The sequence below is a fragment of the Nonomuraea sp. JJY05 genome, from assembly GCF_043496855.1.
Taxonomy (GTDB): Bacteria; Actinomycetota; Actinomycetes; order Streptosporangiales; family Streptosporangiaceae; genus Nonomuraea.
Genome location: NZ_JBIEIS010000008.1, coordinates 280,839 through 335,703 on the forward strand (window position 1 = coordinate 280,839; position 54,865 = coordinate 335,703).

Sequence of the window (54,865 nt, forward strand, 5' to 3'; positions counted from 1 at the left end):
CACGAGGATCTTCATGACGTCGCCACCCGCCTCGAGCGCTTCGAACGCGGCCGGCGCCTGGGTGAGTGGTACCACCTTGCTGATCAGCAGCTCGGCGGGGACGGTGCCGTCGGCAATCAGCGTGACCGCCTTCTCGAAGTCTGAACGGGCGTACAGCCGTGCGCCGATGAGGGTCAGTTCGCGCCAGAAGAACCGATGCAGGTCGACCTCTCGAGGCCGGGGGTGGATGGCCACGAGGCACAGCCGGCCGCGTACGCCCAGTACTTGGACCGCAGTGTCCACACCGCCTGCCGCGCCGGAGACCTCGAATGCGACATCCGCGCCTGCGTCGCCGGTCCACTGCCGGACCAGTTCGGGCACGTCCTCGGCAGCCGGGTTCCAGGTGGTCAGCCCCAGCTTCTGCGCCAGGGTCCGCCGGTGGCCGCTCAGCTCCACCACGCGGACTTCGGCACCGGTGGCGCGCGCGACCAGCGCAATCAGGATGCCGATGGGTCCGCCGCCCACTACGACCACCCGCTCACCGTCCCGCACTCGGGCCCGGTCGACGTCGTGTACCGCCACCGCAGTGGGTTCGACGAGCGCGGCGCGGTCCAGGGGGAGCGAGTCGGGCAGCCCTACGAGGGTTGCGGCGGGCACGATCCAGCGCTGCTGCATCGCGCCCGGCGAGTCGATGCCGATGAAATCCAGGTGTTGGCAGATGTGCCGGTTGCCTGCGCGGCAGGCGGGGCAACTGTCGTCCCAGCGCAGCGGCATCACGGTGACCGCGTCGCCGGGCCGCCAGCCTTCGACGTCCGGCCCGACACGGAGGACGCGGCCGGACATCTCGTGCCCCAGGACAGCGGGTGTGCTGACCCGGGCGTCCATGTCACCGTGGAAGATGTGCAGATCGGTGCCGCAGATACCGACGTAAGTGGGGGCCAGTTCGACCTCACCCGGGCCGGGGGAGGTGGGTTCGACGGGTGCCGTGTCCAGGGTTCGGGCAGCCGTGTAACGGACGGCGAGTGTCATCGTGTTCTCACGGTCCTTTCAGTGGCGAACGCCGATGGTCAGCAGCAAGTTCGCGTAGGTACGGATGTCGGCGGTGACGATCGTCAGCGCCAGGTCGGGTGAGCGGGCGGCGTCGTAGAACTCGAAGCGGCTGAGTTTCTCGACCGGGACGGGCGCCAGCTTCGTGCGGTACTCGGTGATGGCCGGCGGCTCCGGTGCGTCCTCGGAGGGCACCATCACCTGAGCCGACTCGACGGGCAGGGCTCGCAGGAGGACGTCGAGCACGGTGGTGACGTCCAGCAGGCCGGGGGCCAGGTTGAGGTGGACCGTCCTGGCACGATCGCCGGTGGCGGTGCTGGCGGGGTAGTGGCCGTCGGCGAGCAGAACCCGGGCGCCGTGGCCGGCTCCGGCCAGGGCTTCGAGGATTCCAGGGTGCAGTAGTTCAGTCAGGAGCATGGGGCGGTTCTCCCGTCGGCGGCGGATGTCAGGCCGTAGAAGGTGGTCGCAGTGTCGGCCAGCACGGCGTCGGTCTCGATGGCGGAGCAGCCGCTCAGGAGCACCTCGACAGTGGCGGCCCAGCGGTTCCAGCCCCCCGCCAGGACGCATACCGGCCAGTCGGAGCCGAACATCAGCCGCTGGGGGCCGAAGGAGGAGAGCAGGACGTCCCACACCGGGCGGATGTCGTCGATCGTCCACTTCTCGTGGTCGGCTTCCGTGACCAGTCCGGACACCTTGCACCGCACCTGCGGGTGCCCGGCAAGCAACCTCACGTTCTGTTCCCAGCCGGCCAGATCATGCTGGACGATGGGGGGCTTGCCCGCGTGATCCAGGACCAGCGGCAGATCCGGGAAGCGTTCGGCCAGGCGGATCGCCTGGGAGAACTGGTGGCTGCGGATGAGCACGTCGTAGCCCAGTCCGCGCTCCTGCACCGCCCGTAACCCCCGCTCCACGGCGGGGCGTTGCAGCCATTCCGGGTCGGACTCGCTTTGGACGATGTGCCGCACGGCTCGCAGATACGCCCCTCCGGGCCCGGCCCGCAGCTCGTCGAGCACGTCACCGATCGCCGGGGAGGTCAGGTCCGCCCAGCCGACGACCGCGCCGATCAGAGGGTGCTCGTCGGCCAGAGCCAGCAGCTCGCGTGTCTCTACCACGGAGGTGACGCACTGGACGACCACCGTGCTCGTCAGCCGCCGGCCGGCGATGGGCCGGGTCGCGGTCGATCGCAGGTCTTCGAGGCCGAAGGTGCGGCGGATCGGCTCGTGGCCCGCCTCGTCCAGCCAGGGCTGGCGGCGGTGGTCGAGGTTCCATACGTGATGGTGGGCGTCGACCAGACGCAGGGCGTCAGACACGGGCGGTCCAGACCGGGCCGTCGGGGTAGGCGTACTCCTTGAGAGACTCCGGGTGCATCTGCGCGCTGAGTCCGGGCAAGGCCGGGGCGAGGTAGTGGCCGTCCGCAATGCGGACCGGGTCCACGAAGTGCTCGTGAAGATGGTCGACGTACTCGATGACCCGGTCTTCGACCGTGCCGGAGACGGCGACGTAGTCGAACATCGACAGGTGTTGCACCATCTCGCACAGGCCCACACCGCCTGCGTGTGGGCAGACCGGCACCCCGAACTTGGCAGCGAGCAGCAGGATCGCGAGGTTCTCGTTGACGCCGCCGACCCGTGCCGAGTCGATTTGCACGATGTCCACCGCGCCCGCCTGGAGGAGCTGCTTGAAGACAACCCGGTTGGCGATGTGCTCGCCGGTGGCGACCTTGATGGGGCTGACCGCCTCGCGAACCGCGGCATGCCCGAGAATGTCGTCCGGGGAGGTGGGCTCCTCGATCCAGTAGGGCTGATAGGGGGCCAGGGCGCGCATCCAGTCGATGGCGGGCTGCACGTCCCATCTCTGGTTGGCATCGACCGCGATGCGGATGCCCTCGCCCACCGTCTGACGAGCAGTGCGCATACGCCGTATGTCGTCCTCGAGGTCCGCGCCGACCTTCAGCTTGATCTGGGTGAAGCCGTCGGCGACGGCCTCGCGGGCGAGGCGGGCCAGCTTCTCGTCGGAGTAGCCGAGCCAGCCGGGGGTGGTGGTGTAGGCGGGATAGCCGCGCTCCAGCAGGTGGGCGATGCGCTCCTGGCGGCCCGGTTCGGCGCGGCGCAGGATCTGAAGCGCCTCCTCTGGAGTGAGGGCATCGCTCAGCCAGCGGAAGTCGATATGGGCGACCAGATCCTCTGGCGACATCTCGCTGAGAAAGCGCCAGACGGGCTTGCCGGCCCGCTTGGCCGCGAGGTCCCAGGCGGCGTTGACGACGGCGCCGGTGGCCATGTGGATGGCGCCCTTCTCCGGGCCCAGCCAGCGCAGTTGGGGGTCATGGACGAGGGAGCGGGAGAACTCGCCGAGGTCGGCGCAGACCTCGTCGACGGACAGTCCGACCACGTACGGGGCCAGGGCCGCGATGGCGGCGGCCTGGACATCGTTGCCACGGCCCGTGGTGAAGGCGAGGGCGTGGCCCTCCAGTCCGTCACCGGCGTCGGTGCGCAGGATGACGTAGGCGGCCGAGTAGTCAGGTTCGGGGTTCATCGCGTCCGATCCGTCCAGATGCTCGGACGTCGGGAACCGGACGTCCATGACGTCGAGCGCGGTGATGCGGGCGGATGCGGACACAGTGGAGGACATGGCAGCAACTCCTGTGGCGGCAGGCGGCGACACGACCTCCTGCGACGGAACAACGATGGGGCGGCGCACGGCGGCGTGGGGCCGCCCGGTTCACTCCTGGACCTTGCCGCCCGTGATACGGGAGATGGTCAGGGCGACCAGGATGATCAGGCCGTTGAGGGCGCCGATCCACTGGGCGGGGACACCCGCGAGGGTGAGCACATTCTGGATCATGAAGAGCAGCAGGATGCCGCTGAAGGCGCCGAACATGGTGCCCTTGCCGCCGTTGAGGCTGATCCCGCCGATGACGGCGGCGGCGAACACGGTGAAGATGTAACCGTTGCCCTGCGCGGAGGCGACGGAGGCGAGGCGCCCGGAAAGCATCAGCCCGGCGAGTGCGGCCAGCAGGCTGCCGGTGACGATGACGATCCACAGCACCCGGTCGGTGCGGATACCGGCCGCCTTCGCCGCGTCGACGTTGCCACCGATGGCGTACAGCGAGCGGCCGAAGCTGGTCCAGCCCAGGACGACGATCGCGACGGCGAACAGCACCAGGCAGATCCAGATGGAGGCGGGTATCCCGAACCACTGAGCGGTGCCCAGGTAGAGCATCGACTCCGGCAGTTGGAAGAAGGTCTGGCCGCCGGAGATTCCGGTGAGGACACCACGCAGGACGATCAGCATGCCGAGGGTGACGATGAAGCCATTGAGACCGAAGCGGATGATCAGCAGGGCGTTGACCACGCCGATGAGCGCACCCACGGCCAGCGTGATGGGAATCGACCAGGCGCCGGGGAGGAGCCCGAGGCCGGGTCCGACGCCGCTCGGCACCACCAGCAGGGCGGCGACGCCGGGCGCGAGACCCATGGTGGACTCCAGAGACAGGTCCATCTTCTTGACGATCAGGATCATCGTCTGGGCGAGGACCAGCAGGGCGATCTCGGACATGGTCTGCAGGACATTGATCAGGTTGTCGCCCTGGAGGAAGACCGGGTTGACGATCTGGCCGACGATCGCGATCGCGACGATCGCGGGGACCAGGGCGAGATCGCGCAGCCGGGCCACGGGTATCCGGCCGCCGAACAGCCCTTTCCGCCCGACCTCGGGCTTCGTGGGCTTGGGGGCGGGCGTATCCGCGAGGGCGGTTTCAGGCATTGAGGTCCACTCCTTCCATCGCGGCCACTAGGTCGTGGTCGTGCCAGCCGCGGGCGATCTCTGAGGTCACTCGGCCCTGGAACATCACCAGGACCCGGTCGCACATGCGCAGGTCGTCGAGTTCGTCGGAGGCGATGAGCACTCCAGTGCCGCCTTCCGCGGTCTCCTCAACCTTGCCGAGGAGGAACTCCTTGGAGCGCACGTCCACGCCTGCGGTCGGGTTGATCAGCACCAGCAGCCGGGGGTCGTCGGCGAGGGCGCGGGCCATGACGACCTTCTGCTGGTTGCCCCCGGACAGCGCGGAGACCGACAGGTCGGGGCCCGAGGTCTTGATCGCCAGTTTCTCGATCATGCCCTCGGCGAGCCGGTCCCGGCGGTCGCGGCTCAGGAACCCGCCCCGGCCGAGCCGCTTGGGCACCGACAGCGTGGCGTTGTCCGCGATCGACATGTCGGGTACGAAACCCTGGTGGTGCCGGTCCTGCGGGACGAACCCGGCGCCGGCGGCGAGCGCGGCGGGCACGCTGCCCGGCTGGGGCTGCCGCCCTGCGATCTCGACCTCGCCGCCGGCGGCGGCCCGCAGCCCCACGACAGTCTCGGCGACCTCGATGCGACCGCTGCCGGCGGCACCTGCCAGGCCGACGATCTCGCCGGCGCCCACCTTGAAGGTGACATTCTCGTATGCCTCGCCGCTGAGGCCCCGGACGCTCAGCGCCGACGTCGCGCCGACGGCCAGGACGCTCGCCCGTTCCTCGCGCCTGTCGGCCGCCGCCTCGCCGGTCATGGCGGCGATGAGCTCGGTGCGGGGAAGTTCGGCGACCGGCGCGGTCAGGATGTGCTGGGCGTCCCGGAACACCGTCACCATGTCGCAGATCTCGTAGATCTCCTGGAGGTGGTGGCTGATGAACAGGAAGGTCACGCCCTGGCGCTGCAGATCGCGTATCCTCTCGAAGAGCCGGTTGATCGCCGCGCCGTCGAGTTGCGCGGTCGGTTCGTCGAGGATGATGAACCGGGCTCCGAAGGACAGCGCACGGGCGATCTCGACGAACTGCCGCTGTTCCACGCTGAGATCGCCGGCCGGAGCTTGCGGATCGACGTCCACCGACCAGGCCGACAGCAGTTCCTGCGCTCGCCTGCGCACACCCTGCCAGCTGATCAGCCCGCTCCGGCCGTGCTCATGCCGGTTCAGGAAGAGGTTCTCGGCGACGGTCAGCGTGGGAATGATCGTCGACTTCTGGTAGACACAGGCCACCCGCTGCCGCCAGGCGTCGCGGTCCGCGAGCCGGGGCGCCGGGCTGCCGCCGAAGGTGACTGTTCCCTCGTCCGGGGCTTGAAGTCCGGTGAGGACGGACACCAGGGTCGATTTGCCGGCCCCGTTGCGGCCGACCAGCGCGTGGGTCTCGTGGGGCATGATGGTGATCCGGGCGCCGTTCAGAGCCACCGTCGGACCGAATCGTTTGACAATGCCCGTCGCCTCGACGACGGGAGGGCCCGCCGAGGCTCTCCCGTCGTGCGCCGGGGCGGGCGCGGGGGTGACTGCTCGCTCCCCGTCGCTCATCTCAACCGCCTTGTGTTCGTAAGCCGTTCTGTCTTCCTGACGAGACCCCTGACGAGCCCTGAGGCTCAGCCGAGGTTGTTGCCCCACAGGGACGTGTCGGTGCTCTTGAGGCTGGTGACACCGCCGTAGGTGCCGCCGTCGGCGGTGACGAGCGGGGCTGCGAGCTGGTCCTCCAGCAGGCCGTCACGGACCTGGACGATGGTGCTGTCGTGGTCGGTCTTGCCCGGCTTGAACGTCTTCCCGTCCATTGCGGCCTTCAGGTAGTACAGGGCGTACTTGGCGTAGAGGTCGGCCGGCTGGGAGACGGTGGCGTCGATCTTGCCCTCGGCGATGGACTTGAGTTCTTCGGGGATGCCGTCGTTCGAGACGACGAACACGTGCTTCTCGTCCTCGGGACCGACCAACAGGCCCTTCTGCTTGAGCACCTGGAGCGTGCCGGACAGGGCGAAGCTGGACTGCATGTAGACGCCCTTGATGTCCGGGTGGGCGGTCAGGTCTGTCTGCAGCTTCTGCGCGGCGACGGCGCCGTCCCAGTTGGTGGCCTCTCCGAACACCGTGATGTTCGGGAAGTTCTTCTTCATGCAGTCGTTGAACGCCTCGGTGCGGTCACGGCCGTTGATGGAGGCAAGGTCGCCTTGAAGCATGACGACCTTGCCCTTGCCTGCCAGCTTGGTGCCCAGGTACTGGCACGCCTTCTCGCCGTAGGCACGATTGTCGGCGCGGACGACCATATAGACCTTGCCGCTGTCGGGGCGGGTGTCGACGGTGACGACCGGGATCTTCTTCGCCTCCAGTTGCGCGAGGGTCGGGGCGATGGCAGCGGTGTCCTGCGGAGCCATCGCCAGGCCCTTCACTCCCTGGCTGATGAACGTCTGCGCGTTGGCGGTCAGCTTGGCGACGTCGTTCTGCGAGTTGGTGGTCTTGAGCGAGAGGCCAAGCTCCTTGGCGTACTCGGGCGTGTACTTGATGTACGAGTTCCAGAAGTCGGTGTCGGAACGTGGGTAGTCCACGCCGACCAGTGGCGTGTCGCTCGACGTGGCCGTGGTGCCGGAGCTGCTGCAGGCGCTGAGCAACACCAGCGCGGACACGGCGGAGGCGGTGGAGCACAGGACAGTTGTGAGTCTCATCGGCACTTCCTCGCACTGATCCCGAAGCGGGGGATGTTTCATATCGGCGGCATCCGTATGTCACCGACATGAAGAGATGGGATGTATTTAAGGATGAATCCAGGGCGCTGTCTACCCCTAGGGCATTTTTGCTGCGGTCCTCTCGGTAGATCTCTCACCTAGGTGCCACTGGCAATGTGCGAGCGGATGGATCCATCCCATCAATCAAGGGTCTGCTCGGGCCTGGTTGCCGACCGCTGGAGGTCGGCTCAGGAAGTCCTTCGGGGGTTGACTCCGGGAGCCGGTGTCGTGTGGCGTCTGCTCAGCTGACCTCAGGACCGCCGCCGGAACGGACGAGCGTGGCGCACGAGATCGGCGGCGCCCGCTCCGCGTCGTCGAGGGCCCACCCGCGACTACCAGCCGCAGGTGAACCCCAACAAGACGAAACCCCCGAACCCGTAGGTTCGAGGGTTTCCGATGTCCTGAGACATCACACGGCGGTGGTGGTGGGATTTGAACCCGTCCACCTACCCCGTCGGGCGTGTGATCATGCGCAGACTAACTACCCGGTAGTGGCGGACGTATCCAGACTCTCCCGGACGGATGCGGACTGGTCCGGACGGCTCGTTCCCCCAAATGGGGAGCGAGATGATCTTGCCGGCTCATCGTGCTGGCCTCCGCGGCTCACGACCGGCGCCAGGTGCGGCCGCCCGCGCAGGAGATGTCCGTCACATAGCAGCCAGACACCAGGAAGAATCGGGTAAATTGGCCACGTGCATTTGTACTTCCTCTGAGGACGACGACCTCGGCCGCCTGTCCCGCCCCTGATGACCGGGGCTTCTGGGCGCGGCCGAGCACGGCCATCGTCGTCACTCATCTCAGGTTCCCCGTCTCCACGTGTCGTGCCGAGGCGCGCGGGAGCCTGCTCTCGGAGGAAGCATGTCCAGTCCCATTGCCTTCTCAGCTCGCGCGCGGGCCCATCTCAAGACCATCGATCTGCATCTCGCCCGTGGCGGCCGGCCGGTTCTGACGGGCGTGGACCTGACGGTCTCTCCCGGCGACCGCCTCGGCGTGGTCGGTGAGAACGGCCGCGGGAAGACCACATTGCTGCAGGTGCTCGCCGGAACCCTCGTACCCGACTCGGGCACCGTGCACCGGGCCGGCTCGATCGGCGTCGCCGGCCAGGAAATCCCGATCGCTCTCGACCGCACGGTGGGCGATCTCATCGACGTCGAGCTCGCCCAGGTGCGCGCCGTCCTCGCGGCTTTCGAGGAGGCGAGCCAGGCGCTCGTCGAGGAACGTCCCGGCGCCGAGCAGGCCTACGCCACCGCACTGGAGGCGGCGGACTCCCTCGACGCATGGGACGCCGACCGCCGCGTCGACCTGTCGCTCGCCGCCCTCAGCGCGGTGGACGACCGCAGCCGCCTGCTGGGCGATCTGTCCGTGGGGCAGCGCTATCGGATCAGGCTGGCCTGCCTGCTGGGTGCCGGGCACGATCTGCTGCTGCTTGACGAGCCCACCAACCACCTCGACGCCGACGGCCTGGAGTATCTGACCGCCGAGCTGCGCGCGCATCCCAGCGGAGTGGTGCTGGTCAGCCACGACCGCGCGTTGCTGGCCGACGTCGTCACCACGGTGTTGGACCTCGACCCGACCAGTGACGGACGTCCCCGTTTTTATGGAGGCGGGTACGCCGGCTACCGGGAAGGCAAAAACGCCGAACGGGCACGCTGGGAGAACACCTACCGAGACCAGGAGAGCGAGCGGCAGCGGCTCGCGCAGGACCTGTCCGCGGCGCAGAACCGGCTGTCCACCGGGTGGCGGCCGGAGAAGGGCACGGGCAAGCACACGCGCGCCACCCGGGCGCCTTCGCTGGTCCGGGCGGTGCACCGTCGGCAAGAGGAACTCGAGGCGCACGTCGTCGACGTGCCCAAGCCGCCGGCGCGGTTCCAGTTCCCATGCCTGGAGGCACCGCAGGGGGTGACGCTCCTGCGGGCCGACGAGGTGACGGTCCGCGGGCGGTTCGATACGCCGCAGTCGGTGCACCTGCGTGCCGGTGACCGCCTGGTGATCACCGGTCCCAACGGCGCCGGTAAGTCGAGTCTGCTGTCCGCGCTCGCGGGAACTCTGACGCCTGACACGGGGAGCGTCCAGCGTAAGCGCGGCGCGCGGGTCGGCCTGCTGGCGCAGGAGTCGCCGGTGCCGTCGCGGCGGCGTGCCTTCGAGGTGTACGACGCCGTCGTCGGCCGGCTCATCAGCTCGGGCGAGCTCGACGAGACTGCCGTCATCGGGCTCACCCAGCTCGGACTGCTGCCCTCCGGCACCGCGCACAAGCCGGTGGCCGAGCTGTCGGTCGGCCAGCAACGGCGGCTCGACCTGGCGATGCTGCTGGCCGCCAGGCCACAGGTGATGCTGCTCGACGAGCCGACCAACCACCTGTCGATGACCCTGGTGGAGGAGCTGACACAGGCGCTGGCCACGACGGGGGCAGCCGTCGTGATGGCCACGCACGACCGGCAACTCCTGCGCGACACGGCGGACTGGCCCCGGCTCAGCCTCTGAGAGGATCGTGCGTGATCCGAACGACTGGCGCGCTCACCGTACTGGTGTGGGCCCGCTCGGTCGCTGTGCGGGTGGTTGGGGTGGCGCCTGGCCTGGGTCGGCACCGCCGGCAGCGAGCTGTATGACGGCAGCCTGACACCGGACGGCACGCTGTGGGCGTCGCACGGGAGACGCTACGACGGCCTCGCTCCGGCGGCCCGCCGCTGGACTATCACGTCCATTCCCGAGAACGTGCCCGGGCCCTGTGGCGGGCCGACCGGTGAAGCGGACACCGCGGCGCGGAAACCCCGCGCCGCGGCATTCGTGATCTAGAAGGTTATACCGCCGTCGGTCGTCGCGGTGGGGGTGCACAGGACCGCGTCGAACGTCTGGGCGACGGGCAGCTCCATGACGGCGCTCTGCGACCGGATACGTTCCAGCGACGTCACCGCCGGGTCGGGCGACCGCAGGTCCGTCAGGGTGATCTGGGCGTCGAACCCGGCGTGGGCAAGTGCCCTCTCCAGGCTGCCCTCAGGCGGGGCGGCCATCTTGACGGTCTCGACGCGGAACCCGAGGGCGGAGTCCTCGGCGGGCCACACCATGTCCGGTACGTGGTCGGCGGTGTGGGTCAGGCCCACGGCCCGGTACTGCGCGCCGAGGCCGCGGGCGAGGTGGTAGCCCATCGGCAACGCCGTGGGATAGCCCTCGTAGGTGACCAGGGTCTTTTGGATGTGGTTGTTGTGCGCGATCACCACAAGCCGGACGTCAGGGGCAAGGCGGTCGAGGTGCCACTGCACACAGGTGGCCATGTAGAGGTCGCGCACCGAGGTGTCGTCGGGCAGGCCCGTCCCGTACAGCAGGTTGTTCATCGCCCGCAGCATGTAGTCGGTGTGCAGGACCGCCTCCAGACGCCGTCGGGCGACGTCGTAGCGGTGCTGGTCGCTGCGCGCCACGTAGAGCGGCTCGAGAGCGCGCATCCGCAACGACAGCCGGTACAGGCCGGCCGTCAGGGACTCCTGGGTGGTCGAGTCGAGGCTCCCCCATTGAGGGGCGGAGGCGGCGGCCGAACCGCCGTTGATCGCGGCGGCCATCCGCTGGATGCCCGCCACCAGATCGGCGATCCCTTCGTCGACGACCCGCAGGTAGTCGGCGACCGGGTCGAGCTCCGGCCGCAGGGTGAGGGCGTTGGGCAGGTCGATCCCGATGAGCTCGATGGGCTGCGACCTGCCGCGGTTGTAGCGCCGCAGCCAGTGCAGCAACTCACCGAACAGGTTGCGGGTGTGCAGGCCGGCCACATGGTCGAGGTCGCCCTCGCCGCCGGCGAGCCACGGGTTGACGGCTTCGGCCTCGGCGGCCCCCATTTCGAGGGCCACGACGGTGAAGCCGCAGCGTTCGATCAGGTAGCGCAGCAGCCGCGCGCGGCCGAGCGTGAACTCGTGCACGAAGTGCGCCCCCTCGCCGATCGCCACGACCCGGGCGTCCTCCGCGATGGCGCGCAGGGTCGTGAGGTCGTCCAGGAACGGTGCGTCGGGGTCGAGGGTGGGCAGCACAGTGACGTGATCGGCCAAAGGATGAGTCGGACGCCCTGCGAAGGCAGTCATGGTATTCGCTCGTTTCTCTGTCGTGGACGAATGGCCGTGCTCAGAAACGCACGGTCAAGCCGCGGAACGCCGCTGGATGAAACGTGCGTCCCGCCTCGCTGGAGCCATGGGGCTCGGCGGATGCCGCATCTCGCGGACTGGGGTCAGAGAAACAAGCTGCCAGTGGCCATGCGCAGACTGTATCAAGTGGGCTGATGACAGCGGCAAAGGGCGAGGACGTTGTCGGCGTCGGTGACGGCGAGGACGGCCGGGGCATCAGCACTGGGCTCGCGGGTCGGCGGGCTGCTGGAGGAGGTGTCCGGCGAGCTATTGAAGGTGGCTTGACGCATTATGCTCGTCCGCGATGGACATCCGCGTGCTTGGGCCGGTCGAGGTGTTCGAGGGTGGCGATCAGATCTCGATCGAAGGGGCCCAGCAACAGTGTGTGCTGGGTCTGCTCGCCGCGTACCACGGGTCCTACGTTTCGGTCGAACGGCTGATCGAGGCTCTGTGGGCGGACGATCCGCCCAAGACCGCCAAGACGATCGTCCAGCTCAGGGTCTCACTGGTTCGAGGTCGAGCAGCACAACCTGCTGGCCGTGATCGAGCAGGCCCGGGGGCGGATGCGCTGGCGGCTGGCCGAGACGTTGCGCGCGTTCACGTACACCGGGTATCACCCCCGTGTGGTGATCTCGGTGGCGAGTCGGGTGCTGGCGGAAGCCGAGCACGCCGGTGACCTCACCGGGCAGGCCGCCATGCACCACACGCTGGCCGGGGCGTGGTTCACGCTCAACGAGCCGCGCCCGGCCGTACGCCACTGCGAGCTGGCCGCCGAGTTCTACGAGCGAGTCGGATGGAAGACCGGCGTGCTGGTGGCGCTCAGCAACCTCGTCGTGGTCGGCAGCACTCTTGGTGACCTACACGAGGGGCTGGGCAAGTTCGAGCGCATCGTCCGGCTGTGGGAGGGTCACGACCCCTCCCGGTTGCCCGCGCTGCTGGAGAACTTCGCCATCAAGCTGCTATGGGCGGGGCTGGCCCACGAGGCCCTAGAGCAGCAGTTGCGTGCCGTACGCCTGCGCGAGGAGCACGCGGAGAGCCAACCGCCGGGCTGGCATGGACGGTCCTACTCCATCCTCGGCGACGTGCACCTGGCGCTGGGCGATCTCGGGAGCGCCATGGAGGCGTTCGACCAGGGGATCGTGCAGGCGGAGGGCGGTGAGCTGGCCGCGGCGCTGTCGAGCGCGGCCATCGTCGCCCACCACCAGGGCGACGGCGAGCGGGCGGCCGAGCTGGCGCGGCGGGCCGTCCAGGTGGCCACGTCCGGCGGCATGGTCAGGGAGTACGAGGAGGCGCGCAGCACGCTCGCCCGGGTGGACGCCTCCATGGCGATCGGAGAGCGGATCCGGGTGCTGAGGGACGTTCTGGACTACTACCGGGACCGGACTTATCCCTACATCGAGGTCCGTGCCCGGGTTTGGCTGACCGAGGTGCTGCTGGAGGTCGGCCGCATCGAGGAGGCCGCGGCGCACGCGCGGGACGCGTCCGACGCGGCCGCCCAGCACGGGCTGCGGCGCCTCGAAGGCCAGGCGCTCACCCTGCTGGCCAAGGCCTGCCCGCCGGGGCACGAGCACGCCCGCCGGGCCGCCGACCTGCACCGCACGTACGGCCACCGCCTCGACGAGGCCGCGGCCCTGGCCGTACTGGATCACGCCTGAGCGGTCAGCAGCGACTCGAAGGCGGCCCGCAACTCCCGGCCGGGATCCACACCGAGCTGGTCGGCGAGCAGGCGGCGGGTCCGCTCATACAGTTCCAGCGCCTCCGCCTGCCGCCCCACGTGATGGAAGGCCGTCATGAGCAGCGACACCAGGCGCTCCTGATGCGGTGCCGCCGTCACGATCGCGCGCAGCGGCGCCACGGCGCGTTCCGGCTGCCCCAGCCGCAGCCGCCTGCGAGCCAGCTCCGCCACCGCCGTCAGCCGCACCTCCTCCAGCTCGACCGCCGCCACCTCCAGTGACCTGCCAAACCCCGACTCGCCCAGCGCGGTGCCGCGCCACAGATCGAGCGCCTCCTCCAGCAACTCGGCGCCGGCCTCGTCGTCTTCCCTGGCCGCCGCGGCGACGAGCCGACGAAAGCGCAGCGCGTCCACGTTCTCGGGGTCGGCCCACAGCACATATCCGGACGAATCCGTCTCGAGCCGCGCGCCAGGCAGGACGCGGCGCAGCCGGTACACATGTCCCTGCACGGTCATCCGCGCACTATCAGGAGGATCCGACTCCCACACGGCGTCGATCAGCCGCTCGACCGGCACCGGACGGTTCAGGTCGAGCAGCAGCGCGGCCAGGACGTAACGACGCTTACGCGGCCCGAGGTCCAGGCGGCGTCCCCCAACACAGGCGTCAACGGACCCGAGCAGGCGAAACTCCGGGACGGCCGGGCGGCCTGGTGGACGGGCCGGCCGGCCTTGCGGCATGCTCGGGGTGCGCGATTTCGCGGAGGAGAGTTCCTCGCCCCGACAGGATGAATTCGGTGATGGGCAGCCCGCCGAGCGGGCCGACGCGGGTGTCATTGCGTGATCTTGGCTGAGGGCTGATGTCTCCATGATCTTGGCAGACGAAAGGCCTCCGACCCGTTCGTACAGGTCGGAGGCCCTTCTCGTGGCGGTGGTGGTGGGATTTGAACCCACGGATGAGTTGCCCCATCACACGCTTTCGAGGCGTGCGCCCTCGGCCACTAGGCGACACCACCGCGCACGAGCTTACCGGATCCGGCGAGTAGCGAAGAACCGCTTTAGTACCGAGGAGCACTCCTCCGCCAACACCCCCATGACGACCTCGGGCCGATGGTTGAGCCGGCGGTCGCGTACGACGTCCCAGAGCGAGCCCACGGCCCCGCCCTTCTCGTCCACGGCGCCGTACACGATCCGGTCGACCCTGGCCAGCACGGCGGCGCCCGCGCACATCGTGCAGGGCTCCAGGGTCACCACGAGCGTGCAGCCGCTCAGCCGCCACTGCCCGTGCCGCATGGCCGCCTGCCGGAGCGCGAGCACCTCGGCGTGGGCCGTCGGGTCGGCGGAGGACTCGCGGTCGTTGCCCGCGGCGGACAGGACCTCGCCGAGCGGGTCGAGCACCACCGCGCCCACGGGGATCTCCCCCCTGGACCCCGCCGTGACCGCCTCCGCCAGCGCCAGGCGCATGGCCTCCTCGTACGTCACGGCGAGAGCCGGGTCACCGCAGCCGGTCGAGCTCGTCGGCGAAGGAGAGCCGCTCGGCGATCACCGACAGGATGTCGGCCGGCAGCATGCCCTCCTCCATGCTCAGCTCCAGCAGCTCCTCGGAGCTGACCCCGAGGTCGCTGAGCAGCTCGAAGTCGCCGGCCGGACGCACGCCGAGGCCGTTGCCCTCCTTGTCGGGCGCCACACCGGCGAACTCGGCGAACAGCTCGCCGAGCGGGTCGGACGGGATCGCGTGCGCGTCAGACAGGAACACCCGCGGCTCCTCCTCGCCCCGGTAGCGGGCGATCGCGAACCACTCGTCCTCCACCTCGACGCAGAGCAGGGCCAGCTCCTCGCCGGAGAGACCCAGCGTCTCCGTGACCGCGTCGCCGAGATCGTCGACGATCTCGGCCTCGCTCAGATCGATCTCGGCGCCGCTCCAGCCGTCCGAGGTCCTGACGAAAGCCGCAGAGAAGGTGTTGGACGCCATGTCCGAGCTCCAGGGGGTCAGCCGAAGACCGATTCGATGGCACGCTCGAACGGCTCGGAGAAGCCGAGCCGCGCGGCGATGCTGGACAGCACATCTTCGGGCAGCAAGTCGATGTCGCCGGAGAGGATGCCCAGCTCCATCTCGTCCAACCCGAGATCGGCGAAGATCGACAGATCTCCGGCGGGGAGCACGGTCTCCTCGTCCTGGAGGATCTCGTCGAGCTCCTCCTCGTCCGGCACCGGCACGTCGAGGTAGTCGAGAACCTGGCGCGCCAGCGGGAAGTCCCAGGAGGCGGCGATGTCGGACAGGAACACGTCCACCCGCTCGCCCAGGACCCGCAGCGCCACGAAGAACTCGTCACCGACGGCGACCAGGCCGATCGTCCCGCTCTCGCTCGGCTGCTGACGCAGGGCATGGATCAGCCCCTGCAGGTCGGACGTGAGCACGACCGGCAGGAGCTCGGCGTCCCAGCACCCGTCCTCGCGATAAATCACGATGGCGAAATCGAGAGCGTCGTCTTCGTCTGCCATCGCCATCCCCACCCGACCTCTGACACGACAGATACCACCAGCACCCAATCGTTCCAGACCCGCGCACGAACCGTGTGCCTCTCGGACTAAATTGTGATCAAAACCAATGGCCTGAGGCGCCGGCGGAGACGGGCGGCATCGGGAGACCGCCGCAGGTAGCGGGGTCCCCATGCACGTTCCCCAGCAGATAGCCTTGCCGTTTATGGAAACCCTCGTCGTCGACCATCCGCTCGTGGCCCACAAGCTGACCACGCTGCGCGATGTCCGCACCGACTCGCCGACCTTCCGCAGGCTCGCGGATGAGCTGGTGACGCTGCTCGCGTACGAGGCCACCCGCGACGTGCGGACCACCGACGTCACGGTCGAGACGCCCGTGTCCCCCGCCCACGGCGTGCGACTGGCCAAGCCGTACCCCCTGGTGGTGCCCATCCTGCGCGCCGGCCTCGGCATGCTCGACGGCATGACCAGGCTGCTGCCCACGGCCGAGGTCGGGTTCCTCGGCATGATCAGGAACGAGTCCACCCTCCAGGCCGAGACGTACGCCACGCGGCTGCCCGACGACCTGTCGGGGCGCCAGTGCTACGTCGTCGACCCGATGCTGGCCACCGGCGGCACGCTGGCGGCGGCCGTGCAGTTCCTGTTCGACAGGGGCGCGGTCGACGTCACCGCCATCTGCCTGCTGGCCGCCCCCGAGGGCCTGGCGTACATGGACAAGGTGTTCGCCAACTCGGGCAAGCCCATCCGCGTGGTGACCGCCGCACTCGACGAGCGGCTCAACGAGAGCGGCTACATCGTGCCCGGCCTCGGCGACGCGGGCGACCGCCTCTACGGCGTGGTCTGACGCCACAGCCTGAAAAGCGCCTTCACGTCACACGCAGTCATCTCTTCGTTACATACTGTTGTTTCGTGGGTACGAAGAGACAGGAAGGCAACTTCCGCATGCGCGTGGAGGAGCACGATGAGCGATCACAGCGAGGCGGACCCGGCTCCGTACGCGGAGGTGGAGACTGTGCTGTGCGACGAGTTCGCCGGCATCCACTCCGCGACCACCGTAACGCGGTGCGTTGAAGCTGCGCACTATGGCGCGCTGGAGGTCACCGGTTACGCCCATCCGAGCCTTGTCGAGCGCATCGCGCGCAAGCACCTTCACGTCCTGGCCCTGGTGGCCAGCGAACGCGGCTAACCAAGATCATAACTATCCCGCCAAGTCATCTTTACCCGGGCATCCGGGTGGGTAATGTATAGGGCGGGTGGAGTGGGTAAGGGCACGGAGGCGACGGTGCAGGTCAAAAAGGTCCTCACATACGGTGGTATCGCATTTGTCGCGTACTACCTGTTCGCGCGACCATCTGACGCCGCGGACGCGGTGAGAGGAGCGTTCGACACGGTGTTCAACGCGGCCGACTCGCTGGCTCAATTTGTGAACAGCCTCTCATGAGACTTGTGACCCACGGGGACTCTGCCCCGTCGTCGGTCAACCGATACCTCCTCCCCCAAGAACAACAGTTCATCATGGTCCGGCGGCACCCTGCGATCTTGCTGCGCCCGGTTGCCGAGGTGCTCGCCGGCCTGATCGTCGCGGGCTTGCTCAGCAAGTTCTTCGGAGGCAGCGATCAAGGCGGCACGGCGCTCGTCGTCGTGTGGTGGTTGTGGCTTCTGCTTCTGGTGCGTTTCGTGTGGAAAGTCGCGGAGTGGTCGGTCGATTACTTTGTGGTGACTTCGAAGCGCATGCTGCTGACAACGGGCTTGATCACCCGTAAGGTCGCGATGATGCCTTTGGGCAAGGTCACCGACATGAGCTTCCAAAGAAGTCTGCTTGGGCGCATGCTCGGTTACGGGGAGTTCATCCTCGAGTCAGCAGGTCAGGACCAGGCACTCTCGACGGTCGAGTACATTCCGTACCCCGAGACCCTGTACCTCGAGGTCTGCGGGATGCTTTTTCCCAGCAAGGACGAGAGCGACGATTAATCTCCTCGCGGGGAATTCTTCACTCGGGGATACCCGATTCGGCTACTTCATGCAATCATTGCGTGTTGTTGACCCTTCCCCGCCTTGAGAGATGAGATGCCGAGTCAGGGAACCATCGGTGACCGCGTCCGCGGACTGCGGCTGAACAGGCGGATGTCCCAGGCCCAACTGGCCGGACCCGACCTGTCTGACAGTTATGTCTCGCTCATTGAGTCGGGCAAGCGCACGCCGACTCCTGTCGTGGCCCGGCTGCTGGCCGAGCGACTGGGGTGCACGACCGAGTTCCTCCTTCACGGGATCGAACCTCGGCAGCGCATCGACACGGAGCTCGGCCTGCGCCACGCCGAGCTCGAGCTGCAGCACGGCGACCCGTCCGTCGCCGCCGACCGCTTCACGGAGATCGTGAAGGCGGCCGACGAGGAAAACGCCATGCTGACCGCGCACGCGCGGTTCGGCAGGGCGCGTGCGCTCGAGGCCCAGGGTCGCCTCGGCCAGGCGGTGGAGGCGTTCGAGCGCCTGCGCAGGGAGGCAGCGGCTCACCCCGAGCGGCTGGCCGACCTCCCGCTCACGATCGCACTGAGCCGCTGCTACCAGCGGGCGGGCGACCGCCTGCGCGCCCGCGACCTGGCCACCGCCGCCCTCGAGCAGGCCGAGCGGCTGTCCATCACGCAGGGCGAGATCGCCGTCGACCTGGCAGCCGCTCTGGTCGAGGCGCGCAGCGAGCGCGAGAGCGAGTCCCGCGAGCTGGGATACGTCAAGCGGGTGCTGGATCTGACCGGCGTTCCTGCGGTTGTGGACCGTTCCGGAGAGATTCAGGCGCTGTGGCACGCGAGCGCCGCCGCCGCTGCCGGCGAGGACTCGGCGCTGGCCGTGCGCCTCGCCGACGACGCCATCATGGCCGGCCGCCAGGCCCGGCTGTCGCTGCAGCTGGCCAGGACCGCCATGCACTGGTCCAGGCTCACCACGGTGCCCGCCGACGAGGCCGAGCACCTCGTCTCGGCCGCCTCCAGGGCGTTTGCCACGTTCCCCGGCACGGCGCGCGAGCACGGCGAGAGCCTCATCGTGCACGCGCGGGTCATGCTGCGGACCGGTGCCTCGGCACGGGCGAGCGAGCTGGCCGACACGGCCCTGGGCCTGTCGCACGACCGCGCCGGCACCACGCCCGCCGAGGCCCACCTCGTGCTGGCCACCGTCGCGTTCGACGAGGGGGCCGACGCCTCCGCGCACCTGCGCGACGCCCACCGGGCGCTCGACACGCTCGACCGGCCGGTGTTCGGTTCCGACCGGCAGGCCGCCCGTTGCTGGCGTGAGCTGGGCGACCTCTATGGCAGGGCCGGGTCCAGAACACAGCAGACCGCCGCATATCGTAAAGCCCTCGAAGCCGCCGGAGTCCGTTCCGCCATGGCGGGGGTGACCGTCGACGCCACAGTTTCGCGCTGATCCTCCAGGAGCTCCAGATTTGGCGTTTTGAGTCTGGAATAATTAGGGTCTACCAGTCATTGACTCATAGGATGATTGGTTTCCCCGGAGGAGGCGGACTGTGAGTCTGCGTACGGCGCAGCGGGCTTCGCTCGTCGACCAGGTGATCGATCAGCTCAAGGAGCAGATCACCTCAGGGTCGTGGCCGATGAACGGCAAGATCCCGACCGAGACGGTGCTCGCCGAGCAGCTCGGGGTGGGCCGCAACACCGTTCGGGAGGCCGTACGCGCGCTCACGCACGCCGGGCTGCTCGAGTGCCGTCAGGGGGACGGCACCTACGTCCGCGCGACCAGCGAGCTGTCCGGCGCGATGCTGCGGCGGCTCAAGCAGGCCGAGCAGCTCGAGATCCTCGAGGTACGCCGCGCGCTCGAGGTCGAGTCCGCGCGCCTGGCCGCCGCCCGGCGCACGGATGACGACATCAAGCGCATCGAGGCGGCCCTGGCCGAGCGGGACCGGGCCTGGGAGCTGGACGACCCCGACTACTTCGTCGAGGCCGACCTGGCCTTCCACATGGCCGTGGCGCACGCCACGCACAACCTGGTGCTGATCGACCTGTACGAGGACTTCTCCGCGGCCCTGCGCGCCAGCATCACGGCCGCCGGGACCTCGCTCAACAAGAGCTACATCCCCCACGACGCCATCGCCCGCGCCATCTCGGCGGGGGACGCGGCGGCGGCCGAGCGGGCGGGCCACGCCTGCATGGAACACATCCTCATCGCCCTCACCGAGTCCTGACGCCCTCCCCCCGGGGGTGTGACAAAGGAGACAGCCGGCTCTGGAATGGCGCCTGATCGCTTCGGTGCTTTAGCGGAAGAGTGAAGCGAAAGGAAGAACGCCATGACCATCCTTGTCGCCTACGACGGCTCGGCCGACTCGCGTACCGCGATCGAGTTCGCGGCCAAGCATCTCGCCGCCGAGCCCACCGTCGTCGTCACGGTGTGGGAGCCGCTGCTCGTGCAGCTCAAGAAGTATCCGCTGGCCGCGGGCGCCCTCGACCAGAGCACCGAGGACGAGGGGCACGCCCAGGCGGAGCAGCATGCCCGGGAGGGGGCCGAGCTGGCCATCGCGGCCGGGCTCTCGGATGTCACCTATCGGGCGGTGGCGGACAACGAGTCGATCTGGAAGACGATTGTCGACGTGGCGGATGAGGTGGATGCCTCGGTGATCGTCACGGGGTCGCGGGGGCTGGCGGGGGTGCGGTCGGTGCTGTTGGGCAGTGTGTCCAACCACGTGCTCCATCACGCGCACCGGCCGACGCTCATCGTCCCACCTGCCAAGCCCGCCCGTTGACGGCCACCCACTCACCGCACTTCGGCTGATGTCCTTTGGGGGATTCAGGAGGATCCGGCCGTGGGGCCCTCGGGGTTATGGCCGGATCTGGCCGTGGGCCCGTCGGGGGTCGAGGGCCGGACCCGGCCGTGGAGCCCTCGGGGTGAGGGGCGCACCCGGTCGTGGGCCCATGGAGAGCGAGGGGTGCGCCCGGCCGTGAGGGGTCCTTCGACGGCGAGCGGTGGAGTCTTGGGGTGTTCGTCCAGGGGTGAGGGGCGGGCTCGGTCGTGGAGGCGTCAGGAGGCTGTGGGGAGGGGCGTTTCCGTGAAGGGGGCGCAGCCTGAGGTGGTGGCGCAGGCCTGGGGCGGGGGGCAGAGGCGGGTGTCGATGCGGCGGGCGCCCGGGCCCTCGTCGCCGAGCCGGTCGTTCGGGTTGGCCACCGGGCAACGGTCGAGCGACAGGCAGCCGCACCCGATGCAGTCCGTGAGGTCGTCGCGCAGCCGTTGAAGCTGCTCGATCCGGTCGTCCAGCTCGCCGCGCCAGGCGGCCGACAGGCGGGCCCAGTCGTCCCGGTTGGGCGTGCGCTCGTCCGGCAGCTCGGCCAGGGCGTCCTTGATGGTCTTCAGGGGGATGCCGATGCGCTGGGCCAGCCTGATGAACGCGACCCTGCGCAGGCTGTCACGGGTGTACCGGCGCTGGTTCCCCGCCGTACGGCGGCTCTCGATCAGGCCCTTGGCCTCGTAGAAGTGCAGGGCGGACACGGCCACCCCGCTGCGCTCGGCGAGCTGGCCCACGGTCAGCTCCTTGGTGTTCCAGGCGACCTTCGTCATACCTGGAGATTACTTGAGGGTTCGCTCGAACAGCGTCTCGAGGACCACGATCGTCTGCGTACCCGTGACGCCGTCCACTCCGAACACCCGGCGCAGCACGTCCTGCAGCTCCACCGTCCCGGCCGTACGGACCTTGAGCAGCACCGACGCGGGACCCGCGATGACATGCGCCTCCTCGATCTCCGGGATCGCCGCCAGCCGGTCGGCGCTGTCACCCATCCAGGTGCTCCCGTCCACCAGCACGTACGCCGTCACCGCGCGCCCGAGCGCCGCCTGGTCCACCTCAACCGTCGTGCGCCTGATCACCCCGCGCTCGCGCAGCTTGCGCACCCGCTCGTGCGCGGCCCCGCTGGACAGCCCCACCGCCTTGCCCAGCACCGCGTACGACCGCGTGGCGTCCTCCTGCAGCAGGCCGATCAGCATTCTGTCGATATCATCCACAACCGAATGCTATCCAGTGATATGCCTACGATGTCGAACAGCATATTGTGGACCGCATGACGGACACGATCCTTACTGAGTTCGAGGTGCTCGACGAGCGGTTCGCCGCGGTAGGCGGAGACGACTATGTCGAACGCCTCCACACCGGCACCCGCTGGGCGGAGGGCCCTGTTTACTTCCCGGCCGGCCGGTTCCTGGTCTGGAGCGACATCCCCAACGAGCGGATGCTGCGCTGGGACGAGATGACGGGCGCGGTCGGCCTGTTCCGCCAGCCGTCCGGCTACACCAACGGCAACACCCTCGACCGCGAGGGCCGCCTGATCTCCTGCGAGCACGGCAACCGCCGCGTCACCCGCACCGAGCACGACGGCTCGATCACGGTCATCGCCGACCGCTGGGAGGGCAAGCGGCTCAACAGCCCCAACGACGTCGTGGTCCGCTCCGACGGGTCCGTCTGGTTCACCGACCCGCCGTACGGGATCCTCAGCAACTACGAGGGCCACGCCGCCGCGCAGGAGATCGACGGCTGTCACGTCTACCGCGCCGACCCGGTGACGGGCGAGGTCCGCGTCGTGGCCGACGACTTCGCCCGGCCCAACGGGCTGGCGTTCTCGCTCGACGAGAGCCGACTCTACGTCGCCGACACGCGGATGAAGCACCTGCGCGTGTTCGAGGTGCGCGAGGACGGCACGCTTGCCGGTGGCAAGGTCTTCGCGGAGGGGACGGAGCAGGACATCTTCGACGGCCTCCGGCTCGACGACACGGGCCGCGTCTGGGCCGCGGCAGGCAGGGCGCTGCTCTGCTACGACCCGGACGGGACGCTGATCGGCCGGCTGAAGCTGCCGGAGCCCACGGCCAACCTGGTGTTCGGCGGGCTCAAGCGCAACCGCATGTTCATCACGGCCTCGTCCTCGCTCTACTCCCTGATGACCAACGTCACCGGCGCGCGCCCGGTCTGGGCCGGGCGTTAGCCTCACTCCCACCTGAACAGCCGTACGGCCAGCCCACCGAAGATCACCAGCCCGGCGGCCACCACCACCAGGTGGGCGGGCTGCGGCGCGTGGCCCGCCCAGGTGTCCTTGAGCGCCTGGGCGAACGGCCCCGCGACGGAGTAGTCGCTGACCGCCCGCAGCGCGTCCGGCATGATGTCGCGCGGCACCCACATGCCCCCCAGGAACATCAGCGGGAACATCACCGCGGACCCGATCCCCGGCGCGACCTTCGCGTTGGGCGCCAGCGCGGCGATCACCAGCCCGATGGCCTGCAACGCGGCGCTGCCGAGCAGGAAGACCAGGACGAAACCCACCCACTGCCGCGGCGCCGCCGACCCGAACACCAGCGACCCCGTCACGATCAGCAGGGCCGTGGTGACCGCCCCGACCGCCAGGTTGATCAGGAGCTGCACCCCCAGCAGCCGTGCCGGGTGCACGGGCGTGGTGGACATCCGCCTGAGCACCCCTTGCTCGCGGTACGCGGTCAGCACCGCGGGCACCACGCTGCAGGCCAGGGTCAGCAGCGAGAGCAGCGTCATCAGGCTCGGCATGTGCGTGTCCACGGCCCGCTCCCCCGACGCCCCGGGCTGGGTCATGTCCGGGATGCTGAGTCCCAGCACGAGCAGGAGCGCGACCGGCAGCCCGATCGTGAAGATCAGGAACGGCCATTCGCGCAGGTGCAGCTTGGTCTCCACGAGGAGCAGCTTCATGACAGCTTCCTTCCGGTGAGTGCGAGGAACGCGTCGTCGAGCGTGGTCTGCTCGATCCGCAGGTCTCCTGGAACGACCTCATGCCGGGCCAGGACGAGCGTGACGGCCGGCGCGAGATTGCCGGTGCCGCTCACCACGATCTGCTCACCGCTCCTCGTGACCTCCCGCACCTCCGGCAGGGCCAGCAGCACCGCGTCGTCGACGGGGGCCGACGGCCGGAACCTCAGCCGCTGCTCCCCGCCCACCTGCGCGATGAGCCCGGCAGGCGTGTCCGTGGCGACCACCTTGCCCGCGTCGATGAGCGCGAGCCGGTCGCACAGCCGCTCGGCCTCCTCCATGAAGTGGGTGACCAGCACGATCGTCACGCCCGAGTCGCGTATCTGCTCGACCAGCTCCCAGGTGTTCCTGCGGGCCTGCGGGTCGAGGCCGGTGGTCAGCTCGTCCAGCACCGCCACGCGCGGCCTGCCGACCAGCGCCAGCGCGACCGAGAGCCGCTGGCGCTGCCCGCCGGAGAGCTTCTTGAACGCCGTGTCGCGCTTGGCTCCGAGGCCGACCCGTTCGAGCAGCTCGGACCAGTCGGCGGGGTCGGGGTAGAAGGAGGCGTACAGGTCCATGGCCTCCCACACCTTGATCTTCTCGGGCAGCGCCGCGCTCTGCAGCTGCATGCCCAGCACCCGCCGCAGCTCGCCCCTGTTGAGCTGCGGATCCAGCCCGGCCACCCGTACGGTGCCGCCGTCGGGCACGCGCAGGCCGGCCACGCACTCCACGGTGGTGGTCTTGCCCGCGCCGTTCGGGCCGAGGATGCCGAAGATCTCCCCCTCCGCGACCTCGAACGACACGTCGTCCACCGCCAGGTGCTTCGGGTACTGCTTGCGCAGGTTCCTGACTTCGATGACCTTCATGCCGACGACGCTAGGAACACGGCCTTCGCCGGAGAATCCGGCTGGGTGTCGGACAAGGGTGTACCTAGGTGCAATGGTCCGGCCGCGCCCGTTGGCCCAGACTGGGGGCATGCTGCTCCGAAGGTCCGGTCAGGTCGCGGCGCTGTTCGCGCTTCTCCTCGTCGAGGTGCCGGCGATCGTGCTCAGCCTCACCATGCTGCTGCTGTCGTTCGGGCTGGGCATGGTGTTCCTCTATTCGCCGCAGGTCCGGCTGGTCAGGAGGCTGGCCGAGCTCAACCGGCGGCTGATACGGAGCTGGACCGGCGTCCACATCGAGTCTCCGTACCTGCCCGAGCCCCCGCCTCCGGTGCCGCAGGCGGACGGCATGTACCGCTCCGACCGGACGCTCTACAAGACGCCGCGGATCCCCGCCTGGAACAACCGGTGGAAGTGGCAGACCTCCGACCCGGCGTCCTGGCGCGACACGATCTGGCTGGTGCTCGACCCGGTGGTGAAGGCGGCACTGCTGCCGGTGTTCGTCCTGATCCCCGAGCGCGGCCTGCGGATCTACGCCCTCTGGAGCGACCTGCTGCTCCGCGCGACCGTCGCCAGCCGCCTGGCGAGCCAGGTGAGCCACCTCAAGCGGACGCGTAACCTGGCCGCCGACTCGCAGGCGGCCGAGATGCGCCGGATCGAACGGGACCTGCACGACGGCACGCAGGCCCGGCTGGTGGCGATCGGCATGACGCTGGGCGCGGTCGAGGAACTCGTCGACAAGGACCCGTCGGCGGCCAAGGCGCTGCTGTCGAAGGCCCGGGACGCCTCCTCCGAGACGCTGACCGAGCTGCGCCGGGTCATCCGCGGCATCCACCCTCCGGTGCTGGCCGAGCGCGGGCTGGCCGACGCCGTACGCGCGCTGGCCATGGACAGCCCGTTGCAGGTCACGGTGGACGTCGACCTGCCGCACCGGCCGGACGCGCCGGTGGAGGCCGCGGTGTATTTCGCGGTCAGCGAGCTGCTCTCCAATGCCGCCCGGCACGGCGACGCGCACACGGCGACGGTGGACCTCAGCACCAACGGCCCCAATCTGCGCGCCACGGTCACCGACGACGGCATGGGCGGCGCCGATCCGGCCAAGGGCAGCGGCCTGTCCGGGATCGAGCGGCGGCTGGCCGCCTTCGACGGGGTGCTCGCCCTGAACAGCCCGCCGGGCGGCCCCACCACCGTGACGATGGAGCTGCCCCGGGTGCTGCCCGAGCACTGGGCGGGGAACCTGCCCAAGCTGCCGCGCTGGAAGGCGTCCATCGTCGTCCTCCTCTGGGCCACGGCCTGGTGCCCGACGTTCCCCCAGGGAATCGTGGCGGGCATCTTCAAGGCGTTCGGCATCGAGGAGAAGACCTGGTTCCTCGCCCTTCATCTGCCCGAGCCCTGGCAGTGGCCGGTCATCCTTGGCATGATCATCCTGGGCCTGTGCATGCACATCCTGGCCATCTGGATACCCTCCGACCACAACCGCGATCTGTGGTTCGCCCGTGCCACGCCGATCAAACCCTGGTGCTGATGAAGAACCGCGTACTCATCGCCGAGGACCTCTACCTGCTCAGAGACGGGCTGGTGCACCTGCTCCAGGCCCACGGCTTCGCGGTCGTGGCGGCCGTGGAGAGCGGGCCCGAGCTGCTGCGGGGCCTGCTGGAGCTGCGGCCCGACGTCTCGATCGTGGACGTGCGGCTGCCGCCCACGTTCACGGACGAGGGGCTGCAGGCGGCACTCGCGGCCAGGAAGCAGGTGCCCGGGCTGCCCATCCTCGTGCTGTCCCAGCACGTCGAGCAGCTCTACGCACGCGAGCTGCTGGCCGACGGCTCGGGCGCGATCGGCTACCTGCTCAAGGACCGGGTCTTCAACGCCGAGCAATTCGTCGACGCGGTACGCAGGGTCGCCGCGGGCGGCACGGCCATGGACCCCGAGGTCATCGCCAAGCTGCTGGCCAGCAACGCCAGGCACGAGCCGCTGACCGCGCTCACGCCGCGCGAGCGGGAGGTGCTGGAGGCCATGGCGGAAGGGCGCTCCAACACGGCCATCTGCCAGCGGCTCTATCTCAGCGAGAGCGCCGTGGCCAAGCACACGGCCTCCATTTTCGCCAAGCTGGGGCTCGCGCCGTCGGACGACGACAACCGCCGCGTGCTCGCCGTACTCGCCTATCTCAACAGCCGCTAGGACCCTCCACCAGGGGTTGGTCATCCGGCGAGACTGCCCAGAGTTGTCGGTCGCACCGGCTATTTTCATAGAGGCACGGCGACGAAGGGGTGGTAGCAGGTGAAAATCCGGGTTAACCGCGATGTTCTGGCAGATGCGGTGGCGTGGGCTGCCCGAGTCCTGCCCACCCGACCCGTGGTGCCCGTCCTGTCCGGGTTGCTGCTGGAGGCGAGCGACGAGCTGGTCCTGTCCGCGTTCGACTACGACGTCTCGGCCAGGGCCGCGGTCGACGCCGACGTGGCCGAGGCGGGCAGCGTGCTGATCCCCGGGCGGCTGCTGGCCGAGATCAGCAGGAGCCTGCCCGCCGACGACGTGGAGATCGTCACCGAGGGCGCCGAGGCGGTGCTGACCTGCGGGAGCGCGGAGTTCGGGCTGATCACGATGCCGGTCGAAGACTTCCCGACCATGCCCACGATGCCGCCGAGCATCGGCGCCATCGGCGGCGGCGTGTTCGCCTCGGCGGTCGGCCAGGTCGCGCCCGCCGCCAGCCGCGACGACACGCTGCCCATGCTCACCGGCATCCGGGTCGACATCGAGGGCGAGTCCGTGTCCATGGCGGCCACCGACCGCTACCGCATCGCCGCCCGCGACTTCACCTGGCGCCCGGTCAGTCCCGACGCCGCGGTCTCGGCCATGGTCCCGGCGAAGGTGCTGGTCGAGGTGGCCAAGTCGCTGCGCGGCGGCGAGGTGTCGATCGCGATGGGCGACGGGGTGGCCGGGTTCGAGAGCGTCGGGCGGAGCACGACCGTGCGGCTGCTCGACGAGCAGTTCATCGACTATCGCTCCCGGCTGACCTCCGACTGGTCGATCAGGGCCGACGTGGCGGTGGCGCCGTTCGTCAACGCCATCAAGCGCGTCGCCCTGGTGGCCGAGCGCAACACCGCGATCCGGCTGTCGTTCAGCCAGGGGCAGGTGCTCATCCAGGCGGGCGGCGGCGACATCGGGCGCGGCGCCGAGGTGGTCGACTGCGAGCTGCGCGGCGACGACATCCAGATCGCCTTCCAGTCGCAGTTCCTGCTCGACGGGCTGACCGGGATCGAGAGCGAGCTGGCCCGCATCAACATGGAGTCGCCCACCAGGCCCGCCCTGATCCAGGACGTGCCCGGCGACGCCGAGCCCTCCTTCCGCTATCTCGTCATGTCACTCCGCCAGGGCTGAGCCGCCGCTCTGGCGCTCGGCGACCAGCTTGAACACCCTCTTGAACTCCGCATACGCCTCCTCGCCCACGGCCTTGGCGTGCTCCGCCTCCATGGCGGCGAGGATGGCGTCCGACTTGACCATGTGATCGCGGCCCTTCCCGGTGGGCACGATCAGCTTGGCCCGCCGGTCGGCCGGGTCCGGCTGCCGCTCCACGTAGCCCAGCTCGACCAGCTCGTCCACCAGCGTGCCGATCACCTGCTTGTGCTGGCCCGACTGCGCGGCCAGGTCCGTGGCCCTGCTGCCCTCCTCGTCCAGGTACGCCAGCACCGCCCCGTGCCGTGGCCTGAGCCCGGGATGCCCCTGCTGGGCCAGCGTCTCGAACAGCTCCCGCTGCAGGCTGAAAAGGGTCCTGCTGGACAGGATGCCGAGATCGGGCTCTTCCTGCTTGCGCCGGCTCCTGCGCACCGTCACGCCCTCCATTTAGTCATAAAACTTGATTGTCACTAAATCTTACTATACCGTCGACCGCATGAGCATCTTGATCACGGGTGCCAACGGCACCGTTTCCAGCGCAGTCCTCCGCTCCCTGGCCGGCACCGCCGACGTGCGGGTCCTCGTGCGTGACGCGGCCAAGGCCCCGTCCGGGGTGGAGGTCGCGGTCGGCGATCTGGACGACCCCGCCACGCTCGACCGGGCCTTCCGGGGCGTGGACACGTTGTGGCTGCTGACCGCCATGGGCCCGCAGGCGCCGCACGCCGGCATGAACGCCGTCTGGGCCGCCCGGAAGGCCGGGGTGCGCCACGTCGTACGCATGTCGGCCATCGGCGCGGCCCACGACGCGCCGACCCGCAACGGCCGCCTGCACGCCCTCTCGGACGTCGAGCTCGCGGCCTCGGGCCTCGGCTGGACCGTCCTGCGCCCGGCCTTCTTCATGCAGAACCTTTTCGGCTCGGTCAACGGCGACACCTTGTACGGCGCGACCGGCGAGGGGCGGCTCGGCATGATCGACGTACGCGACATCGGCGACTTCGCCGCCGCGGTCCTGCGCGCTTCCGCACAGCACAAGGGCAGCACCTACACTCTCACGGGCCCGGCCAGCGTCTCACTGCGGGACGCGGCGGCCGCGCTGGGCGAGGTGTACGGCACTCCGATCGCCTACCAGCCGGTGACGCCGGACGACGCTCAGCAGTCGATGCTGGACGCCGGGCTGTCCCCGTGGATCGCGGCGGTCACCAAGGAGTACCTGACGGCGTACTCGGAGGGGTGGGGTGACTACACGACGCCGGACTTCGAGAAGGTGATGGGCCGCCCGGCCCGGTCGTTCGCCGCCTTCGCCCGCGACCACGCCGCCCAGCTCCGCCCGTGACCGATCTGCAGGAACTGGTGAGAAGATCGGGGGTGCTCCGAATAGCGAACGCAGTACTCGCGAGATTACCGGGACCGCTGCACGCACTCGCGCTGAAGCACCGTGAACTGCTGAAGTTCGCGGTGGTGGGTGGGACAGCCTTCTTGGTGGACAACACGGTGTTCTATGGGCTGAAACTCACCTTTTTGGAACCGAAGCCGGTGACCGCCAAGATCATCGCGGTGCTCGTGGCGACGATCGTGTCCTACGTGTTGAACCGCGAATGGTCGTTCCGGGCCAGGGGCGGCCGCGAGCGCCGTCACGAGGCGGCGCTGTTCTTCCTGGTCAGTGGCGTCGGTCTGGTGCTCAGCTCCGCACCGCTGTGGATCTCCCGGTACGTGTTCCGGCTGGAGACCCCGGAGGTGAGCCTGCTGACCCAGGAGATCGCCGACTTCATGAGCGCGCAGATCATCGGCACGCTGATCGCCATGGTCTTCCGCTTCTGGGCGCTGCGGAAGTGGGTCTTCCCCGACGAGAAGGACCAGGCCGGCAGCGTGCAGCCGACTCCCACCCCCGATTCCACGGACGAGGCGGCTTGACGGCAGCCGGGTCCTGCAACTGTGGGTTCCGTGTTTCGGTGTCACACGCTGGTCCTGTGAGCTGGGTGTTGTGGCGGCTCCGCGCTCCGTGCCACCTTGATCGTTCCGCGCTTGGGCGGCCGATCCGGCTGGGTAACGGCGTCCGCGAGTCAACTCGTGCAGGCGATCGATGTCGATGGTGGACGGGCCAGTGCCGGGCAGATCGAGACCATCGAGTAGGCCGAGCGGCGGGCACCAGACCACCGGTAGCCACGAACTCGACGATCTCGACCGCCTCACCGTCGTAGACAAGCCACGCCCCGGCGCCCAACCGCACCGCACTGCTGCTCACCCGGGCCTCAGTGCTGCGCCATGTCCACGAACCGGCTGTAGTGCCCCTGGAAGGCCACCGTCACCGTGGCCGTGGGGCCGTTACGGTGCTTGGCTACGATCAGGTCGGCCTCACCCGCCCTGGGCGACTCCCGCTCGTACGCGTCCTCCCGGTGGAGCAGGATGACCATGTCGGCGTCCTGCTCGATGGATCCGGACTCGCGCAGGTCGCTGACTGCGGGGCGCTTGTCCGTGCGCTGCTCCGGGCCACGGTTGAGCTGGGAGATCGCGATGACCGGCACCTCCAGCTCCTTGGCCAGCAGCTTGATCGCACGGGAGATCTCCGAGACCTCGTTCTGGCGGCTCTCGGTCTTCTTCGGCGAGCTCATCAGCTGGAGGTAGTCGATGACCACGAACCGCAGGTCGTTACGTTGCTTGAGCCGTCGGCACTTGGCCCGGATCTCCATCATCGACATGTTGGGCGAGTCGTCGATGAACAGCGGCGCCTCCGCCACCTCGCTCATCCGCCGGGCCAGGCGCGTCCAGTCGTCGTCGCTCATCATGCCCGAGCGCATGGCGTGGAGCGCGACCCGGGCCTCGGCGGACAGCAGACGCATGGTGATCTCGTTGCGCGACATCTCCAGCGAGAAGATGACCGTGGTCATCCCATGCTTGATAGCCGCAGAACGGGCGAAATCCAGCCCGAGAGTGCTGTTATGGGTGGGGATCCATGACCGCCCAGCCAGATACAGGTGTGTGGAGTTGTCTACCTGCACACAGCGAACAGGAACGCTTTCAATCGGCCGCACGGCCGTGATGTAGCGTGAAGCCTGCTCTCGGCCCCATTCATGCCGCGCACGATGCGCCTTTCGTGGAAGCTTCGCCAATGCCATTGACGCCGGCACGATGACCTCCCAGGAATCGCGTGAAGTCCGGCCTGCGCGGGTCCGGCCAACACGGCGGTGCACCTTCGGCACGCATCCAAGACTCCGAACGAGTTCGAGGAAGTCTTCCACCAGTTGTTCGTTGGCATTGGTGAAACGGTAGGCGCCATGTCCGTCCACATATCCGTCAGAGTCGATCAGTCCTTGAACGACGGCGAGTCGTTGCGACAGGGACGCACGCAGATATGCCTTCGGCACATGCTTTCCTTGGGCCAGTCCCAGCAAACGCCACTTTTCCCGCAGGCCACGCACACCGAAGTGCCCCGGATCCGCGTACGCCACCGCATCGTAGCCAGCCGACCGGAACTCGTTGAGCAACCATTCGCGATCCCGCGGATCGCACGCGACACGTCCGCTGCCCATGGTGTCTCCGTCGCCGAGAAGGTAACCGAGCGCATAGGGATCGATGGGCAACCCACGGAGCATGGTGTCCAGAGCACGCGCTGCCGGAACAGCGTGATTGCGTTGCCCTCGAACTCTCAAGGTCTTGCTGATCTCCCGTGTGGTACGTGGCCTGACCGCTGTCTCATGGCCGTCATTCGGGTCCGGTCGATTCCACTGGAGCTGCACGGCACTAGCGGTGCGGCCCACTGGCAGCCCGACTTGGGCAGATGTCAGACCTTGCGCACGGAGCACCCGCATTCGCTCACCGGCACCGTATTTGACGCGAGACGCAGAAGACGACGTCCAGGTGGGCCAATTGTTGGGGTAGGCCGGATCACCGGGCTTGCGATGATAGTCGTAGGACTTTCGCAGTTTGTCGTCCCAGGTAACCCACTGATGATCGGCGTCTGCGACGATCACCGTACCGTCGCTGAACTCCACCTCGTAGCACGGCCTGTCGTCCATCACCTCGGTCGCCGCCACCACCCGGGTCGGACGTCCGTCGGCGCCTATCAGCTCGTCGCCGACCTGGACCTCGCCCATCGTCGTCCATCCGGTCGGTGTCGGCAGCGGCGTATCCAGAGCCAGCGCCTTTCCGATGGCAGGCCGGGCGGCCACGACGATCATCTGGCCCGGGTGGAGGCCGTTGGTGAGCTGGTCGAGGTCCTGGAAGCCGGTCGGCACACCGACCATCTGGCCGCCGCGGCTGCCGATGGCCTCCAGCTCGTCGAGGGCGCCGGGCATGATGTCGGCCAGGGGCGCGTAGTCCTCCGAGGTGCGGCGCTCGGTGACCTTGTAGATCTCCGCCTGGGCGCGGTCGACGAGGTCGTCGACCTCTTCGTTCTGGCCGCCGTAGCCGAAGGAGACGATGCGGGTGCCGGCCTCGATGAGGCGGCGGAGGATGGCCTGCTCCCTGACGATCTTGGCGTAGTAGCCCGCGTTGGCCGCGGTGGGGACGACGGCCGTGAGGGTGTGGAGGTAGGCGGCCCCGCCCACCCTGGCCATCTCGCCGCGCTTCTGCAGCTCGTCGAAGACGGTGACCGCGTCGGCGGGCTCGCCCCGTCCGTAGAGGTCGGTGATGACTTCGTAGACCATCTGGTGGGCGGGCCGGTAGAAGTCGTCGGACCGCAGGATCTCGACGACGTCGGCGATGGCGTCCTTGGACAGCAGCATGCCGCCCAGGACGGACTGCTCCGCCTCGATGTTGTGCGGGGGTGTGCGCTCGAAACCAGGGCCTGCGCCCGTCTCGTCGTCAATGCTCACCGCGCCCCCTCGAACACTTGCAGGCGGTCGCACCACCCCCACTTGTAGCCGACCGGTCTGACAGTTTCTCGGAGTCGCGGGCCGACGGCAACGCGACCTGTGGACAACCCTGTGGTCAAGCTGTGCACTACCGTGCCCAGGGTGTGAAAGGCCTGTGGACAGTCACTGTGGATAACTCTCTCGGATATCCACCGCAGGGGCTCTGAGCTGGGCGAACGATATCCACCGGCTGTGGAGAAAAGAAAGTTTCGCCGACACGCCGTGTAATGGTCATAATGGACAAATGCTCATTACCCCCAGGGATCGGGAGATACTCCGGCTGGCCGTTCCGGCGTTCGGCGCGCTGGTGGCCGAGCCGCTCTTCCTCCTCGCCGACTACGCCATCGTGGGTCACGGCCTGGGCACCACGGCGGTGGGGGCGCTGGGGGTGGCGGGCGCGGTCCTCACGACCCTGGTGAACCTGTGCGTCTTCCTCGCGTACGGCACCACGGCCTCCGTGGCGCGGCAGACGGGCGCCGGGAACCACACGCGGGCCATGCGCAGCGGTGTGGACGGGATCTGGCTGGCCCTGGCCATCGGCGCGCTCCTGATCGCCGTGTGCTGGCCGCTGGCCCCCGCCATCGTGGACTTGTTCGGGGCGGGCGAGGGACAGGGCGAGCAGGCCGTGACGTACCTGCGGATCAGCCTGCTCGGCGCGCCCGGCATGCTGGTCGTGCTGGCCGGGACGGGGGTGCTGCGCGGCCTGCAGGACACCGTCACGCCGCTGGTGGTCGCCATCGGCTCGTTCGTGCTGAACGCGGCCCTGAACGCCTGGTTCGTGCTGGGGCTGGGATGGGGCATCGCCGGGTCGGCCTGGGGGACGGTGATCGCGCAGACGCTGGGCGCGGCCGTCTACCTCGCCGTCGTGGCGCGGGGCGCGCTGCGGTTGGGGACGCCGCTCACGCCCGGCCTGGCGGGGGTCAAGGAGGCGGGCACGGCCGGGTTCGCGCTGCTCGTCCGTACCCTCTGCCTGCGGGTGGTGCTGCTCGCGGCCACCGTGATCGCCACCAGGATGGGCGAGGCGGAGCTGGCCGCGTACGCCATCGCCACCCAGGTGTGGACGCTGCTCGCGTTCGCGCTGGACGCCATCGCCATCGCCGGGCAGGCCATCACGGGACGCTCGCTCGGCGCGGGGGACGTCGCCTCCACCAGGGCCGCCACCAGGCGGATGGTGCAGTGGGGCATCTGGTCGGGCGTGCTGCTCGGCCTGCTGGTCGTGGCCGCCAGGCCGCTGCTGCCCGGGCTGTTCGACACGGACCCGCAGGTCACCGAGCTGCTGCTGGCGCTGATGTGGCCGGTGGCGGCGTTCCAGCCGGTGTGCGGGGTCGTGTTCGTGCTCGACGGCGTGCTGATCGGCGCGGGCGACCAGCGCTATCTGGCGTGGGCGGGGGTGTGGACGACGCTGGCGTACCTCCCCGCCGCCCTCCTCGCCTCAGGCTTCGGGGTGGTCGCCCTGTGGTGCGCGCTCGGGGTGTGGATGCTCGCGCGGCTGGTCAGCCTCGTACGCCGGGCCGCCGGCACCGCCTGGCTGGTGACCGGAGCCTAGGCGCTCTCACTTTGGGCGCAGGCCCCACTACCTGCGGTGATCTGCGGAAACACTGTGACCGTCCTGTGCTTGCCGTTGTCCGAGTGGTGAGACATTGTGGGCGCGTTCCCTGAGCGGGGTGTTGCTTGTCCACGATTCTGCGGCGACTGCCGCCCTCCGAGGCGACCGGATTGCGCACGGGCGCCCGCCACAGCCTGGCCGAGCTCTATCGCCCGGCCGACCTGGTGGTGCTCGGACTCGGTGTGATCATCGGCGCCGGCATCTTCTCCATCGCCGGGCAGCAGGCGGCCACCACGGCGGGCCCCGGCGTCATCCTGTCTTTCATGATCGCGGGCATCGCCTGCCTGCTCGCCTGCCTGTGCTACGCCGAGTTGTCGTCCACGATGCCGACCTCGGGCAGCGCCTACACCTTCACGTACGTCATCTTCGGCGAGGTCTGGGCGTGGATCATCGGCTGGGCCCTGATCCTGGAGCTGCAGTTCGCCGCCGCCGTGGTGGCCAGGGCGTGGGCCGCGATCACGGTCGGGGCGATCTCCAACTTCGGGGTACGCGTGCCGCACCAGGAGCTCGTCGGCGATTGCCTCGTGTTCGTGATCCTGGTGCTGCTCACCGGCGTGGTGGCGCTCAGCGCGCGAATAGGGCTGCGGGCACTGTGGATCATGGTGGCGGCCAAGCTGCTGGCCATCGGGGCGGTCATCGTCGTCGGCCTGCCCCACATCGACGTGCGGAACTTCGGCGAGTTCCACGTGCCGTCCAAGATCCTGCCGAAGCCGCCCACGAACGTGCTGGAGATCCTGTTCGGGCAGAGCCACGCGTTCGGCTGGTTCGGGATCTTCGCGGCGGCCTCGGCCATCGCGTTCGCGTACATCGGGTTCGACATCGTGGCCACCTCCGCCGAGGAGACCGCGAACGCGCCCACCGCCGTGCCCAAGGGCATGATCCGCAGCCTGATCATCGCCACCGTGCTCTACATCGCGGTGGCGCTGGTCATGGTGGGCATGGTCCCGTACACGAAGATCTCCAAGGACGCGCCGCTGACCGGGGCGTTCCGGGCGGTCGGCGTGGACTGGATGGTGCACGTCATCGACGTGGGCGCGGTGCTCGGGCTGACGACGGTGATCCTGGTGCTGATCGTGGGTCAGACGCGGGTGCTGTTCTCGATGGCGCGTGACGGGCTGATCCCCCGTGGCCTGGCCACGGTCAGCCGGAAATATCACACTCCGACCCGGGTCACGCTGGTGATCGGGTTCGTGGCGATCGTGCTGGCCGAGTTCGTGCCGGTGCTCACGATGCAGGAGCTCGTGGTGATCGGGACGCTGTTCGCGTTCGCGTTCGTGGCGGCCGGGGTGATCGTGATGCGGCGGCGCATGCCGCACCTGGAGCGGGGGTTCAGGGTGCCGCTCTCACCGCTGCTGCCCGGGCTGTCGCTGGTGGCCACGCTCTGGCTGATGGTGAACCTGCAGCTGCTCACCTGGGTGTGGTTCGCCCTGTGGATGGCCTTCGGCCTGCTGGTCTACCTCGTGTACGGCCGCCGCCACAGCCTGCTGGCGCGCCCGCGCACCCCGCTCGAGCCGGTACGCGGACGCCACCGCCGCTAGAGCCGGCCCGACTCCAGCACGCTGCGCAGGAACTCCCTGGTGCGAGGGTTCTCCGGCTCGGTGAAGATCTGCTCGGCGGGGCCCTTCTCCAGGAGCACGCCGCCGTCGAGGAAGCACACCGTGTCCGAAATATCGCGACAAAAGCTCATCTCGTGGGTCGTGAGGATCATCGTCATGCCCGACTCCTTGAGCTCCTTGATGACCCCCAGCACCTCCAGCACCAGCTCGGGGTCCAGCGCCGAGGTGACCTCGTCCAGCAGCATCAGCCTGGGCTGCGTGGCCAGCGCCCTGATGATGGCCACGCGCTGCTGCTGACCGCCGGAGAGCTGGTCGGGATACGCCCGCGCCTTGTCCGCCAGCCCGAACCTGGCCAGCAGGCCGTGCGCCTGCTCCTCGGCCTCTCCCCTCGCCACCTTGTGCACCTGGCGCGGGGCGAGCGTCACGTTGTCCAGCACGGTCATGTGCGGGAACAGGTTGAACGCCTGGAACACGATGCCCAGCCGCTTGCGCACGTCGTCCACGTTCACGCGCGGATCGGTGATGTCCTCGCCGTCGAGCAGGATCACGCCGTCGTCCACGGTCTCCAGCAGGTTGACGCAGCGCAGGAGCGTGGACTTGCCCGAACCGGAGGCCCCGATGAGGCTCACCACCTCGTGCGGGCGCACCTCGAGGTCGATGCCGCGCAGCACGCTGTGGCCGCGGAAGTTCTTCCACACCCCGTCTATGGTGAGCAGGCTATGTCTAATTGGTCGCTCGCTACGCTCGCTCATGCGCCACGCCTCCTGCGCGTGCGGGCCGCCAGGTGGTCGGTGAGCCTGGCCATGGGGATGGTGAGCAGGATGAACAGCAGCGCCGACGCCAGGTAGGGCGTGTAGTTGAACGTGCTTGCCGCGTGGATCTGCGCCTGCCTGAGCGAGTCCAGCGGCCCGATGGTGGCCACGAGCGCGGTGTCCTTCTGCAGCGAGGCGAAGTCGTTGAGCAGCGGCGGCACGACCCTGCGGGTGGCCTGCGGCAGCACCACGAACCGCATGGTCTTGACGTGGCTCAGCCCCAGCGAGCGGGCCGCCGCGACCTGGCTCGGGTGGATGGACTCGATCCCCGAGCGGAACACCTCGGCCACGTACGCGCCGTACGAGAGCGTCAGCGCGATGATGGCCAGCGTCGCCAGGTCGGTCGGGATGCCCTGCAGCCGGAGCGCGGGCAGCCCGAACCCGATCAGGTAGATCACCAGGATCGTCGGCACGCCGCGGAAGACGTCGGTGTAGAGCGTGGCCAGCGCCCGGATCGGGAAGAACGCGGGCTTCCTGATGCCCCTGGCCAGCGCCACCAGCAGCCCGAGGACCAGGATCAGCAGCTCGGCGATCAGGAAGATCTTGATGTTGAGCAGGAAGCCGCTCAGCACGTCGGGCAGCGCCTTGACGAACTGGTCGCGGTCGAAGAACGTCTCCTGCACCCGGGGCCAGCCGGGCGAGTTCGTGACGATCGAGACGACCAGCACGAAGAAGACGATCGTCGAGACCGTCGCGATGGAGGCCGAGCGGCGGCCGTGCGACCGGCGCACCCGCTCCCGCTCGACCTGCCGCTCCGACTTGACCCACTCGCCCGCCGCACCCATGCCGGGGGCACCGAACGCGCCCGCCGCGGCCTTGCCGGAGTCGTCCGCTGCGGCCTTGCCGGAACCGCCGGAGTCGTCCGCTGTAGCCTTGGCGGATCCGCTGAGCTCGCTCATCGCAGCTCTGGCGCGCCCGCCGCCGAGCCGAGCCACTGCTGCTCGATCTTGGCCAGCTCGCCCTTCGACTTCAGCGCCTCAACGGCCTTGTCGACGCACGGCTTGAGCGCGCTGCCCTTCTCCATGACCAGCCCGAACTCCTCGGGCGTGCCGCCCGTCGAGCTGAACTGCCCCACGATCTTGGACTTCTCCACCTGCGCGGCCGTCACGTAGAACGCCGTCGGCAGGTCGACGACCAGCGCGTCCACCTGCTTGTTCTTCAGCGCGTTGACGGCGTCGATCTGCTCGTTGTAGACGTTGGGGTCGTCGGCGGGCTTGATGACGTTCTTGACCGCGTCGAGCGAGGTCGTGCCCACCTGTACGCCGATCTTCGCGTTCTGCAGCTCGGCCAGGCTCTTCGCTCCGGCGAACTTGCTGCCTTCGATCGCCACGATGGCCTGCTTGACGGTGTAGTAGCCCTTGCTGAAGTCGACCGCCTTGGCCCGGTCGGGCGTGATGGACACCTGGTTGACGTCGAAGTCGAACTGCTTGGGCCCAGGCGCGAACGCCGAGTCGAACTTGATCGTGCTCCACTGCACCTCGGTGCGGTCGAAGCCGAGCTCCCCCGCCACGGCGAAGGCCACCGCGCTCTCGAAGCCCTGCCCGTTGCTCGGGTCGTCGTCCTTGAACCAGGGCTCGTAGGCGGGCTTGTCGGTGCCGATGGTCAGCTTGCCCGCGTTGACCAGCTTGAGCTGGTCCTTGGTGCACGCGGTGGACGCGGACGCGACGGGGCCGGCCGAGCTCGACGTGTTGTCGACCGGCGCGCAGCCGACGAGCGCCACGGCCAGCGCGAGCAGCATGAGGGGACGGGCCATGGCCATGCCTCCAGGGGGAACACGCGAAAGAACTAAGGCATTCTACGCTGACCGAATAGGAAATTACGCCCGGCGGTGCCCCTGACCACGGAGTTGGCCAAGACGGGCTCGCGTGACGGCGGCCCGCCGGTGAAGGGTCAGCGGGCGTTTCCTGGAGGGTCCTCAGCCGGAGTGCGGCGGGTGGGGTGCCCGTGCGCAGCCGTACAGTATGGGGTTTTTCACAGGGCGGCGGCCGCAGGACCCGGTGCGCAGCCCCGGGAAACGTGAAAGCCCCCTCCGGGCGGAGGGGGCTTTCGCAGCAGGGCTCAGCCCGCGACGACCTCGACATCCACCGAGGCCGAGACCTCCGGGTGGAGCTTGATGGTGACGCGGTGCGAGCCGACGCTCTTGATCGGGTTGACGATCTCGATGCGGCGGCGGTCGACGATCGGGCCACCGGCGGCCTTGACGGCGTCGGCGATGTCGCCCGTCGTGATCGAGCCGAACAGGCGGCCCGACTCGCCGGCGCGCGTGGTCAGGCGGACGCGCAGCGCGCCGATCTGACCGGCGACCTCCTTGGCGGTGCCGAGGTCGCGGATCTCGCGAGCGTCGCGAGCCTTCCTGATCGTCTCGATCTGCTTCTCGGCGCCCCGCGTCCAGCGCATGGCGTAGCCGCGCGGGATGAGGTAGTTACGGCCGTAGCCGTCCTTGACCTCGACGACGTCGCCAGGGGTGCCGAGGCCGGAAACCTCGTTGGTGAGGATGAGCTTCATATCGACAGGCCTCCTTAGCGCGCGGTGCTCGTGTAAGGCAGCAGGGCCACCTCACGCGCGTTCTTGATCGCGGTCGCCACGTCGCGCTGGTGCTGGGTGCAGTTGCCCGTCACCCGGCGGGCACGGATCTTGCCGCGGTCGGAGATGAACTTCCGCAGCAGCGCCGTGTCCTTGTAGTCGACGTAGGAGATCTTGTCGTGGCAGAACAGGCAAACCTTCTTCTTCGGCTTGCGCAGTGCCGGCTTAGCCATCGTGGTGCTCCTTTCAGAGCCCCGCCTTCCGGGCGGGAATGGACTCGGGCTTGTGGACAGGTTTTAGAAAGGCGGTTCGTCGCTGAAGTCGCCGCCGCCGCCGAAGCCGCCGCCGCTCTGCTGGCCGCCGCCGAAGCCGCCGCCGCCACCACCGCCGCCGCCGCCGTAACCGCCGCCACCCTGGGGCGGGGCGGGCGAGGCAGAGGCCCACGGGTCGTCGGCCGGGCCGCCGAAGCCGCCGCCACCGCCGCCGCCCTGACGGGAGGTGCGGTTGACCTTGGCGGTGGCGTTACGCAGAGACGGGCCGACCTCGTCGACCTCGACCTCGTAAACGGTGCGCTTCTCGCCTTCCTTGGTCTCGTAGGACCGCTGCTTGAGCCGCCCCTGCACGATGACCCGCATGCCGCGCTGCAGGCTCTCGGCGGCGTTCTCCGCCGCCTGCCGCCACACGTTGCAGGTCAGGAAGAGGCTTTCGCCATCTTTCCACTCGTTGGTCTGACGATCCATGAACCGCGGAGTGGACGCGATGCGGAATCGAGCCACCGCTTGCCCCGTCGGGGTGAAGCGCAGCTCCGGGTCGTCGACCAGGTTGCCGACGATGGTGATTACGGTGTCGCCTGCTGCCATGGCTAGCGCTCGCCTTCCTGCACGCCTTCGCTTGGATTACGGCTCAGAGTACGGGGCTTCCCCGACAAAAACCGGGGGTCAGTGCACGTCGGGGCGCAGGACCTTGGTGCGCAGGATGCCCTCGTTGAGGTTCATCTGCCGGTCGAGCTCCTTGACCGTCGCGGGCTCCGCGGACAGGTCGATGACGGCGTAGATGCCTTCCGACTTCTTGTCGATGTCGTAGGCGAGACGGCGACGGCCCCAGACGTCGACCTTCTCCACGGTGCCGCCGTCGTTGCGGACCACGGTGAGGAACTGGTCGAGGGACGGCGCGACAGTGCGCTCATCGAGCGAAGGGTCCAGGATGACCATTACTTCGTAACGACGCATGCGGACTCCAACCTCCTCTGGACTCTTGCGGTCACGACACTCTGCCGTGACAGGAGGACGCTGACGTCTGTGCCCGGGCGCCCCTTTCGGCGCCCCGGGGCGATGGTTCATCCATCACAACGCAGCTTGCCCAGGTTACCAGCCGCGGGAAGGTGGGAAGGCCTTTAGGAAACCTAGGGGGTGGTGGCCGTGCCACATGTGCTTCAGCCCTCCCAGAGGGAGCGGTTCAGGCTCACACTCAACAGCGACGGGAATGCGCACCCGGTGGAGAACGCCCTGGCGGTGGCGGCGCTCGTTTGCGGTCTCGTCGCCTTCGTCTCGACATTCTGGGTCTCCGCGCATGCGATCTCCTCGTGGGCCGGCACGCTGGGCTTCGGGATCGGGCTGTATTCCCAGTACGTCTCGGCGACCACGCCGCAGCGTGCGCTCAACATCGTCGGCATCGTGGGGTCGTTCGTGGGAGCCGCGCTGGGCATCGCCCACGGGGGTTTCCTCCCTCACTGACCTGATCAGGAACGGCCCCGGCGCCCGGGGCCGTTCCGGCATGCCGTTCACCCGCCGATGTGCAGGTCTATACCGAGCAGGACCAGGAACCAGAGGAACACCGCGAGCAGCGCTTCCGCGAGGTCCCTGAGCAGTCCGGGGGTGATGTAGTGGTACACCCAGCCCACGTAGATCCCGATCACCACGTAAACCAATAAGATCAGCGCTCGCCAGCGCCAGCGTGCCATATCGTTTCTCCTCGATTAGGGGGCGCATGGCGACTTCCCGAGCGCGCGTCCGGCAAACCGATCGATCCCGCGGCTGTGGCCTTACTCTCCGGCGTAAGCTCGGGAGCTATGGTGCGCATCGGAGCTCATGTCGATCAGGACGATCCCGCCGCCCACGCCGAGGCGGTCGGGGCCGAGGTGGTGCAGTTCTTCCTCGGCGACCCGCAGGGATACGACAAGCCGGTGCTGCCCGCCAAACCGGTCGAGGGCGTCGACATCTACATCCACGCCCCTTACCTGGTCAACGTCGCCACCACTAACAACCGCATCAGAATCCCCAGCCGCAAGCTGCTGGAGCAGCACCTCAAGGCCGCCGCCGGGCTCGGCGCCAAGGGCCTGATCGTGCACGGCGGCCACGTCAACAAGAACGACGATCCGCAGACCGGCTTCGACAACTGGCGCAAGGTGTTCGAGCGCATGGAGTGCCCCATCCCCGTGCTGATCGAGAACACCGCGGGCGGCGGCAACGCGATGGCGCGCAAGCTCGAGCGCATCGCCCGGCTGTGGGACGCGCTCGACGGGTTCGACGTGGGCTTCTGCCTCGACACCTGCCACGCCCACGCGGGCGGCGAGGAGCTCGTCGACCTGGTCGAGAGGGTCAGGGCCATCACCGGCCGGATCGACCTCGTCCACTGCAACGACTCGCGCGACGACTTCGACTCCGGCGCCGACCGCCACGCCAACCTGGGCAAGGGGAAGATCGACCCCGAGCTGATCCTGGCGGTCTGCCGCGCGGCCGACGCGCCGATCGTGGTGGAGACGCCCGCCGACGGTCAGGCGGACGACATCGCGTTCCTGCGCAAGAACCTCTAGGAAATACACACAGCCTGTGGATAACTTCCCTGGATTACCAAGACGAAGAAGTGGGTAGAAAAATCAGCCCGCCCATGCGCCACTCAGGAAACGCTCCGCGTTGAGCAGCATGAGCGGCCCGAAGATCAGGGCGTACACGACCATCACCCACGGCCTCCTGGTCGCGACCTTCGCGACCAGGATCCACAGAGGGAACCACAGCAGCAGCGAGCGCGGGATCGACAGGTAGTACGCGGAGGTCATCAGTGCCGCCGCCTGCAGCCCCGTGTAGACGAGTTCGCTCCACCGGCGCAGCGCGAGCAGCCAGATCAGCACCCCCAACGCCACGACCGCCCCGATGATCTCCATCCGGAAGGCCACCGCGAAGTCGTCGGAGCCCATGGCCGAGCGCCAGGTCGTCTTCCACGCCTCCCACGGCCAGGCGAAGTCCCGCCCCCACCCGGCCTCCTGCGCGTGCTTCCACGCCAGCCAGTCGCCCGACCTGCTGTAGTGGTAGTACGAGTACGCCACCAGCGGCACGAACGGCACGGCCAGCCACCCCGCCTGTCGCATGCGCTCCCGGATCGGCTCGCGCCGGGTGACGAACTCCACGACGAGCGCGATCGCGAGGAACAGCCCCGTGATCCGCACGCACGAGGCGCCCGCGGCGAGCGACGCCGCCAAGGACCATTGCCCCTGCCTGGCGGCCAGCCAGGCCGGGATCGCGAAGGCCAGGAAGAGGGACTCGCTGTAGCCCGCCGCCAGGAACACCGCCATCGGGTAGAGCAGCAGCGCCAGCACCGCCATCCAGCCGGAGGCGCCTTCGAGCTCGGCCAGCCGGGCCAGTGCCACCATCGCCACCGCCCCGGCGGCGAGCGAGACCAGCAGCCCGGCCGCCGACCAGTCCGGCACGACGAGGTGCAGCACCCGCAGCAGCATCGGAAAGCCGGGGAAGAACGCGGGCAACCCGTCGTCCACGGGCTTGCCGGGCTCGCCGTCGTAGCCGTACTGGGCGATGGTGATGAACAGCCCGGAGTCCCACTTGCGCCACTTGTCGGCGTACGCGCCGAGGGCCGTCCCCAGCAGCGTCACCACCAGCAGCCCCGCCCGCGAGCCGAACCAGAGCAGCAGCGCGTCCCGGTCGGCCGAGCGAGTGATCATCGAACGGCTGGTGTCAGCGTGAACCGGTCGCGGGCGTCGTCGAAGACGCCGCCACCCTGGTCATCGACGTCGGCCTGGCGCACCACGTCCTTGTCGGGACGGAGGATGTCCCGCACCACGAACGCCATCATGATCCCGATGGTGATGACCCGCCCCCAGACGGCGGTGAAGTACGTGTCGTCACCGATGCCCAGGTCGTTCCTGCTGAACGGCGCTTGCGCGACCAGGTAGAGCCAGATGGCGACGAAGTACCAGATCTCGGCGAGCTGCCACAGCACCAGCGGCTTCCAGTTGGGCCTGGCCAGCACGGCGAACGGCACGAGCCAGAGCACGAACTGCGGCGACCACACCTTGTTCGTCATCATGAACGCGGCCAGCGCCAGGAAGCAGATCTGCGCCAGCCTGGGCCGCCGCGGCGCGGCCAGCGCGAGCACGGCGATTCCCAGGCACAGGATGGCCAGGGACGCCATGCCCAGCTTGCTGACGTCGCCGTCGCCCAGGACGGGCCAGCCCTTGCTCTGGAAGAACAGCCACGGCGAGCCCCAGTCGACCCCGCGTTCCTGCGAGAAGACGTAGAACCTGCGCCATCCCTCCCACGCGAAGATCATGAACGGCGCGTTGACCACGATCCACGCGCCGGCCGTGGAGCCCAGGGTGACCAGGAACGGCCGCCATCGCGCGGTGCGCAGCGTGAGCAGGAACAGCGCCCCCAGGAACATCAGCGGATAGAACTTGGTCGCGATGGCCAGCCCCAGCAGCACCCCGGCCAGCACCTGCCGGCGCCGCGCCCAGGCCAGCAGCATGCCCATCGACAGCGCGCCGGCGACCAGGTCCCAGTTGATGTACGCGGCCAGCACGACGGCGGGCGAGATGGCGTACCAGAGCGCGTCCCACCGCCGCGTGGGCCCGGCCACCGCGGCCATCAGCAGGACGCCGACGACCAGGCAGATGCCGAGCAGGATGACCGTCAGGTCGTAGAACCTGACCGCCTGCGCGCCCACGTCAGCTCCGACCGCCCTGGCGAACCAGCTGATCACCTGCATGACCTCGCCCAGCACGACCGGGTATTCGACCTGCTTGTCGAACGGCACGGCGGCGAAGTAGGGGTTCTGGGTCGACAGCGCCCTGTCGAAGTACAGGGGGTAGATGTCGGTGTAGCAGAAGTTGGTGTACGTCGTGACCTGGTCGTTCCAGCCGCCGGTGCGGCAGGGCAGGCGCACGACGTACGCGAGGGTCGCCCCCAGGGCCGCGATCAGCCCCAGGGGAAGGTACGGAACGGCACGCGCCACGAAGGGGACGCGTACCTCCGTGCTGGTCACCGGTCCTCAGGTCTGGACATCGGCGACCAGCCCGAAGGCCTCGGATCGGGCGCCCGGCCGCCGCCGACCCCGTCGACGTCCGCGGTCTGCGGGACACCCTGGTCACCGGTGTCGTTGCCGTCGCTGCCCGGGTCGTCGATGGTGACGTCGTCGTCGGGGGTGGCGTTGTCGTCACACGAGTTGACGAGGCAGTCCTGGTCGCCCTGGTCGTCGAAGGGGTTGTCCCCGCTGTCGAACGGGTTGTCGGGGGTCTTCGACGGCTTGGGCTCGGGGCTCGGCACGATGTTCTCGGGCAACCCCACATCGGCCTTCTGCGGGAACTGCTCGACCGGCAGGCCCTCGTGAGCCGCCAGCATGAACCTCTGCCACGTGAGCGTGGGCGCGTCAGCACCCTCGAAGCCCAGGCCCACCTCGAACGGCGTGCTGTAGGGGTTCTGGGCGTTGTACTTCGTGCTCTTCCTGTTGCGGGGCGTCACCGGGCAGGTGCGGTTCGCATTGGGCGTGACGACCTTGCCCGTCTTCGTCTTGCACTGCTCGCGGTAGAAGCCGACGGCGGCGGAGATCTGCGGCGTGTAGCCGACGAACCAGGCGCCGTTCTCGTCGTTGTTCGTGCCGGTCTTGCCGGCGGCCGGCCGGTTGCCCAGGCCCTTGCCCCGCGCGGTGCCGCTCCGCAGCACCGCCTCCATGGCGACCGTGGCGTCGGCGGCGACACCGGCGTCGATGACCCGCTTGGAGGCCAGCTGCTCGCCGTAGACGACCTGCTTGCCGAGCTTGACCTCCTGCACCACGTGGTACTTGGTGTACTTGCCGGCGTTGGCGAAGATGGAGTAGCCGGCGGCCTGCTCGACCGGTGTCACCAGGGCGCTGCCGATGGCGAACTGGTAGTGGTGCTTGTCGACGTCGTCTTCCATACGCTGCTGGTTGAACCCGGCCGCCTCGACGAGGTTCTTCACGTCGTCGATCTTGCCGGGCAGCGCGTACGCCATCGACACGTACGCCGTGTTGACCGAATCCGCCGTGGCCTTGATCACATCGACGGACGCGCCGACATTGTGGCTGTTCTTGAAGCCGCCCCTCGCCTGGCCCGGCAGCACCTTCGGCACCGTCTCGTTGCCCGGCACATAGCTCTTCAGCGAGTAGCCGGCCTGCAGCCAGGCCGCCAGCACGTACGGCTTGAACGCGGACGCGGCCTGCTTCTTGGCGTCGAAGGGCTCGTTGAACGGGTCCGTGACGTAGTTGCTTCCGCCGTAGAACGCCAGGACGCGGCCGTTCTTCGGGTCCACCGCGGCCAGGCCCGCGTGGTACTCCCTGGTCATGCTGTCCGTCGTGCTCTTCACCGCGGTCTCGGCGGCCTTCATGAGCTTCTTGTCGAAGGTGGAGACGATGTGGTAGCCGCCGCTCCTGACCGCGTCGGGGGTGAGGCCGCGGCGCTCCTTCAGCTCCTGGAGGACCTGCGTCACCATGTAGCCCCTGAGACCGCCGAGCTCGTTGCTGTCGCTGTCCTTGCGGAGCTTGGGGAACTTGGCGGTCTGCGGCAGCTTGCCGTATCTGTCCGGCCACTGCTCGGCCATGTACTGGATGACGGTCTTCCAGCGGGCCTTGAGCTCGGGAGCGTCAGGCTCCCAGTTGGGCTGCTGGATGCGCGCTGCGAGGTAGGCGCCCTGCTCGGGCGTCAGCTTGGCGGCGGTGGCCTTCTCGTCGAAGTACGCCTGCGCGGCGGCCTGGACGCCGTAGGCCTTGCCGAAGTTGACGGTGTTCAGGTAGGTCTTCAGGATGTCGTCCTTGGACAAGGTCTCGTCGAGCTTGACCGCGACGAAGATCTCCATGACCTTGCGCTTGATGGACACTTCCTGGCTGAGGCCGTCGTAGTAGTTACGGGCCATCTGCTGGGTGATCGTCGAGGCGCCCTGCAGCTGCTGGCCGGTCGCCGTCATCCAGACGGAGCGGAACATGCCGGAGATCGAGATGCCGGAGTCCTCGTAGAACGTCTTGTTCTCGATGGCCACCGCGGCGTCCCGGACGCTCTGGGACATCTTGGAGATGTCATCGAGGATCTCGCGCTTCGTGCCGAGCTTGGCGATCTCGGTCTTGCCGTCCCGGTAGTAGATGGTGCTCTGCTGCGCGAGCGCGTCGGACTTGGCCTGGTCGGCGGTCGGCACCGGCGTGTTGGCGTACGCGACCATGATCATGCCGAAGAGGCCGGCCGCGAGCACCACGAACCCGGCCACGAGGATCTTCCAGCTCGGCACGAACCTGCGCCAGCCGCCCTTGCCGCCGCCGCCCTTCTTGGTCGGCGGCCCGGGAGGCTCGGGCGGCCCGCCGTCGCCCCTCCTGCGCGAGCGCCGCGGCGCGTCGCTGACGATCGTCTCCTGATTGCTCATCCCCCGGGCCTCCTGCCGGGCGCGCGTGCGCGGCCCCGGCTGGTCACCGCGCGTAGGCGGTCCGTCGCCACGCATGGGAGGTCCGTCGCCGCGCGTGGGCGGTCCGTCGCCACGCATGGGAGGGCCGTCACCGCGTCTGGGAGGCTCGTCGTACGGCTGCGCGGCCATGGCGCCGGTCTGCTCGTAAGCGGCTTCCGGACGACGCTGCGGCTGCGGCGACTGCGGCGGACCACCCCAGTTCGACTCACCGGTTTGGGGAGGAGAACCCTGGGGCACAGAACGGGATGAGCTGGAGCGACGGCGCCTTCCCGGGCGGGCCGTCCCCTCATTCATGCTGTTACTCACACGTCCTCGCATCGTCGTCGGAAACATAAACGGCGGTTGGGCGTGAGGTTTCTCGCCGCCCTCGGTCTTCACACTTGGCTGACGAGGTCAGGCGGTCCGTTTCCGAGGACGTATGAAACCGTCAGGTGGTTCCAGGAACAACCTTGGCAGACCTCGACAACGTACACGCGGAACTCATCGTAATCATGAGCCATTGCGACGAGTTCCGATGTGACCTTTGCCTGTCCGGCATGCCTACCGAGCGAATCGCCGTAGACGTAGGTCACATTGGTGACGTTCTCCCTTTCGCATACCGGGCAGAGGCGTTCGGTCGGCTCGCCGAAGTGGCGCGCCGCGCGAAGGAGGTAGGGCTGTGCGTCACATACGTCGCCCCGAGAGGTGCGCCCCATGCGCAGGGAGCGGACCACCGCCCGTTTCGCAAGGCCGTAATCCACCACCCTTCGCTGTGACCACATGAGCGCCAGACTACGGCGTTTTGCGGCTCCGTCCCAACGACTTGGCAGATTCACAGATTGCCGCCATATAGCGAGCCGACGTATCCTAAGGATGTATCGGCTCGATACATCGACGCGAGAGGGGGCGGGTTCCGATGGCCGGCGGACAGGGCAGGGTCTTGGAACTGGCCGTGCTCGGGTCGCTGCACGAGACGCCACTACACGGCTATGAGCTGCGCAAACGGCTCAACGCCCTGCTGGGGATGTTCCGCGCGTTCTCCTACGGGTCGCTGTACCCCTGTCTGCGATCACTCCTGGCTCAGGGCCTCATCGCGGAGGAGCAACCCGCTCCCACCACGATCGTCGGCGGCAGATCGAAGATCGTTTACAAGCTGACGGCCGAGGGCAAGGAACGGCTACAGGACATGCTGACGCAGGCCGGCCCCTCCGCTTGGGAGGACGAGAGCTTCGGCGTGCACTTCGCGTTCTTCCGCCACACCGAGGCGGAAGTGCGGCTGCGCATTCTCGAAGGCCGCCGTAGCCGGCTGGAGGAGCGACTCGACGCGGTGCGCACGGCTCTGGCGCGCACCAGGGAGCGCCTCGACAGTTACACGCTCGAGCTGCAGCGGCATGGGCTCGAGTCGGTCGAGCGCGAGGTGCGCTGGCTCAACGAGCTGATCGCGACAGAGCGTCGGGCCTCCTCGGAAGAGGGGCCCGCAAGAGATACCACGTCAACTGATGAGTAAGGGAGCGAGTGCGATGGGTTCGGTTCGCGTGGCCATTGTCGGTGTCGGAAACTGCGCGTCGTCGCTGGTCCAGGGCGTTCACTACTACAAGGACGCCGACCCGGACATTCGGGTACCGGGCCTCATGCACGTGAAGTTCGGCGATTATCACGTCGGTGACGTCGAGTTCGTCGCCGCGTTCGACGTCGACGCCAAGAAGGTCGGTCGCGACCTGTCGGAGGCGATCGTCGCCAGCGAGAACAACACGATCAAGATCTGTGACGTGCCGCCCACGGGGGTGACCGTCCAGCGCGGCCACACCTTCGACGGGCTGGGTGAGTTCTACCGGGAGATCATCGAGGAGTCCGACGAGACGCCCGTCGATGTCGTCCAGGTGCTCCGTGACAACCAGGTCGACGTCCTGGTCTCCTACCTGCCGGTGGGCTCGGAGGACGCCGACCGCTTCTACGCCCAGTGCGCCATCGACGCCGGCGTGGCGTTCGTGAACGCGCTGCCCGTCTTCATCGCCTCCGACCCGGTGTGGGCGGAGAAGTTCACCGAGGCCGGCGTGCCGATCGTCGGCGACGACATCAAGTCGCAGGTCGGCGCCACCATCACGCACCGCGTGCTGGCCAAGCTGTTCGAGGACCGCGGGGTGGAGCTGCTGCGCACGTACCAGCTCAACTTCGGCGGCAACATGGACTTCATGAACATGCTGGAGCGCAAGCGGCTCCAGTCCAAGAAGATCTCGAAGACGCAGTCGGTCACCTCGCAGATCCCGCACGAGATGGGCAAGGCCGACGTGCACATCGGGCCGTCGGACCACGTGCCGTGGCTGGACGACCGGAAGTGGGCCTACGTGCGGCTCGAGGGCCGCTCGTTCGGCGACACGCCGCTCAACCTCGAGTACAAGCTGGAGGTCTGGGACTCGCCGAACTCGGCGGGGATCATCATCGACGCGGTACGGGCCGCCAAGATCGCCCTCGACCGCGGGATCGGGGGGCCGATCCTGTCGGCGTCCTCGTACTTCATGAAGTCGCCGCCGAAGCAGTTCTCCGACGACGAGGCCCGGGACTACGTCGAGAAGTTCATCCGGGGCGAGGTCGAGCGCTGACCCCCTGACCGGCGCCGCCGCACCCGTGCCCACGGGTGCGGCGCCGTGCCGTCTTCAGGTGCCCTGCGTCTTCAGGTGCCCTGCGTTTTCAGGTGCCGTCCGGTCTGCGGGCGCCGGGCCGGCTACGGGCGGGCGGCCGGGGGCAGCTCGGCGGGCGAGGCGGGATGCCAGGTCAGCGGGTCGGCCCCGAGGTCGGCCAGCAGCGGCACCTGCTCCTGGCACCAGGGCGAGACAGCCACCAGCCCGTTGCGCACTCCCTCGGCGAACTCCTTCCACGGCATCCACATCGTCTCCCCCACCTCGGCGGGGTTGGGGACGACCGGCGAGGTCACGGTGACGCGGTAGACCGGGCAGAGCTCGTGCTCGACGATCCCGTTGGCCATGACGGCGCGGTAGGAGAAGGCCGGCAGCATGAGGTCGACGCGGTCCACCGTGAGCCCCAGCTCGTAGGAGAGCCGGCGCTCGACAGCGCGGTCCACCGGCTCGCCCGGCAGCGGGTGGCCGCAGCAGCTGTTGGTCCAGACCCCCGGCCACGTGAGCTTGCTGTCCGCTCTCCTGGTCAGCAGCACCCGGCCTTCGTGGTCGAAGACATAGCTGGAGAACGCCAGGTGAAGAGGTGTCTCGCGACCGTGCACCACCAGCTTGGGCGCTGTGCCGAGTGCGTGGCCGTCGCGGTCGACCAGCACAACGTGTTCCTCAGTCGTCACGCTATGAAGCGTACGAGACAGAGTGACCGTTCGGAACCCACGGCCCACCTGCCGCATCCCGGCTCTCGCGCATCCTAGGCGATGGGGGGAGGGCTAGGCTGGCCGCGTGTCATTTGTGGCCGACCTACGCGTGGTTCTGCGGGGCGATGATTTCCGGCGGTTGTTCGCCACCCGGCTGGTCTCCCAGTTCTCCGACGGGATCTTCCAGTTCGGGGTGGCCGGGTTCGCCTTCTTCAGCCCCGAGAGCCAGACGACGGCGCTCGCGGTGGCCGCCGGGCTGGCCGTGCTGCTGCTGCCGTACAGCGTGCTCGGGCCCTTCGTGGGCGTGTTCATCGACCGCTGGTCACGGCGGCAGATCCTGGTGGTCGCGCCGATCGTGCGCGGCGCGCTCCTGCTGGTCGCGGCGGCGCTGGTCGCCGCCGACGTGCCGGACCCGGTGTTCTACGGGGCGGCGCTGGCCGTGCTGGGCGTCAACAGGTTCTTCCTGGCCGCGCTCGGCGCCTCGCTGCCGCACGTGGTGCCGGCCGACCGGCTGATGGCCGCCAACGCGGTCGTCCCCACGTCGGGCACCGTGGTGACGTTCGTGGGCGTCGGGCTCGGTTATCTGCTGCGCAGGGTGTTCGGCGCCGAGGACCACGGCGTGGCGCTGCTCCTGGTCGTCTCGGGCGTGGTGTTCGGCCTGAGCGCGCTGGTCGCGCGGACGATGGACCGCGACCTGCTCGGCCCGGAGTCCGACCCGAGCCGGCCGCAGGCGCGCGAGGCCCTGCGCAACGTGGTCGGCGGCCTCGCGGACGGCGCCAAGCACCTGGTCAGCCACCGCGTCGCGGCCTCCACCATGGGCGCGATGGCCGCGCACCGCTTCTTCTACGGCATAGCCACCGCGCTCGGCATCATCCTCTACCGCTACTACTTCTACAACGGCGACGCTGACGCCGCGCTGGGCGGGGTCAGCCTGGTCGTGGCGACCTCCGGCGTCGGCTACGCCATCGCCGTGGTCATCACCCCGTACGCCACCGAGCGGTTCACGATCGAGCGCTGGGTGCCGATCGCGCTGACCACGGCCGGGCTGCTGACGGCGGCGTTCGTGCTGCCGTTCCAGGAGTGGGGGCTGCCGGTGGCGGGGTTCGTGCTGGGCGTGGCCGGGCAGAGCGTCAAGATCTGCGCCGACACCACGGTCCAGCGCGACGTCGAGGACATCTACCTGGGCCGGGCGTTCTCGATCTACGACATGCTCTTCAACGGCATGTACGTCCTCGCCGCGGCCCTGTCGGCGGCCATCCTGCCCGCCGACGGCAAGTCCTACACGGCCGTCGTGATCGTCGCGGTCGGCTATCCCCTGGCCGCGCTGGCCTACCGGATGATCACACGCCCGCGTCGTTCGACCTCGCCCACTCCAACAACGCCTCGGTAGCCGCTTCCTTGCCGATCACGCCCTTGTCGAGCCTGATCTCGAGCAGGAACTTGTATGCCCGCCCCACCACCGGCCCCGGCCCGATGCCGAGGACCCGCTGGATCTCGTTGCCGTCGAGCTCGGGGCGGATCTTGGCCAGCTCCTCCTCGTCGGCGAGCCTGGCGATGCGCTCCTCGAGCTGGTCGTAGGTCCGCGACAGCGCCGCCGCCTTGCGCTTGTTGCGCGTGGTGCAGTCGGCCCTGGTCAGCTTGTGGAGCCGGTCCAGCAGGTGGCCGGCGTCGCGCACGTAGCGGCGTACGGCGCTGTCGGTCCACTCCCCCGTGCCGTAACCGTGGAAGCGCAGGTGCAGCTCCACCAGCCGCGCCACGTCCGACACCACGTCCTTGGGGAACTTCAGCTCCGCCATCCGCTTCTTGGTCATCTGCGCGCCGACCACCTCGTGGTGGTGGAACGACACCCGCCCGCCCGACTCGTGGCGGCGCGTCTTCGGCTTGCCGATGTCGTGCATGAGCGCGGCCCAGCGCAGGATCCGGTCGGCCTTGCCGTCCTCCTCCTGTGCGATGGCCTGGTCGAGCACGGTCAGCGTGTGCTCGTAGACGTCCTTGTGCCGGTGGTGCTCGTCGATCTCCAGGCGCAGCTTGGGCAGCTCGGGCAGCACGTGCGCGGCCAGCCCGGTCTCGACCAGCAGCCGCAGGCCCTCGCGCGGGTTGGCGCCGCAGACGAGCTTGTCGAGCTCCTCGCGGATGCGCTCGGCCGAGACGATCTCGATGCGTTCGGCCATCGCGGTCATCGCCGCCATGGCCCCCTCGTCCACGTCGAACCCGAGCTGCGAGGCGAACCTGGCGGCCCGCAGCATGCGCAGCGGGTCGTCGCCGAAGGACCGCTCGGGGGTGCCCGGCGTGCGCAGCACCCTGGCCTTCAGATCGTCGAGCCCGCCGTACGGGTCGACGAACTCGTGGCCGGGCAGCCGCACCGCCATCGCGTTGACCGCGAAGTCACGCCGTTCGAGGTCCTCGTCGAGCGTCTCGCCGTACATGACCTCGGGCTTGCGCGACTTCGGGTCGTACGACTCGCTCCGGTACGTCGTGATCTCGATCAGCCAGCTGCCCTTGCGCAGGCCCACCGTGCCGAAGTCGATGCCGATGGTCCACACGGAGTCGGCCCAGTCCCTGACCAGCTCCAGCACCCGCTCGGGGCGGGCGTCGGTGGTCAGGTCGAGGTCGTTGCCGATGCGGCCGAGCAGCAGATCGCGTACGGGGCCGCCGACGAGGGCCAGCTCGTGGCCCTGCGCCGCGAACAGGCGGCCGAGCTCGTCGGCCACCGGGGCGATCTTGCGGAACAGGTCCGTCATGGCCCGCCGTTGGCTGTCAGTCAGAGTTGAGTCGGACAAGCGGGTAGGTCCTTCTGGGAGCATTCCGGAACATATCCCCCGAGCCACACCAGGTCCGGGTTACCGTCGGTCCAAGGACCGTCGGGGGCCAGGGAACGAGGCAAGGAGGACTATATGAAGGACGCCCTCGCGATCCACCGCTGGCTCCTCGCCCACCAGGTCCATCATGAGATCGTACGCCTTCCGCGTCCAATGACTTGCGCGGAAGATCTGCCTGAGGCGGTCTCCGCGGCGCCGAGCAGGTGCCTGATGGTCACGGTGCTCGAGGTCGCCACGAGGGTCGGCCGCGAGGTCGTCATCGCGGTCACCACCCCCGTGTCGGCGCCGCCACCGGTGGGAGCCGTCGGCGGAGTGCTGGGCGTACGCCGGGTGCGACCGGCCCCGGTCCACGTGGTCAACTCGGCCACCGACTACGCGAGCGGGCTGGTGTGCCCGCTGCTCCTGCCCGAGCCGCTGCCCAAGTTCATCGACGACCGGCTGCCGGCCGACTTCCTGGCCGACGACGGGCCGGTCTTCACCCCGACCGGCGAACGGCATACCGCCCTGACCCTGCGCGCACTCGACCTGATGGCACTCCTGCCAGGCAAGATGGTCGACCTCAGGGCGAAAGGATCACGTGAGGCGGTCGCGCGGCGGCACTGAGCCCGTACCATTGCGGGCGTGCGTCGTCGTACTCCAGCTCGGGCATTCGCGTGATCCGTAAGGCCACGCTGCTCGCCGCGCTGCTCGCCCTCACCGTGGTGGCGACCGCGCCCGGCGCGGCTGCCACGAAGTCCGCGAAGGCGAGCAGGCAGACCCTGACCGTGTCGATCACGTCGATCTCGCGTCAGGTGCCGACCGCGCAGACCGATGTGATCAAGTTCACCGGCACGCTCCGCAACGACAGCGGCGCGCCGCAGAACGGCCTGCGCGTTCGCCTGCGCTACACGCCGCAGAAGTTCGCCGACCGCATCAACATGGCCGCCTACCAGAACGACCAGAACCCCGCGACGCTGCCGGGCATCGGCTCCCAGAGCTCGTTCATGGACGTCCCGGCGCTGGCCGCCGGCGCCCAGGCGCGATGGGAGTTCACCGCCACGCCCGTGCAGCTCGGCTACCGCTCGTTCGGGGTCTACCCGGTGGCCGTGGAGGTGCTCCAGAACGGCCTGCAGGTCATGACGCAGCGCACGTACCTCACCTACGCGCCGCCCACGGTGCCGAAGGTGCCGCGCAACAAGCTGGCCATCGCCCTGCCCGTCATCGACCAGCCGCACCGCGGGACCGACGTCGACCCCAAGACCCGCGAGCCGCTGTTCGTGGACGACAAGCTGAGCCAGTCGATCACCGGCAAGGGCCGGCTGGCCGACCTGGCGCGCATCGCGCAGTCCGCGCCCAAGAGCGTCACCTGGTTCGTCGAGCCCTCGCTGCTCGACGACCTCGACGCGATGAAGAACAAGTACCTGGTCAAGGTCAAGAAGGACGAGACGCAGGAGAAGCCCGCCAATCCCGAGGCCGCGAACTGGCTGACGACCATGCGTACCGCGCTGGCCGCCTCTCCCGTGGTCGCGGTCCCGTACGCCGATCCCGACGTGGCCGCGCTCGCGCACCAGGGGCTGGACACGCAGCCCGGCCGGGCGATCGAGCTGGGCAGGCAGAAGGCCGCCGCGCTGCTCCAGCGCGAGGTCAAGACCAACATCAACTGGCCGCCCGCGGGCATGCTCGACGCCGACGCGCTCGACCTGCTCTCGGTCAGCAAGGACAAGGTCGACACGGTCCTGCTCAACTCCACCAACCTGCCGCCGCAGCCGCCCGTGCCGTTCACGCCCGACGCCGCCGGCACCCTCGACTCGGTGAGCGGGCCCGTCACCGCGCTGGTCGCCGACGCCGAGCTGAGCAAGCTCTTCGAGCCGGCGGCGCCCACGTCCGTACTGCTCAGCACGCAGCGTTTCATCGCCGAGACCGC

General features: G+C 68.8%; 56 protein-coding genes and 1 tRNA gene (2 of these 57 only partly in view). 24 read left to right on the plus strand and 33 right to left on the minus strand.

From position 1 onward, the window contains the following. From ACFKCF_RS14650 to ACFKCF_RS14680, 7 genes are all read right to left on the minus strand, one after another. Positions 1–1,008: the 5' portion of a zinc-binding dehydrogenase gene (locus ACFKCF_RS14650; protein ID WP_394493835.1), read on the minus strand. It extends 36 nt beyond the left edge of the window; only the first 1,008 of its 1,044 coding nucleotides appear in the window; it begins with the start codon at positions 1,006–1,008; its stop codon lies beyond the left edge, outside the window. An 18-nt stretch (positions 1,009–1,026) separates the two neighbouring features. After that, positions 1,027–1,443, minus strand: a complete 417-nt coding sequence (locus tag ACFKCF_RS14655; RefSeq protein ID WP_394493837.1) for an RbsD/FucU family protein — start codon at positions 1,441–1,443, stop codon at positions 1,027–1,029. After that, entirely contained in the window at positions 1,434–2,336 is a 903-nt protein-coding gene (locus ACFKCF_RS14660; RefSeq protein ID WP_394493839.1) for an amidohydrolase family protein, read from the minus strand. Before ACFKCF_RS14660 ends, ACFKCF_RS14655 begins: the two co-directional genes overlap by 10 nt. Next, positions 2,329–3,654: an L-fuconate dehydratase gene (locus tag ACFKCF_RS14665; RefSeq protein ID WP_394493841.1), complete on the minus strand. Its 1,326-nt coding sequence runs from the start codon at positions 3,652–3,654 to the stop codon at positions 2,329–2,331. Before ACFKCF_RS14665 ends, ACFKCF_RS14660 begins: the two co-directional genes overlap by 8 nt. 90 nt (positions 3,655–3,744) lie before the next feature. After that, complete coding sequence (locus ACFKCF_RS14670; RefSeq protein ID WP_394493843.1) at positions 3,745–4,788, minus strand: ABC transporter permease; 1,044 nt, start codon at positions 4,786–4,788, stop codon at positions 3,745–3,747. After that, complete coding sequence (locus ACFKCF_RS14675) at positions 4,781–6,343, minus strand: sugar ABC transporter ATP-binding protein (protein WP_394493845.1); 1,563 nt, start codon at positions 6,341–6,343, stop codon at positions 4,781–4,783. The genes ACFKCF_RS14670 and ACFKCF_RS14675 overlap by 8 nt, the downstream gene beginning before the upstream one ends. Before the next feature lie 65 nt (positions 6,344–6,408). Further along, a complete protein-coding gene (locus tag ACFKCF_RS14680; RefSeq protein WP_394493847.1) occupies positions 6,409–7,470 on the minus strand; it encodes a sugar ABC transporter substrate-binding protein in 1,062 nt (353 codons plus the stop codon). Positions 7,471–8,388: 918 nt separating this feature from the next. On the opposite strand from ACFKCF_RS14680, the gene ACFKCF_RS14685 reads away from it, so the two are divergent. Next, positions 8,389–10,011, plus strand: a complete 1,623-nt coding sequence (locus tag ACFKCF_RS14685) for an ABC-F family ATP-binding cassette domain-containing protein (protein WP_394493849.1) — start codon at positions 8,389–8,391, stop codon at positions 10,009–10,011. Positions 10,012–10,319: 308 nt separating this feature from the next. On the opposite strand, the gene ACFKCF_RS14690 is transcribed toward ACFKCF_RS14685, so the two are convergent. Then, complete coding sequence (locus ACFKCF_RS14690; protein WP_394493851.1) at positions 10,320–11,558, minus strand: erythromycin esterase family protein; 1,239 nt, start codon at positions 11,556–11,558, stop codon at positions 10,320–10,322. Positions 11,559–12,169: 611 nt separating this feature from the next. Here ACFKCF_RS14690 and ACFKCF_RS14695 point away from each other — a divergent pair. Next, positions 12,170–13,285, plus strand: a complete 1,116-nt coding sequence (locus tag ACFKCF_RS14695) for a hypothetical protein (RefSeq protein ID WP_394493853.1) — start codon at positions 12,170–12,172, stop codon at positions 13,283–13,285. Here the strand turns inward: ACFKCF_RS14695 and ACFKCF_RS14700 are convergent. From ACFKCF_RS14700 to ACFKCF_RS14720, 5 genes are all read right to left on the minus strand, one after another. Continuing rightward, positions 13,276–14,040, minus strand: coding sequence for a BTAD domain-containing putative transcriptional regulator (locus tag ACFKCF_RS14700; protein ID WP_394493854.1), 765 nt, complete (start codon positions 14,038–14,040; stop codon positions 13,276–13,278). The genes ACFKCF_RS14695 and ACFKCF_RS14700 overlap by 10 nt on opposite strands. Before the next feature lie 185 nt (positions 14,041–14,225). Then, positions 14,226–14,315: transfer RNA gene (locus tag ACFKCF_RS14705), tRNA-Ser, on the minus strand. A gap of 10 nt (positions 14,316–14,325) precedes the next feature. Then, positions 14,326–14,763, minus strand: coding sequence for a tRNA adenosine(34) deaminase TadA (tadA, locus tag ACFKCF_RS14710; RefSeq protein WP_394493976.1), 438 nt, complete (start codon positions 14,761–14,763; stop codon positions 14,326–14,328). Between the two features lie 31 nt (positions 14,764–14,794). Further along, positions 14,795–15,271: a tRNA adenosine deaminase-associated protein gene (locus tag ACFKCF_RS14715; RefSeq protein ID WP_394493856.1), complete on the minus strand. Its 477-nt coding sequence runs from the start codon at positions 15,269–15,271 to the stop codon at positions 14,795–14,797. A gap of 17 nt (positions 15,272–15,288) precedes the next feature. Further along, positions 15,289–15,801, minus strand: coding sequence for a tRNA adenosine deaminase-associated protein (locus ACFKCF_RS14720; RefSeq protein ID WP_394493858.1), 513 nt, complete (start codon positions 15,799–15,801; stop codon positions 15,289–15,291). Positions 15,802–16,003: 202 nt separating this feature from the next. Between ACFKCF_RS14720 and upp the strand changes: the two genes are divergently transcribed. From upp to ACFKCF_RS14755, 7 genes are all read left to right on the plus strand, one after another. Continuing rightward, entirely contained in the window at positions 16,004–16,642 is a 639-nt protein-coding gene (gene upp, locus ACFKCF_RS14725) for a uracil phosphoribosyltransferase (RefSeq protein WP_394493860.1), read from the plus strand. A 117-nt stretch (positions 16,643–16,759) separates the two neighbouring features. Beyond that, entirely contained in the window at positions 16,760–16,984 is a 225-nt protein-coding gene (locus ACFKCF_RS14730; protein WP_185069518.1) for a hypothetical protein, read from the plus strand. Positions 16,985–17,080: 96 nt separating this feature from the next. Beyond that, on the plus strand, positions 17,081–17,239 hold the full coding sequence (locus ACFKCF_RS14735) for a hypothetical protein (protein WP_394493861.1): 159 nt from the start codon (positions 17,081–17,083) through the stop codon (positions 17,237–17,239). After that, positions 17,236–17,769, plus strand: coding sequence for a PH domain-containing protein (locus ACFKCF_RS14740; protein WP_192788987.1), 534 nt, complete (start codon positions 17,236–17,238; stop codon positions 17,767–17,769). Before ACFKCF_RS14735 ends, ACFKCF_RS14740 begins: the two co-directional genes overlap by 4 nt. A gap of 96 nt (positions 17,770–17,865) precedes the next feature. Next, the gene (locus ACFKCF_RS14745) at positions 17,866–19,209 is read left to right on the plus strand and encodes a helix-turn-helix domain-containing protein (RefSeq protein ID WP_394493863.1); all 1,344 of its coding nucleotides are present in this window, start codon (positions 17,866–17,868) and stop codon (positions 19,207–19,209) included. Positions 19,210–19,309: 100 nt separating this feature from the next. Next, positions 19,310–19,984: a FadR/GntR family transcriptional regulator gene (locus tag ACFKCF_RS14750; RefSeq protein ID WP_394493865.1), complete on the plus strand. Its 675-nt coding sequence runs from the start codon at positions 19,310–19,312 to the stop codon at positions 19,982–19,984. Positions 19,985–20,086: 102 nt separating this feature from the next. Next, positions 20,087–20,539, plus strand: a complete 453-nt coding sequence (locus ACFKCF_RS14755; protein WP_394493867.1) for a universal stress protein — start codon at positions 20,087–20,089, stop codon at positions 20,537–20,539. Positions 20,540–20,814: 275 nt separating this feature from the next. Here ACFKCF_RS14755 and soxR read toward each other — a convergent pair whose 3' ends face one another. Together soxR and ACFKCF_RS14765 are read right to left on the minus strand one after the other, a co-directional pair. Beyond that, the gene (gene soxR / locus ACFKCF_RS14760) at positions 20,815–21,348 is read right to left on the minus strand and encodes a redox-sensitive transcriptional activator SoxR (protein WP_394493868.1); all 534 of its coding nucleotides are present in this window, start codon (positions 21,346–21,348) and stop codon (positions 20,815–20,817) included. 9 nt (positions 21,349–21,357) lie between these two features. After that, positions 21,358–21,789: an Lrp/AsnC family transcriptional regulator gene (locus ACFKCF_RS14765; RefSeq protein ID WP_394493870.1), complete on the minus strand. Its 432-nt coding sequence runs from the start codon at positions 21,787–21,789 to the stop codon at positions 21,358–21,360. 56 nt (positions 21,790–21,845) lie between these two features. On the opposite strand from ACFKCF_RS14765, the gene ACFKCF_RS14770 reads away from it, so the two are divergent. Further along, a complete protein-coding gene (locus ACFKCF_RS14770) occupies positions 21,846–22,760 on the plus strand; it encodes an SMP-30/gluconolactonase/LRE family protein (RefSeq protein WP_394493872.1) in 915 nt (304 codons plus the stop codon). 2 nt (positions 22,761–22,762) lie between these two features. Here ACFKCF_RS14770 and ACFKCF_RS14775 read toward each other — a convergent pair whose 3' ends face one another. Next, on the minus strand, positions 22,763–23,491 hold the full coding sequence (locus ACFKCF_RS14775) for an ABC transporter permease (protein ID WP_394493874.1): 729 nt from the start codon (positions 23,489–23,491) through the stop codon (positions 22,763–22,765). Further along, positions 23,488–24,393, minus strand: coding sequence for an ABC transporter ATP-binding protein (locus ACFKCF_RS14780; protein WP_394493875.1), 906 nt, complete (start codon positions 24,391–24,393; stop codon positions 23,488–23,490). Before ACFKCF_RS14780 ends, ACFKCF_RS14775 begins: the two co-directional genes overlap by 4 nt. A 109-nt stretch (positions 24,394–24,502) precedes the next feature. Here ACFKCF_RS14780 and ACFKCF_RS14785 point away from each other — a divergent pair, with 109 nt between their 5' ends. From ACFKCF_RS14785 to dnaN, 3 genes are all read left to right on the plus strand, one after another. Beyond that, on the plus strand, positions 24,503–25,933 hold the full coding sequence (locus ACFKCF_RS14785) for a sensor histidine kinase (RefSeq protein WP_394493876.1): 1,431 nt from the start codon (positions 24,503–24,505) through the stop codon (positions 25,931–25,933). Beyond that, the gene (locus ACFKCF_RS14790) at positions 25,933–26,586 is read left to right on the plus strand and encodes a response regulator (RefSeq protein WP_394493878.1); all 654 of its coding nucleotides are present in this window, start codon (positions 25,933–25,935) and stop codon (positions 26,584–26,586) included. The genes ACFKCF_RS14785 and ACFKCF_RS14790 overlap by 1 nt, the downstream gene beginning before the upstream one ends. A gap of 99 nt (positions 26,587–26,685) precedes the next feature. Further along, complete coding sequence (dnaN, locus tag ACFKCF_RS14795; RefSeq protein ID WP_394493880.1) at positions 26,686–27,783, plus strand: DNA polymerase III subunit beta; 1,098 nt, start codon at positions 26,686–26,688, stop codon at positions 27,781–27,783. Here dnaN and ACFKCF_RS14800 read toward each other — a convergent pair. Next, positions 27,766–28,245, minus strand: coding sequence for a MarR family winged helix-turn-helix transcriptional regulator (locus ACFKCF_RS14800; RefSeq protein ID WP_394493882.1), 480 nt, complete (start codon positions 28,243–28,245; stop codon positions 27,766–27,768). The genes dnaN and ACFKCF_RS14800 overlap by 18 nt on opposite strands. Positions 28,246–28,294: 49 nt before the next feature. Here ACFKCF_RS14800 and ACFKCF_RS14805 point away from each other — a divergent pair, with 49 nt between their 5' ends. Together ACFKCF_RS14805 and ACFKCF_RS14810 are read left to right on the plus strand one after the other, a co-directional pair. After that, positions 28,295–29,131 (plus strand): SDR family oxidoreductase, encoded by an 837-nt coding sequence (locus ACFKCF_RS14805; protein ID WP_394493884.1) that lies wholly within the window; start codon positions 28,295–28,297, stop codon positions 29,129–29,131. A gap of 32 nt (positions 29,132–29,163) precedes the next feature. After that, the gene (locus ACFKCF_RS14810) at positions 29,164–29,709 is read left to right on the plus strand and encodes a GtrA family protein (RefSeq protein WP_394493886.1); all 546 of its coding nucleotides are present in this window, start codon (positions 29,164–29,166) and stop codon (positions 29,707–29,709) included. A 338-nt stretch (positions 29,710–30,047) separates the two neighbouring features. On the opposite strand, the gene dnaB is transcribed toward ACFKCF_RS14810, so the two are convergent. Then, a complete protein-coding gene (dnaB, locus tag ACFKCF_RS14815; protein ID WP_394493887.1) occupies positions 30,048–32,609 on the minus strand; it encodes a replicative DNA helicase in 2,562 nt (853 codons plus the stop codon). Positions 32,610–32,892: 283 nt separating this feature from the next. Here dnaB and ACFKCF_RS14820 point away from each other — a divergent pair, with 283 nt between their 5' ends. Next, entirely contained in the window at positions 32,893–34,194 is a 1,302-nt protein-coding gene (locus ACFKCF_RS14820; RefSeq protein ID WP_394493889.1) for an MATE family efflux transporter, read from the plus strand. A gap of 125 nt (positions 34,195–34,319) precedes the next feature. After that, entirely contained in the window at positions 34,320–35,792 is a 1,473-nt protein-coding gene (locus tag ACFKCF_RS14825; RefSeq protein ID WP_394493891.1) for an APC family permease, read from the plus strand. On the opposite strand, the gene ACFKCF_RS14830 is transcribed toward ACFKCF_RS14825, so the two are convergent. The 7 genes from ACFKCF_RS14830 to rpsF all read right to left on the minus strand — a co-directional run bounded on the left by ACFKCF_RS14830 (position 35,789) and on the right by rpsF (position 40,374). Next, on the minus strand, positions 35,789–36,562 hold the full coding sequence (locus ACFKCF_RS14830; RefSeq protein ID WP_394493893.1) for an amino acid ABC transporter ATP-binding protein: 774 nt from the start codon (positions 36,560–36,562) through the stop codon (positions 35,789–35,791). The two genes, ACFKCF_RS14825 and ACFKCF_RS14830, sit on opposite strands and share 4 nt — an antisense overlap. Continuing rightward, positions 36,559–37,521 (minus strand): amino acid ABC transporter permease, encoded by a 963-nt coding sequence (locus ACFKCF_RS14835; RefSeq protein WP_394493895.1) that lies wholly within the window; start codon positions 37,519–37,521, stop codon positions 36,559–36,561. Before ACFKCF_RS14835 ends, ACFKCF_RS14830 begins: the two co-directional genes overlap by 4 nt. Beyond that, positions 37,518–38,375, minus strand: coding sequence for an ABC transporter substrate-binding protein (locus ACFKCF_RS14840; RefSeq protein WP_394493897.1), 858 nt, complete (start codon positions 38,373–38,375; stop codon positions 37,518–37,520). The genes ACFKCF_RS14835 and ACFKCF_RS14840 overlap by 4 nt, the downstream gene beginning before the upstream one ends. 305 nt (positions 38,376–38,680) lie before the next feature. Then, positions 38,681–39,127: a 50S ribosomal protein L9 gene (rplI, locus tag ACFKCF_RS14845; protein ID WP_185069541.1), complete on the minus strand. Its 447-nt coding sequence runs from the start codon at positions 39,125–39,127 to the stop codon at positions 38,681–38,683. A gap of 14 nt (positions 39,128–39,141) precedes the next feature. Beyond that, positions 39,142–39,378, minus strand: coding sequence for a 30S ribosomal protein S18 (gene rpsR, locus ACFKCF_RS14850; RefSeq protein WP_020543048.1), 237 nt, complete (start codon positions 39,376–39,378; stop codon positions 39,142–39,144). Positions 39,379–39,441: 63 nt separating this feature from the next. Continuing rightward, the gene (locus ACFKCF_RS14855; protein ID WP_394493898.1) at positions 39,442–40,005 is read right to left on the minus strand and encodes a single-stranded DNA-binding protein; all 564 of its coding nucleotides are present in this window, start codon (positions 40,003–40,005) and stop codon (positions 39,442–39,444) included. 78 nt (positions 40,006–40,083) lie between these two features. Next, positions 40,084–40,374: a 30S ribosomal protein S6 gene (gene rpsF, locus ACFKCF_RS14860; RefSeq protein ID WP_026214314.1), complete on the minus strand. Its 291-nt coding sequence runs from the start codon at positions 40,372–40,374 to the stop codon at positions 40,084–40,086. A 189-nt stretch (positions 40,375–40,563) separates the two neighbouring features. On the opposite strand from rpsF, the gene ACFKCF_RS14865 reads away from it, so the two are divergent. Continuing rightward, positions 40,564–40,878, plus strand: a complete 315-nt coding sequence (locus ACFKCF_RS14865) for a hypothetical protein (RefSeq protein WP_394493900.1) — start codon at positions 40,564–40,566, stop codon at positions 40,876–40,878. Between the two features lie 47 nt (positions 40,879–40,925). Here ACFKCF_RS14865 and ACFKCF_RS14870 read toward each other — a convergent pair whose 3' ends face one another. Then, positions 40,926–41,105, minus strand: coding sequence for a hypothetical protein (locus tag ACFKCF_RS14870; protein ID WP_185069543.1), 180 nt, complete (start codon positions 41,103–41,105; stop codon positions 40,926–40,928). 108 nt (positions 41,106–41,213) lie between these two features. On the opposite strand from ACFKCF_RS14870, the gene ACFKCF_RS14875 reads away from it, so the two are divergent. Continuing rightward, on the plus strand, positions 41,214–41,957 hold the full coding sequence (locus tag ACFKCF_RS14875; RefSeq protein WP_394493901.1) for a deoxyribonuclease IV: 744 nt from the start codon (positions 41,214–41,216) through the stop codon (positions 41,955–41,957). Between the two features lie 63 nt (positions 41,958–42,020). Here the strand turns inward: ACFKCF_RS14875 and ACFKCF_RS14880 are convergent, their stop codons facing one another. The 4 genes from ACFKCF_RS14880 to ACFKCF_RS14895 form a co-directional block, all read right to left on the minus strand. Beyond that, entirely contained in the window at positions 42,021–43,097 is a 1,077-nt protein-coding gene (locus tag ACFKCF_RS14880) for a mannosyltransferase family protein (RefSeq protein WP_394493903.1), read from the minus strand. Next, a complete protein-coding gene (locus tag ACFKCF_RS14885; protein WP_394493905.1) occupies positions 43,094–44,416 on the minus strand; it encodes a glycosyltransferase family 87 protein in 1,323 nt (440 codons plus the stop codon). Before ACFKCF_RS14885 ends, ACFKCF_RS14880 begins: the two co-directional genes overlap by 4 nt. Then, positions 44,413–46,797 carry a transglycosylase domain-containing protein gene (locus ACFKCF_RS14890; RefSeq protein ID WP_394493907.1) on the minus strand — a complete coding sequence of 795 codons (2,385 nt, stop codon included), beginning with the start codon at positions 46,795–46,797 and terminating at the stop codon, positions 44,413–44,415. Before ACFKCF_RS14890 ends, ACFKCF_RS14885 begins: the two co-directional genes overlap by 4 nt. Before the next feature lie 413 nt (positions 46,798–47,210). Further along, a complete protein-coding gene (locus ACFKCF_RS14895; RefSeq protein ID WP_185069548.1) occupies positions 47,211–47,597 on the minus strand; it encodes a DUF5318 family protein in 387 nt (128 codons plus the stop codon). Positions 47,598–47,731: 134 nt separating this feature from the next. Here ACFKCF_RS14895 and ACFKCF_RS14900 point away from each other — a divergent pair, with 134 nt between their 5' ends. Beyond that, complete coding sequence (locus tag ACFKCF_RS14900; protein WP_394493909.1) at positions 47,732–48,322, plus strand: helix-turn-helix transcriptional regulator; 591 nt, start codon at positions 47,732–47,734, stop codon at positions 48,320–48,322. A gap of 13 nt (positions 48,323–48,335) precedes the next feature. Continuing rightward, positions 48,336–49,415: an inositol-3-phosphate synthase gene (locus tag ACFKCF_RS14905; protein ID WP_394493910.1), complete on the plus strand. Its 1,080-nt coding sequence runs from the start codon at positions 48,336–48,338 to the stop codon at positions 49,413–49,415. A 122-nt stretch (positions 49,416–49,537) separates the two neighbouring features. Here the strand turns inward: ACFKCF_RS14905 and idi are convergent, their stop codons facing one another. After that, positions 49,538–50,122, minus strand: coding sequence for an isopentenyl-diphosphate Delta-isomerase (idi, locus tag ACFKCF_RS14910; protein WP_394493911.1), 585 nt, complete (start codon positions 50,120–50,122; stop codon positions 49,538–49,540). Between the two features lie 106 nt (positions 50,123–50,228). Between idi and ACFKCF_RS14915 the strand changes: the two genes are divergently transcribed. After that, positions 50,229–51,533, plus strand: coding sequence for an MFS transporter (locus ACFKCF_RS14915; protein WP_394493913.1), 1,305 nt, complete (start codon positions 50,229–50,231; stop codon positions 51,531–51,533). Here the strand turns inward: ACFKCF_RS14915 and ACFKCF_RS14920 are convergent. Beyond that, the gene (locus ACFKCF_RS14920) at positions 51,484–52,884 is read right to left on the minus strand and encodes a CCA tRNA nucleotidyltransferase (protein ID WP_394493915.1); all 1,401 of its coding nucleotides are present in this window, start codon (positions 52,882–52,884) and stop codon (positions 51,484–51,486) included. The two genes, ACFKCF_RS14915 and ACFKCF_RS14920, sit on opposite strands and share 50 nt — an antisense overlap. A gap of 153 nt (positions 52,885–53,037) precedes the next feature. On the opposite strand from ACFKCF_RS14920, the gene ACFKCF_RS14925 reads away from it, so the two are divergent. Both ACFKCF_RS14925 and ACFKCF_RS14930 read left to right on the plus strand, forming a co-directional pair. Continuing rightward, positions 53,038–53,565 (plus strand): YbaK/EbsC family protein, encoded by a 528-nt coding sequence (locus ACFKCF_RS14925; protein WP_394493917.1) that lies wholly within the window; start codon positions 53,038–53,040, stop codon positions 53,563–53,565. A 50-nt stretch (positions 53,566–53,615) separates the two neighbouring features. After that, positions 53,616–54,865 carry the 5' portion of a DUF6049 family protein gene (locus ACFKCF_RS14930; protein WP_394493919.1) on the plus strand. The gene runs 877 nt beyond the window's last position, so 1,250 of the gene's 2,127 nt are visible here — the first part of the coding sequence; the start codon lies at positions 53,616–53,618; its stop codon lies off the right edge, out of view.

Bases quoted from the DNA above. Each gene is read 5' to 3' on its own strand.
- ACFKCF_RS14790 (WP_394493878.1), top strand. From the start codon at position 25,933: ATGAAGAACCGCGTACTCATCGCCGAGGACCTCTACCTGCTCAGAGAC.
- ACFKCF_RS14745 (WP_394493863.1), top strand. From the start codon at position 17,866: ATGCCGAGTCAGGGAACCATCGGTGACCGCGTCCGCGGACTGCGGCTG.
- ACFKCF_RS14680 (WP_394493847.1), bottom strand. From the start codon at position 7,470: ATGAGACTCACAACTGTCCTGTGCTCCACCGCCTCCGCCGTGTCCGCG.
- ACFKCF_RS14755 (WP_394493867.1), top strand. From the start codon at position 20,087: ATGACCATCCTTGTCGCCTACGACGGCTCGGCCGACTCGCGTACCGCG.
- ACFKCF_RS14785 (WP_394493876.1), top strand. From the start codon at position 24,503: ATGCTGCTCCGAAGGTCCGGTCAGGTCGCGGCGCTGTTCGCGCTTCTC.
- ACFKCF_RS14700 (WP_394493854.1), bottom strand. From the start codon at position 14,040: ATGCCGCAAGGCCGGCCGGCCCGTCCACCAGGCCGCCCGGCCGTCCCG.
- ACFKCF_RS14770 (WP_394493872.1), top strand. From the start codon at position 21,846: ATGACGGACACGATCCTTACTGAGTTCGAGGTGCTCGACGAGCGGTTC.
- ACFKCF_RS14855 (WP_394493898.1), bottom strand. From the start codon at position 40,005: ATGGCAGCAGGCGACACCGTAATCACCATCGTCGGCAACCTGGTCGAC.
- ACFKCF_RS14720 (WP_394493858.1), bottom strand. From the start codon at position 15,801: ATGGCAGACGAAGACGACGCTCTCGATTTCGCCATCGTGATTTATCGC.
- ACFKCF_RS14895 (WP_185069548.1), bottom strand. From the start codon at position 47,597: ATGTGGTCACAGCGAAGGGTGGTGGATTACGGCCTTGCGAAACGGGCG.
- ACFKCF_RS14875 (WP_394493901.1), top strand. From the start codon at position 41,214: ATGGTGCGCATCGGAGCTCATGTCGATCAGGACGATCCCGCCGCCCAC.
- tadA (WP_394493976.1), bottom strand. From the start codon at position 14,763: ATGCGCCTGGCGCTGGCGGAGGCGGTCACGGCGGGGTCCAGGGGGGAG.
- ACFKCF_RS14780 (WP_394493875.1), bottom strand. From the start codon at position 24,393: ATGAAGGTCATCGAAGTCAGGAACCTGCGCAAGCAGTACCCGAAGCAC.
- soxR (WP_394493868.1), bottom strand. From the start codon at position 21,348: ATGACGAAGGTCGCCTGGAACACCAAGGAGCTGACCGTGGGCCAGCTC.
- ACFKCF_RS14830 (WP_394493893.1), bottom strand. From the start codon at position 36,562: ATGAGCGAGCGTAGCGAGCGACCAATTAGACATAGCCTGCTCACCATA.
- ACFKCF_RS14820 (WP_394493889.1), top strand. From the start codon at position 32,893: ATGCTCATTACCCCCAGGGATCGGGAGATACTCCGGCTGGCCGTTCCG.
- rpsF (WP_026214314.1), bottom strand. From the start codon at position 40,374: ATGCGTCGTTACGAAGTAATGGTCATCCTGGACCCTTCGCTCGATGAG.
- ACFKCF_RS14800 (WP_394493882.1), bottom strand. From the start codon at position 28,245: ATGGAGGGCGTGACGGTGCGCAGGAGCCGGCGCAAGCAGGAAGAGCCC.
- ACFKCF_RS14665 (WP_394493841.1), bottom strand. From the start codon at position 3,654: ATGTCCTCCACTGTGTCCGCATCCGCCCGCATCACCGCGCTCGACGTC.
- ACFKCF_RS14905 (WP_394493910.1), top strand. From the start codon at position 48,336: ATGGGTTCGGTTCGCGTGGCCATTGTCGGTGTCGGAAACTGCGCGTCG.
- ACFKCF_RS14775 (WP_394493874.1), bottom strand. From the start codon at position 23,491: ATGAAGCTGCTCCTCGTGGAGACCAAGCTGCACCTGCGCGAATGGCCG.
- ACFKCF_RS14715 (WP_394493856.1), bottom strand. From the start codon at position 15,271: ATGGCGTCCAACACCTTCTCTGCGGCTTTCGTCAGGACCTCGGACGGC.
- rpsR (WP_020543048.1), bottom strand. From the start codon at position 39,378: ATGGCTAAGCCGGCACTGCGCAAGCCGAAGAAGAAGGTTTGCCTGTTC.
- ACFKCF_RS14900 (WP_394493909.1), top strand. From the start codon at position 47,732: ATGGCCGGCGGACAGGGCAGGGTCTTGGAACTGGCCGTGCTCGGGTCG.
- ACFKCF_RS14670 (WP_394493843.1), bottom strand. From the start codon at position 4,788: ATGCCTGAAACCGCCCTCGCGGATACGCCCGCCCCCAAGCCCACGAAG.
- ACFKCF_RS14920 (WP_394493915.1), bottom strand. From the start codon at position 52,884: ATGACGGACCTGTTCCGCAAGATCGCCCCGGTGGCCGACGAGCTCGGC.
- ACFKCF_RS14740 (WP_192788987.1), top strand. From the start codon at position 17,236: ATGAGACTTGTGACCCACGGGGACTCTGCCCCGTCGTCGGTCAACCGA.
- ACFKCF_RS14685 (WP_394493849.1), top strand. From the start codon at position 8,389: ATGTCCAGTCCCATTGCCTTCTCAGCTCGCGCGCGGGCCCATCTCAAG.
- ACFKCF_RS14925 (WP_394493917.1), top strand. From the start codon at position 53,038: ATGAAGGACGCCCTCGCGATCCACCGCTGGCTCCTCGCCCACCAGGTC.
- upp (WP_394493860.1), top strand. From the start codon at position 16,004: ATGGAAACCCTCGTCGTCGACCATCCGCTCGTGGCCCACAAGCTGACC.
- ACFKCF_RS14805 (WP_394493884.1), top strand. From the start codon at position 28,295: ATGAGCATCTTGATCACGGGTGCCAACGGCACCGTTTCCAGCGCAGTC.
- ACFKCF_RS14890 (WP_394493907.1), bottom strand. From the start codon at position 46,797: ATGAGCAATCAGGAGACGATCGTCAGCGACGCGCCGCGGCGCTCGCGC.
- ACFKCF_RS14730 (WP_185069518.1), top strand. From the start codon at position 16,760: ATGAGCGATCACAGCGAGGCGGACCCGGCTCCGTACGCGGAGGTGGAG.
- ACFKCF_RS14675 (WP_394493845.1), bottom strand. From the start codon at position 6,343: ATGAGCGACGGGGAGCGAGCAGTCACCCCCGCGCCCGCCCCGGCGCAC.
- ACFKCF_RS14870 (WP_185069543.1), bottom strand. From the start codon at position 41,105: ATGGCACGCTGGCGCTGGCGAGCGCTGATCTTATTGGTTTACGTGGTG.
- rplI (WP_185069541.1), bottom strand. From the start codon at position 39,127: ATGAAGCTCATCCTCACCAACGAGGTTTCCGGCCTCGGCACCCCTGGC.
- ACFKCF_RS14840 (WP_394493897.1), bottom strand. From the start codon at position 38,375: ATGGCCCGTCCCCTCATGCTGCTCGCGCTGGCCGTGGCGCTCGTCGGC.
- ACFKCF_RS14880 (WP_394493903.1), bottom strand. From the start codon at position 43,097: ATGATCACTCGCTCGGCCGACCGGGACGCGCTGCTGCTCTGGTTCGGC.
- ACFKCF_RS14655 (WP_394493837.1), bottom strand. From the start codon at position 1,443: ATGCTCCTGACTGAACTACTGCACCCTGGAATCCTCGAAGCCCTGGCC.
- ACFKCF_RS14835 (WP_394493895.1), bottom strand. From the start codon at position 37,521: ATGAGCGAGCTCAGCGGATCCGCCAAGGCTACAGCGGACGACTCCGGC.